Origin of the sequence: Desertibaculum subflavum (genome assembly GCA_003576705.1) — a bacterium.
Taxonomy (GTDB): Bacteria; Pseudomonadota; Alphaproteobacteria; order Ferrovibrionales; family Ferrovibrionaceae; genus Desertibaculum; species Desertibaculum subflavum.
Map to the genome: position 1 here is coordinate 1 of QOZS01000039.1, position 55161 is coordinate 55161.

Sequence of the window (55161 nt, forward strand, 5' to 3'; positions counted from 1 at the left end):
GCCCGGCGGCGGCGCCGGCCGCCGCCAGCGTTTCGGCGGAGCCGCCCGCGCCCCTCGCGCCGCGACCGGCGACGTCCCCCGGCGCATGGTCGAACTTCGAGGCGTTGCCCCTCGTCATCGCGCGACCGCCCGCGCCGGCAGGCAAAGCCTGGCCGCAACCGGTTCCCGCACCGGCTCCGCAAGGCTCCGCGCAGCGGCTGCCGGCCGATGCGGCGCCGGCCGCCGTCCATTTCGACGCGCCGACCGGGGAGCCGGACGCGCCCGGTCTTGATATCCGCGCCGGAAACGGTCCCGACCGGACGGCCGGTCAGCGTCCGGTCCCGTTCGTCCCGCCTTCGCTGCCCGCCGATGCGCCGCGGCCCGCTGCCGCCGCGCCGGCACGCTCGCCGCTGCCGGCGATCCCGGATACGGGCGTGGCGGCGAGCAAGAGCGCCGCGGCCGACCCCGCGCGGCCTGCCGCCCGGCCTTTGCCGGAGGCGCATCCCGCGGCTCCCTCCGCACCCGCGCCATCGGCCGGTTCGGCGGCGCCGAAGGCAGTGGCGACCGGCTTGCCCCCGCTCGAAGTCGGGCCGGTGCCGCCGGAAGACGCGCCGTTCGACCGGCGCGCCGCTTCCGCCTGGATCGCGCTCTGGGCAACGGTGCGCGCCGATCCGGTCGTGGCCGAGCGGATCCGCGACATGCTGCAACCCGGCGCCGGCACGCGGCTCGCCGGCGGTCTTGCCTTCCTGGTCTCCGCGCTGCGCGGCGGCAAGCTCGCCGATTGGCTCGGCACGGCCGACAGCACGCGCATCGACCTGCCGTCACGCCCGGACGGCCGGCGCACCGTCGATGCGGAGTTTCGCGACCTCGCCCGCATGGCGCAGGAACGCGGACCGGATGGCTGGCGTGCCCAGCCGCTCGCCGTGCTGGACGGCGGCGCGGTACAGCCGGTCATGCTCTACGTCCATCGGCCGCCGCGCCGGCGCAAGAGCGATCCCGGTGCCGACGAGGCATCGGAACGCTTCATGCTGGACCTGAAGCTGTCGCGCGCCGGGCCGATGCGCATCGACGGTCTGCTGCGGCCGAAGGCGCTGGACGTCATCATCCGCACCGAGCGCGCGGTGCCGGGCCGTATCCAGCGCGAGTTGCGCCGGGTGTTCGGCACGGCGCTCGATGGTGCCGGCCTCGCCGGCACGCTCGGCTTCCAGAAGGTCGACCGCCTGCCGCCACCGCCGCCGATGACGGCGGACGGCAAGCCGCATCACGCCGTCTTGGCCTGAATCTTGGCCGGCTGAAGTTTCTGCGATTGCGCTGGGGGCCGCACGGCATGGCGGCGGCCGGCGATCTCGTCCATCACCGCCGTCTCGCGCCGCTTGAGCTCGCTCTGCGCCTTCTGCTGGGCCATTTCCTGCACGCGCTCGTAGCGCTTGAGCTCGCTGAACACCTCGCCGATCTCCAGCTGCGCCTCGGCGATCTGGCTGTCGATGCCGCCGATCGACTGGGCCAGCGCCTCGCGCTGTCCCATCGCGCGCCGCACATAGGCCGCATAGGCGAACTGCACCACTTCCGCTGGTGCCGCGCCCTGCTCGGCTGCGATCTCGCCCTCCAGCGCGGCGGCACGCTCCACCATCTCGGTGCGCAGCCGTTCCAGATCGGCGAGCGCGCGGCGCTTCTCGTCCAGCGCCCAGCGTTTCAGCCGGATCAAGGTCGCGATCGATTTCATGCGGCGGCTCCCTCGAGGATTCCGGCCAGACGGTCGAAGCCTTCGCCGAGGTCCGCCTTCTCGTCCTTGCCCTGGGTCAGGAATGTTTCGATCGCCGGGCGGTACTTGATCGCCTCGTCGACCGCGGGATCGCTGCCGGCGCGGTAGGCGCCGAGGCGGATCAGCTCCGCCATGTCCTCGTAGGTGGAAAGCAGCCGGCGCGCCTGGCCGATCAGCTGCGTCTCGTCGACCTCGTTGCAGCCCGGCATGGCGCGGCTGATCGAGCGCAGCACGTTGACCGCCGGATAGCGGCCGCGCTCGCCGATCGCGCGTTCCAGCACGACATGGCCGTCGAGGATGCCGCGCACCGCATCGGCGATCGGCTCGTTATGGTCGTCGCCTTCGACCAGCACCGTGAACAGGCCGGTGATCGATCCCTGCGCGGTGCCGGGGCCGGCACGCTCCAAGAGCTTCGGCAGCTCGCTGAACACGGTCGGCGTGTAGCCCTTGGTGGTCGGCGGCTCGCCCGCGGACAGCCCGATCTCGCGCTGCGCCAGCGCGAAGCGGGTCACGCTGTCCATCAGCAGCAGCACGTCCTTGCCCTGGTCGCGGAAATACTCGGCGATGGCGAGCGTCGTGTAGGCGGCCTGGCGGCGCACCAGCGCGGGCTCATCCGAAGTCGCGACCACGACGACCGAGCGGGCGAGGCCTTCCGGGCCGAGATCGTCCTCGATGAACTCGCGCGCCTCGCGGCCGCGCTCACCGATCAGGCCGATCACCGTGACGTCCGCCTTGCTGTAGCGCGCCAGCATGGAAAGCAGTACCGACTTGCCGACGCCGGAGCCGGCGAAGATGCCGAGCCGCTGGCCGCGGCAGCAGGTCGTGAAAGTGTTGAGCACGCGGACGCCAAGGTCGATCCGGGGGCCGACGCGTTGGCGGGCGTAGGCGGGCGGCGGCGCGGCGCGCAGCCGATAGGGGGTGCCGCCCGGCTTCAACGGGCCCTTGCCGTCGGTCGGGCGCGCCCAAGCATCGACCACTCGGCCGGCCCAGGTCGCATCCGGCTGGATCTCCGGCTCCTGCGCGACGAACTCGGCCCGGGCGCCGGCGCCGACCCCTTCCAGCGACCCGAAAGCCATGACCTGGGCGCGGCCCTGGTCGATCCCGACCACCTCGGCCTCGACCTTGCGGCCGCCACGCGCTTCCAGCGCGAGCCGCGAGCCGATACCCACCGCATTGCCGATATCGGCCACGTCCACCAGCAGGCCGCGTATGCCGGCAACCCGGCCAAACCGCACGTCGCGGGGAATATTCTCAATATCCTGAATGAGTTGGTCCACCTAGGGACTCCGAATCGGGGGCTCGATCGCCTGCGCCAGGAGCATGCGGGAAACGCGGTTTCGGAACGTTTAATCATGCCCGCCGCCGCCCCCGGCCGCGGCTCTGTCGAGAAATTATTTAGTATTCAAATAGTTAGCCGATATCGGCCTGAGTTACATTTTTTTAGGTGAGATGCCGCCATATTAACCTTTGCTTAAGGGGAGAGGTTAATATTAACCGGAGCCGCCGGGACGGGTGGGGCAAGGAGCCCCGTAGCTCCGGGCGCAGGGTTCGGCAGCAAGAGGGATATCGCCGTGCGCGCGCTCCTGATCGAAGACGACACATTGGTTGCAAAGAGCATCGAGCTGATGCTCCAGGCCGAGGGCATCAACGTCTACACCACCGATCTCGGTGCGGAAGGCCTCGACCTCGGCAAGCTCTACGACTACGACATCATCATCCTGGACCTGAACCTGCCCGACATGAGCGGGTACGACGTGCTGAAGAAGCTGCGTCTTTCCAAGGTCCAGACGCCGATCCTCATCCTTTCAGGCATGGGCGACACGGAAAAGAAGGTGAAGGGTCTCGGCTTCGGCGCCGACGACTACCTGACCAAGCCGTTCGAGAAGGAAGAGCTGGTCGCGCGCATCCACGCCATCGTGCGCCGCTCGAAAGGTCATGCCCAGTCGGTCATCAAGACCGGCCGCCTGACCGTGAACCTCGACACCAAATCGGTCGAGGTCGACAGCCGCCGGCTGCACCTGACCGGCAAGGAATACGCCATGCTGGAGCTGCTGGCGCTGCGCAAGGGCTCGACGCTCACCAAGGAGATGTTCCTCAATCATCTCTATGGCGGCATGGACGAGCCGGAGCTGAAAATCATCGACGTCTTCATCTGCAAGCTGCGCAAGAAGCTCGCCGCCGCTACCGGCGGTGACAACTACATCGAGACGGTCTGGGGCCGCGGCTATGTGCTGCGCGATCCGCCGTCGGAGAGCGACATGCAGCCGCTCAAGAAGGCGGTCGGCGCCAAGTAAGCCGGCCATCCGCGGAAATTCGCAAGGGCGCCGATCCCGGTCGGCGCCCTTCGTGTATTCGGGATGCCGCCCAATCGGCGGGCCGCTCAGGCCGCCTTGCTGGCGCGTTCGACCCGCTCGGCCGGCAGGTTCACGGTCACCACCGTCCCCTCGCCCTCGCGGCTCGCGATCTCGACCGTGCCGCCATGCAGCTTGACGAAGGCGCGCACCAGGGCGAGGCCGAGGCCGGCGCCGCCCTTGGTCTTGGTCAGATGCGGGTGCAGCTGGATGAACGGCTCCAGCGCGCGGGGAATATCCTCCTGGCGGATGCCGATGCCGGTATCGGCGACCGCCAACACGGCGCCGCCCTCCGGCGCCGGCCGGATCGAGATCGCGACCTCGCCGCCCGGCTCGGTGAACTTGATGGCGTTGCCGGCCAGGTTCAGCACCACCTGGCGCAGCAATCGCTCGTCGCCGTGCAGGGCGGCGATGCCCGGATCGACCTCGCCGGTCACCGTGACGTCGGCCTTGCGCGCGGTCGGCTGCAGCATCTGCAGGGCGCCGTCGAGCCAGCTGCGCGGCTCGATCGGCCGCTCGTCCATCTTCACCTCGCCGACCTCAACGCGCGACAGGTCGAGCAGGTCGTCGACCAGCTGCAGCAGATGGCGCCCGCTGCCCAGGATATCGGTGACGTAGTCCTTGTAGCGCGGGTTGCCGATCGGGCCGAACAGCTCGCTGTTCAGCACCTCCGAGAAGCCGATCACCGCGTTGAGCGGGGTGCGCAGCTCGTGGCTCATATTGGCGAGGAAGGTGCTCTTGGCCCGGCTCGCCTGCTCGGTGCGCGCCTGGCTGAGCTTGAGCTCCTCCATGGTCGCGCTCTGGCGCGCCACCGCGGCCTCGACCCGGTCGAGCACGCGGTTGTATTGCAACGCCACCAGCTCGACATCGGAATGCGGTTCGACGGTGACGCGGGAAGAGAGATCGCCGCTGGCGCGTTGCGCTTCCATCTCGCGCACCAGCTCCAAGGTCGGCGACCAGGCGTCGTGCTCGGAGATGTTGAGGCCCCGCTCCTCGTCGGCGACGGTGACCCGCAGCGGCATGAACCGGTTGATCGCGGCCAGCACGATATAGGCGAGGCCGAAGGCATAGAGCCCGCAGGCGGCGATGCCGATTGCCTGGATGCCGAGCTGGGCCAGCCGGTCATGCCCGGTGCCGAGGCGATCCAGGTCGCCGAACAGCGCCACTGCGAGGGTGCCCCAGATGCCGGCGAAAAGATGCACCGGCACGGCGCCGACCGCGTCGTCCAGCCGCCAGCGGATCAGCAGGCGCTCGCCCAGCACCGTGACCAGCCCGCCGCCGATGCCGATCAGCACCGCGCTCCAGCCGGCCACCGCATGGGCGGAGGCGGTGATCGCCACCAGGCCGCCCAGGATGCCGTTCAACAAATGCTCGGCGCGTGCCTGGCCGTACAGGCCATAGGAGAGCAGCTGCGCCGCCAACCCGCCGGCAACGCCGCCCAGCACGGTATGGAACAGCACCGGCGCCACCAGCTCGCTGGCCCGGAAGGTGCTGCCGCCGTTGAAGCCGAACCAGCCGACGAACAGCAGGAACACGCCAAGGCCCGACAGCGCGAGATTGTGCCCCGAGACGGGGCGCCCCACCGGATCGAACCGGCCGCGCCGGGCGCCGACCACCAGGATGGCGGCCAGCGCGACCCAGCCGCCGACCGAATGCACCACGGTGGAGCCGGCAAAATCGACGAAGCCGTTGCCGCCGAGCCAGCCTCTCGCCTCGCCCCGATTGACGCCGGCCCAGGCCCAATGGGCGAAGACCGGATAGATGGCAGCCGAGGTCAGCGCCGAGACCAGGATATAGCTCGCATAGCGCATCCGCTCCGCCACCGCGCCGGAGACGATGGTGGTGGCGGTGCCGCAGAAGACCAGCTGGAACAGAAAGAAGGTAAGATCGGCACTGCTGGCGGAATCGCCGTAGAAGAATCCGTCCCCGCCGACGATCCCGCCAAGCGATGCGCCAAAAGCGAAAGCATATCCGAACATCCAGAACTGAAAGGCGGCGACGCAGAAGTCGACGGTATTCTTCACTGCGACGTTGATGCTGTTCTTGGCGCGAACAAAGCCGCTTTCCAGGCAGAGGAATCCCGCCTGCATCGACAGAACGAGCATGGTCGCAACGATCAGCCAGATCTGATCCAGACGATCCGGCCCAATTTCACCCGTCATAACTCCGACTCACCGAATGCACTTTCTCTCGTGACTTCACACTACCGATCGGAGAGTTAAGCCGGCATGAAGAAAGGGGAATCAACATTTCTCTACACAACCGAAGTTCGATACCGCCATGTGATCGGCGCCGGGCGGCCCGCCATGCTTCGCAATTGACCCTTACGTAAACGTCACCCATCATTTTGGCAGTGCACAAAGAACGACGCGCGTGAGCGAGGCCAGATGAGCGACAATGCGGCCCTCTCCTTCCCCATCGGACGCCGGCCGGAACTGACCGAGCTGGTGGAGGTGGCCCCCGGCATCCATTGGATCCGGATGGCGATCCCGATTCCCGGCCTCGAATTCATCAACCTCTGGGCGATCCGCGAAGACGACGGCTGGACGGTGGTCGATACCGGCACCCGGTCGAGCCGCATCCAGGGCTGGTGGCAGGCGATCTTCGACGGCGCCTTCGAAGGCAAGCCGATCACTCGGGTGATCTGCACCCATTTCCATCCCGACCATGTCGGCCAGGCCGGCTTCCTCTGCGGCCGCTTCGGCGCGCCGCTCTGGATGACGCTGACCGACTGGAGCTTCGGCCGCATGCTCGCCGCCGAGGCCTCCGAGGCGGTGCCGGACTATGTCGTGGCGTTCTACCGTCGCATCGGCTTCGGCGAAGCGGCGCTTTCGTTCCTGGGCGATCGCGGCTTCAACAACTTCGCCCGCCAGGTCGAGCCGATCCCGAGCCAGTTCGTGCGCATCGCCGAGGGCGACCGGCTCGATATCGGCGGCCGCGAATGGCAGGTCATCATCGGCCGCGGCCACAGCCACGAGCATGCGAGCCTGTACTGCGCCGAGCAGGGCGTGCTGATCTCCGGCGACATGGTGCTGCCGAAGATCAGCCCGCATATCGGCGTCTACCCGGCGGAGCCGGACGCCAATCCGTTGAAGCTGTTCCTCGACTCGCTCGACAGCTTCCGCCACCTGCCGGCCGAGACGCTGGTTCTGCCCTCGCATGGCGATCCGTTCGTCGGCCTGCACACCCGGCTCGACCAGCTGGCGCAGCATCACGATGTGCGGCTCACCGCGCTGAAGGCCTTCTGCACCGAGCCGCGCACCGCGCTCGACACCATGCCGGTGCTGTTCAAGCGCCAGCTCGACATGAAGCACACCTTCATGGCGATCGGCGAGGCGATCGCGCATCTGCACTATCTGGTCGTCGACGGCTCGGTGGAGAAGTTCGCCAGCGCCGACGGCGTGCACCGCTACCGCCGCACCGCGATCCGGGCGGACGCGGCGTAAGCCGGATCCTTATTTCACCGCGAAGGGCGCCAAGAGCGCAAAGGAACGCGAAGCTTCAAGATCCTTTGCGGCCCTTGGCGCTCTTTGCGTCCTTCGCGGTTGAAACCATCAGGCCTGGGCGAAGTCGCCGCGGCCGAAAATCCGGTCGAGCACCTTGGGCTGGGCCTTGTCGAAGGCCGTGGTCCGCGCCCGGACCTCGTCCACCGCCGCCAGCGCCCGCACCACGGCGGGCCGCGCGGCGATGCCGGCGACCCAGGCCATCAGCTTCGGATAGTCGGCCTCGGTGGGCTTGCCGAGCAGCGCGCCGATATTGCGCGCCCAGGGGAAGGTCGCGATATCGGCGATCGAATATTCCGCGCCGCCGAGATAGGGCTGGTCCTGGAGGCGCGCCTCCAGCACGTCGAGCACGCGGCGCACCTGAGTCCGGTAGCGGCTCAGCGCGTAGTCGTTGCCCGGCGGCGCAAAGCGCATGAAATGCACGAACTGGCCGAACATGGGGCCGAGGCCGGTCATTTGCACCATCATCCATTGCATCGTATCGCTGCGCGCCCGCGCCTCGCGCGGCAGGAGCTTGCCGGTCTTCTCCGCCAGGTAGAGCAGGATCGCGCCCGATTCGAACACCGTGTAGGGAGCCCCGCCCGGCCCGTCGTGGTCGACGATCAGCGGCACCTTGGCGTTCGGGTTGAGCTTGAGGAATGCGGCGTCGAACTGCGCGCCGCCGAACACGTCGAGCGGTATCACCTTGTAGGCGAGGCCCATCTCCTCCAGCGCCAGGAAGATCTTGACCACGTTCGGGCTGCCCATGCCGTAGAGATCGATCATCGCCTTGCCTCCCCGCCGCGCCGGCCGCGGATCACGCCTGTATCACCACCAGGGTCGAGCCCTCCATGCCGACCACAACGACATGGCTGCCGGCCGGCAGGTCCGGTCCCTTGATCGCCCAGACGGTGTCGCCGAGATGCATCCGGCCGGCCCCGTCCACGATCGGCTGGTCGAGCGTGGCGCGGGTGCCGACGAAGCGCGCGGCGCCGCGATTGACCGCGATCTCGGGCGTGTCGAGCTTGCCGCGCCGGCGCAGGTAGAAGGCGATGCCGAGCGCCACCACGGCCAGGACCGCGAACAGGCCGAGCTGCGCGTTCAGGCCCAGCGGCACGACGAACGCAACCAGCCCGACCACGAAGGCGGCGCCGCCGAGCCAGACCAGCGCCGCGCCGGGCAGCACCACTTCCAGCACGGCGAGCACCACGCCGGCCGCCATCCAGTGCCAGGGCTCCGGCACGTAGCCCGACATCAGGCGCCACCTGCCGGGCGCTGATCCCACGGCCCGGCGGCCTTGCGCATCGCCGCTGCGTCCCTGGCGAGCTCGGTGATGCCGGCGAGCGAGCCGAGGATGCCGGTCGCCTCGATCGGGATCATCACCAGCTTCTGGTTCGGGCTGTCGGCCAGCCTGCCGAAGGCCTCGACGTATTTCTGCGCGACGAAGTAGTTGATGGCGGCGATGTTGCCGCCGGCGATCGCCTCGCTCACCACCCGGGTGGCGCTCGCCTCGGCCTCGGCCGCGCGCTCGCGCGCCTCGGCGTCGCGGAAGGCTGCTTCGCGCCGGCCTTCGGCCTCCAGGATCGCCGACTGCTTCTGGCCCTCGGCGCGCAGGATCGAGGCCTGGCGGTCGCCCTCGGCGGTCAGCACGTCGGCGCGCTTGGCGCGTTCGGCAGTCATCTGTTTCGCCATCGCCTCCAGCAAGTTGGCCGGCGGCTGGATGTTCCGCAGCTCGATGCGGGTGACCTTGACGCCCCAGGGCGTGGTCGCCTGGTCGATCACCGCGAGCAGCTTGCCGTTGATCTCGTCGCGCCTGGACAGCACCTCGTCGAGATCCATCGAGCCGATCACCGAGCGCACATTGGTCATCGCCAGGTTCATCAAAGCGAGCTCGAGGTTCTGCACCTCGTAGGCGGCGCGCGGCGCGTCGAACACCTGGTAGAACACCACGCCGTCGGCGGTCACCGTGGCATTGTCCTTGGCGATCACCTCCTGGCTCGGGATGTCGAGCACCACCTCCATCATCGACAGCTTGCGGCCGATGGTCTCGACATAGGGCACGATGAAGCTGAGCCCCGGATGCAAGGTGCGCATATAGGCGCCGAAGCGCTCCACCGTCCATTGCTGGCCCTGCGGCACCATCTTGACACCGAGCAGGATGGTCACGACGACCAGGATCACGATGATCGCCGTGACGATGACACCGGTTTCGAAGTACATGCGGCCCCCCGCGAATCGCCAGACAGCGAAACTAGAGGCTGGCGGCGGGCATTGCCAATGCGTCGAGCCGGCGCTGCAGCAGCCGGCGCTCAGGCAGTGTCCGGGCCAGCATGATGGCCCGGCCAAACGCCTCTGCCGCCGCCTCGCGCTGGCCGAGCCGGGCCAGAAACTCGGCCGCCGCGGCCGACAGATAGGGATCGGCGGCCAGGCGCGGCTCGGATTGGAGACCGGCCAGCGCCTGCAGCCCGGCGGCCGGGCCGTCGGTCTCGGCGACCGCGACGGCACGGTTCAGGCGAACCAGGGGGGTCGGGCGCAGCCGGACCAGCGCGTCGTAATAGCCGCGGATCGCCGGCCAGTCGGTTGCCGCATGGCTCGGCGCCACCGCATGCTCGGCCGCGATGCCGGCTTCCAGGTGATAGGCGCTGAGCGTGCCGCCCGACGCCGCGCGTTCCAGGTGGTGCAGGCCGATCGCGATCAGGTGCCGGTCCCACTGGCGCCGGTCGAGGTCGGCCAGCAAGGCGATCTCGCCGGCATCGTCGATCGCTGGCAGCCGAGCGGCCTGCAGCGGCATGAGCGCGGCCAGCGCGTGCGCGGTCGGCGTTTCGGTCAACGGATGGTCGGCGAGCCCCCGGGCAAGCCGCACCAGCTCCGTGCAGATTTCAGCGCGGACCGCACGCTCACCCCGCGCCGTAGCATAGGCTTCGGAAAAGGCCAGGTGGATGGTCGCCAGCACGCCGTTCAGCCGCGGTAGCAGGGCCCGGCCGGACGGGAGCTCGAGCGGCAATCCACGCTCGCGGATGGTCCGCCGCCCTTGGGAAAGCCGTTCGGCAACCGCCATGTCGGTATCGCGCAGGGAAACGCCGATCTCGGCGACACCGAATCCCAGCACGGCCTTCAGCATGAGGGTGGCGCGCGCCGCCTCGGGCAGCGCCGGGTGCGAGCACAGAAAGACCAGGCTCAGCAGGTCATCATCCAATCCGCGCCGCGCCGAAGGCCAGGCGGCGATGCCGGCGCCGCACAACGGTTCGGCTTCGCCCGGCTGCTCGCGCAGCAGATCGGCCGCCTTGTTCCAAGCGATGCGATAGAGCCCGGCGGCGGGATCGTTCGGCAGGCCGCGGATCCGCCACAGCCGCGCCGCCGCCACCAGGGCGCGCGTGACCGCGTCTTCGGCAAGATCAAGCCGACCCGGTCCCAGCTGACGCGCGAGACGGGCGAGCACGCGCCCGCCTTCCGTGCGGAACAGCCGGTCCAGCCGGCTGTCGGAAGGCGTCGGGTCCGGATCTTGCCGAAAGGTCACAGCTCGGGCCAACAGCGCCCTCCGCAAGACGCACGCCCCCGCGCGGGATGCGGGAATCGGCGGGCCGCGATGTTAACCTGAAAATCACCGGCGTGATGGACGCCCTGGCCATTTCCGTGACGGTTCGCCCCGCTTCTGATACCTTGATCATCGACTGGGAACAGATGGCGCCGCCGCCGGGGCGGAGCCGGCGCCGCAGGAGTGTAGCGAGTGACGGAGACGACCTCCGCGCCGGTGATCGACCGGCGGGGCGGGGAAGCCCGCCCGCGTGGACGCTTCGGCCACATCTATGGCGCGATCGATCTCGGCACCAACAACTGCCGCCTCTTGATCGCCAAGCCGACCACCGACGGCTTTCGGGTGATCGACGCATTCTCGCGCATCGTCAGGCTCGGCGAGGGCCTGAGCGCGAGCGGCGAGCTGTCGGAAGCCGCGATCCGCCGCTCCATCGCGGCGCTCCGCATCTGCGCCGACAAGGTCGCCCGCCGCGGCGTCACCCGGCTGCGCTGCGTCGCCACCGAGGCTTGCCGCAAGGCCGCCAACGGTGCCGAGTTCATCGACCGCGTGCAGGCTGCCACCGGACTTCGCTTCGAGATCATCAACACCTCGGAGGAGGCGCGCCTCGCGCTCTCCGGCTGCACCCCGCTGCTCGACCGCAGCAACCGGCATGCCCTGGTCTTCGATATCGGCGGCGGCTCGACCGAGGTGCTGTGGACTCGGCTCGGCGGCCAGCAACCGCAGATCACCGCCTGGATGTCGGTGCCGGAAGGCGTAGTGACGCTGGCCGAACGCTGGGGCGGTATCCACGTCACGCCGGAAAGCTGGGCCGGCATGGTTGAGGACGTGCGCCGCCACCTCGACCGCTTCGACGCGGCTCACCGGATCAGCACGGTGCTGCAGGATGGCGGCGTGCAGCTGCTCGGCACGTCCGGCACGGTGACCACCGTTGCCGGCGTGCATCTCGACCTGCCGCGCTATGACCGCGCCAAGGTGGACGGCATCTGGCTCGACCTCGCCGATGTGCAGCGCGTCTCGCGCGGCCTCGCGGAGATGAGCTACGAGGACCGCATGGCGCATCCCTGCATCGGCCGCGAGCGCGCCGATCTCGTCGTTGCCGGCTGCGCCGTGCTGGAGGCGATCAGCCGGCTCTGGCCGGTCGCCAGGCTCCGAGTCGCCGATCGCGGCGTGCGCGAGGGCGTGCTGGAGCGGCTGATGCACGAGGCCGAGCGCGAAGCGGTGATGGTGCAGCGCCGGCCGGCCTACGAGGCATGAGCATCAGGACATGAGCGGCAGCCGCGAGCTAAAGGAGCGCCTGCGCACCGCGCGCGGCCGGCCGCTCGCCTCGCAGCGCTGGCTGACCCGGCAGATCAACGACCCCTATGTGCACGAGGCACGGAAGCAGGGCTATCGCTCGCGCGCCGCCTTCAAGCTGATTCAACTCGACCAGCGCTTCCACCTGCTGAAGCCGGGGCTCCGCGTGCTCGATCTCGGCGCCGCGCCCGGCGGCTGGGCCCAAGTCGCCGCTCACCGCGTCGGGTCAAGCGGCGCCGTGGTCGCGGTCGACATCCTTGCCATGGCGCCGATCCCGAACGTCGCCATCCTGGAGCTCGACTTCCTGGCCGCCGATGCCGAGCGGATGGTGCTGGCCGCGCTGGGCGGCCCGGTCGACCTCGTGCTGTCCGATATGGCGCCGCCCGCCACCGGCCACAAGCAGACCGACCATCTGCGCATCATGGCGCTCTGCGAGGCGGCGGCGGATTTCGCGACCCGCGTGCTGGCGCCCGGCGGCGGCTTCGTCTGCAAGGTCTGGCAGGGCGGCACCGAGAGCAGCCTGCTCGGCGGCCTCAAGCGCCGCTTCGCCCAGGTCCGCCACGCCAAGCCGGAGGCGAGCCGCAAGGAATCGGCCGAGACCTACCTGGTCGCCACCGGATTCAAGGGCTGATCAGGGGAACATCCCGAGCGCGAGGCCGAGGCTAGCCAGCGCCCCGACGACCAGCACGCCGAAGGTGCCGACGGTGCCGACGAAACGCGGCACCGAGGCGCCATCGGTCATCGCGATGCCCAGTGCATGCGCGACGCGCGCGACGACCAAGGCAACGCCGAGCCCGTGAAGAAGCCCGGCGGAAGCCGCCATCAGCTCGAGGCACAGCATCAGGATCAGCGCCAGCGGGACGTATTCGATGAAATTGCCCTGCATGCGCATAGCCTGCCTGAGGCCGGCCTCGCCGCCATCGCCCAGGCCGACCCGGTGCTTCAGGCGATAGCGGATCACGCGCAGCGACAGGCCGATGAGCACGAGGCCCAGAATTCCCGCATAGACCGGCATGATGGCCACCGACATGGCCCTCCCCCTTGCCTTTTGTTGCCTCTGTCCAAGCTATACTGGAATAAGCCCCCGGCGGATTTTTGCCTCACGGAGTTGCGATGTCGGACAGCCCGTCCCCTGCTTTGCGCGAGCCCACCTGGTTTCTCGACGGCGACGAGCCGCGGCTCAACGACTTCGCCCATCGGGCGGCGGGCCAGGGCTCGGCGCGCGAGAAGGCGGTCCGGCTCTACTACGCCGTGCGCGACGAGATCATCTACGATCCCTACGGCCTCGCCATGGAGCCCTTTGAGTTCAAGGCCTCCGCCACCTTCGCCCGCCGCAAGGGCTTCTGCGTCACCAAGTCGGCGCTGATGGCGGCGGCGGCGCGGGCGATCGGCATCCCCGCCCGGCTTGGCTATGCCGACGTCAAGAACCACCTGACCACCGAGCGGCTGCGCCAGCGCATGGGCAGCGACTTGTTCGTCTATCACGGCTTCACCGAGCTCTGGCTCGACGGCAAATGGGTCAAGGCGACGCCGGTCTTCAATATCGAGCTGTGCCGCCGGTTCCGCGTCCTGCCGCTGGAATTCGACGGCAAAGCCGATTCGATCTTCCACCCTTTCGACGCCGATGGCCGCCGCCACATGGAATACGTCAACATCCGTGGGACCTATGACGACCTGCCCTTCGAGGAGATCAGGCGGGTCTTCTATGCGACTTATCCGCGGATGTACGCCGATACACGTCTCGATCATGCGGATTTTGCCGAGGATGCGGCTAAGGAAGCCGCGGCCGCCAAGCCGTCCTGAGGCCGGGAATCGGTTGACTCTCCGCGGGCTGCGTGGCATTGGCCGCGCCCACCGGCCGGAGTGAATGACATGCGGATCAGGGACGCGCTCACCTTTGACGACGTTCTCCTGGTCCCGGCCGCGTCCGCGGTCCTGCCGGCCCAGGTCGACACCCGCACCCGCATCACCAAGACGATCGAACTCGGCATCCCGCTGATCTCCGCGGCCATGGACACGGTGACGGAGCACAACATGGCGATCGCCATGGCCCAGGCCGGCGGCATGGGCGTGGTGCACAAGAACCTCAGCATCGAGCGCCAGGCCGACGAGGTCCGCGCGGTCAAGAAGTTCGAATCGGGCATGGTGGTCAACCCGGTGACCATCGGCCCCGACAAGACGCTGGCCGATGCGCTCGCCCTGATGCAGCGCCACCGCATCTCCGGCATCCCGGTGACCGAGACCGGCGGCAAGCTGGTCGGCATCCTGACCAACCGCGACGTCCGCTTCGCCTCCGACCCGAACCAGACGGTGCGCGAGCTGATGACCAAGAAGCTGGTCACCGTGCGCGAAGGCGTCGACCAGAAGGAAGCGCGCCGTCTGCTCCATCAGCACCGGATCGAGAAGCTGCTCGTCGTCGACGACGAGTTCCGCTGCATCGGCCTCATCACGGTGAAGGATATCGAGAAGGCCAATCTGCACCCCAATGCCTGCAAGGACGAGCAGGGCCGCCTGCGTGTCGCCGCCGCGACCGGCGTCGGGGTTGAGGGCATCGCCCGCGCCGAGGCCCTGATCGAGGCCGGCTGCGACCTGATCGTGGTCGATACCGCGCATGGCCACTCCTCGCGCGTGCTCGACACTATCAGCGGCATCAAGAAGAAGTCGAACTACGTGCAGGTGGTCGGCGGCAATATCGCGACCGCCGAAGGGGCCAAGGCACTCATCGGTGCCGGCGCCGATGCGCTCAAGGTCGGCATCGGCCCCGGCTCGATCTGCACCACGCGCATCGTCGCCGGTGTCGGCATGCCGCAGCTGACCGCTATCGTCGACACGATGGAGGCTGCCCGCGAGAAAGGCATTCCGATCATCGCCGATGGCGGCATCAAGTTTTCCGGCGACCTCGCCAAGGCGCTGGCGGCCGGCGCCAGTGTCGCCATGGTCGGCTCGCTGCTCGCCGGCACGGACGAGGCGCCGGGCGAGGTGTTCCTGTATCAGGGCCGCTCGTACAAATCCTATCGCGGCATGGGCTCGATCGGCGCCATGGCGCGCGGCTCGGCCGACCGCTACTTCCAGGAGGAAGTGCGCGACAATCTCAAGCTCGTGCCCGAGGGCATCGAGGGCCGGGTGCCCTACAAGGGTCCGGCCGGCAACGTGGTGCACCAGCTGATCGGCGGCCTGCGCGCCGCCATGGGCTATACCGGCTCCGCCACCATCCGCGATCTGCAGGACAAGGTGGAATTCGTCCGCATCACATCGGCGGGCCTGCGCGAGAGCCACGTGCACGACGTGGCGATCGACCGCGAGGCGCCGAACTATCGCCAGGAAAGCTGACCCGGCGGTGTCGAAATGACGCCGGCGGCCCGCATCGCCGCCGCGATCGAACTCCTGGAGGCGATCGAGGCGGAAGGCGGCATGCGCGCGGCCGATCGCTGCGTGCAGGGCTATTTCCGCGCCCGCCGCTATGCCGGCTCCAAGGACCGCAACGACATCACCGAGCGCGTCTACGCCGTGCTGCGCCGCCGCGCCGAGCTGGACTGGTGGCTGGCGCGGCACGACGTGAAGCCGAGCGCCCGCCATCGCGTGGCAGCCGCCTTGGCGCGGCTCGAACATCGGCCGGTCGCCGAGATCATTCCCTTGTTCGGTGAGGGTGCCCATGCGGCGGCGGCGCTGGACGCCTCCGAGACGGCCATGATCGACGCCCTGGCGAGCGCCGACCCCGCCAACGTGCCGGCCTGGGTGCAGGGCAACTATCCGCCCTGGCTGGAAGGCGAGCTGAAGCGTCGCTTCGGCGACGACCTGGCGTCGGAAATGGCGGCACTGCTCGAACGCGCGCCGGTCGATCTCCGCGTCAACCTGCTGAAAGGCACGCGCGAGCAGGCGCTCGAAGCGCTGAAGGTGCTGCGCCTCGAAGCGGCGCCGACGCCGCTCTCGCCGCTCGGTATCCGGCTCGGCGAGCGCGCCAAGATCGACGACAAGGCGATCCACCAATCCGGCCTGGTCGAGCCGCAGGACGAGGGCTCGCAGCTGGTCGCCCTGCTCACCGCGGCCGAGCCGAAGATGCAAGTGGTCGATTTCTGCGCCGGCGCCGGCGGCAAGGCCCTGGCGCTGGCCGCCGCCATGCGCAATCGCGGCCAGATCTATGCCTGCGACAGCGAAGCGTCGCGGCTCGCGCGCATCAACCCGCGGGCGCAACGCGCCGGCGCCCGCAATATCCAGACGCACCGCCTGACCGACGCGGCCGACGATCCTTTCCTCGCCGCGATGGCAGGCAAGGCCGACCGCGTGCTGGTCGATGCCCCCTGCACCGGCATCGGGGCCTGGCGGCGCAATCCGGAAGCACGCTGGCGGCTGACGCCGGAGCGGCTCACCGAACTGACGGCGCTGCAGGACAGCCTGCTCGACCGCGCCGCCGGCCTGGTCAAGCCCGGCGGCCGGCTGATCTACGCGACCTGCTCGCTGCTGCCGTCGGAGGGCGAGGACCGCATCGAGGCCTTCCTCGCCCGCCATGCCGATTTCCGTGCCTTGCCGGTCGGCGAGATCTGGCCATCGGCGGCGAGCGGCACCTGCCCGGCCACAGGGCCGTGGCTGGCGCTGACGCCGCGCCGGAATAGTACGGACGGTTTCTTCGTTGCTATCCTGGAACGGTCACCCGGCCGTGATGATCCGGGGCACGGCCCGACCGTATAGATGGGGCCCCACGGGGCCGGTGCTGCGAGAAGGAACTTGACCATGTCCGCGCGAAACAAGCTTGCCATCGCCCTGATGCTCGGCGCCGCGACGCTGGCGGCCGCGCCGGCGGCCATCTCGACGGCCTGGGCCATGGGCAGCTCCAACCCGGCGCCCGCCGCCGCGCCGGCCGATCCCGACTACGCGGCCGGCCGCGCCGCGATCGAGAAAAAGGACTGGCCCGCCGCGATCGACAGCCTGAAGAAGGTGGTGGCGCGCGACGGCAAGAATGCCGACGCCTTCAACTATCTCGGCTATGCCCAGCGCAATGCGGGCGACCTCGACAACGCGCTGGTCGCCTATGCCAAGGCGCTGGAGATCGATCCCAAGCACCGCGGCGCGCACGAATATATGGGCGAGGCCTATCTGATGCAGAAGAACCTGCCCAAGGCCGAGGAGCTGCTGGCCCGGCTCGACAAGATCTGCACCTTCGGCTGCGCCGAGTATCGCGAACTGAAGGCCAAGGTGGCCGAGTACAAGAAGCAGCATTCCGGCTGAGGCGGGCGGTGACGGCCGCCGGCGACCTGAAGGATCTGGAGCGCCGCGACTGGGCGGCGCGCAGCGGCGCGTGGGACAAGTGGTCCGACGCGCTGGCCAAGCTCGCCGAACGGATGAACGCGCCACTGGTCGAGGCGGCCGCGCTCAGCCCGGGCCTCCGCGTGCTCGACCTCGCCTCCGGCGCCGGCGAGCCGGCGCTGCAGATCGCCCGCGCGGTCGGTCCCTCGGGCCGGGTCGTCGCGACCGATCTGGTGGAGGACATGCTCTCAGGCGCCAGGCGCCGTGCCGCCGCCATCCAACTCAATCAGGTGGAGTTCCAGGCCGCCGACATGGAGGCGCTGCCTTTCCCCGATGCGGGCTTCGACCGCGTCACCTGCCGCTTCGGCATCATGTTCGCGCCGGACACGCGGCGCGCCCTGTCCGAAGCGCATCGCGTGCTGAAGCCGGGCGGCCGCGCCGTCTACCTGGTCTGGAGCGAGATCCAGCGCAACACCATGTTCCAGGTGATCGATGCCGCGGTGCGCAAGCAGCTCGGCTCATCGCCGCTCGACCGCGAGACCAGCCCGTTCCGCTTCGCCGACGGCACCCTGCCCGGGCGCATGACCGCCGCCGGCTTCGCCCAGGTGAGCGAGCGGGTGATCGGCTGGTCGCCCGAGATCGAGTCCGGCCAGCCGTTCTGGCGGCCACAACTCGACATGATCTTCGGCGACCGCCTGGCCGATCTCGATGCCGCTTCGCGCACCGCGCTGGACCAGCGGGTGCAGCAGGGCTTCGCCCGTTACCTCAAAGGCAGCCGCTATTTCCTCACCGCGGAGACGCGGCTGATCGTCGGTACCAAGCCAGGCTGAGAGCGTCTTTCCGTCCGCGCGTCCCCTCCCCTATGCTCGCCGCAAAGCACTGGAGGAAGCGCGATGGCGAAGCGGTGGGTGAAGCGGCCCGAGGGATCGACCTGGGGTGATTTCGGCGAGGACGACCAGCTCGGGCGGCTCAACCTCCTGACCCCGGAGAAGGTGCTGCAGGGCATCGCGGAAGTGAAGGTCGGCAAGACCTTCTGCCTCTCGCTGCCGCTCGACCTGCCGGGCGGCAATATCCTGAACCCGCGCCGCTTCCCGCCGATGTTCTACGCCACCGGCCCGATCGCCGAGCCGCGCTACAACTATCCGGTCAGCCGCGTCGACCCGAACGCGCCCGACATCGTCAGCGACGACCGCGTGCTGATGACGCTGCAATATTCCTCGCAATGGGACACGCTCGCCCATGTCGGTGCCATGTTCGATGCCGACGGCGACGGCAAGCCGGAGGCGCTCTACTACAACGGCTGGCGCGCCGGCATCGACGTGATCGGCCCGGTCGACTACCACGGCAACCAGCCCTATCCGGACAAGATCGGGGCCCGCAAGCTCGGCGTCGAGAACATGGCCGAGAAGGTAATCCAGGGCCGCGGCGTGCTGGTCGACCTCTACCGCGTCAGCGGGCCGAAGCGCAGCATCGTCGGTTACGACCTGCTGATGCGGGCGATCGACGACCAGAAGGTGGTCGTCGAGAAGGGCGACATGCTGCTGCTGCATACCGGATTCGGCCAGTTCCTGATGGACGGCAAGGGCAAGGCCGATCCGAAGATCATGGTCGACGGCTATGCCCAGCTCGACGGCCGCGACACCCGGCTGCAGGACTGGATCACCTCGTCGCAGATCGCCTCGCTGATCGCCGACAATTACGGCGTCGAGGCGGTGCCGCCCTCGCCGCCCACAAAGGAGAGCCCGTCCAACCTGCCGCTGCACCATCACTGCATCTTCAAGCTCGGCATCAATCTCGGCGAGCTCTGGTACCTGACCGAGCTCGCCGACTGGCTGAAGGCGAACAACCGCTCGCGCTTCCTGCTCACCGCGCCGCCGCTCCGCCTGCCCGGCGCGGTCGGCTCGCCGCCCTCGCCGGTGGCGACGGTCTAGTGCGATGACGGTCAGCATCGCTGTCTACAGCGACTACAAGAGCCCCTACGCCTATCTGGCCAAGGACCCGGCCTACGAGCTGGAGCGCGATTTCGACGTCCGGCTCGACTGGCGGCCCTTTGTGCTGGATATCCCGGCCTATCTCGGCAGCGCCGAGGTCGGCGCCGCGGGCGAGGTGCTGCGCGAGAGCCGCAACGCGCATCAATGGCGGCGCGTGCGCTACAGCTATATGGATGTGAGGCGCGCCGCCAACCGGCGCGGCCTCACCATCCTCGGCACCCGCAAGATCTTCGATTCGACCATCGCCGCGATCGGCATGCTCTATGCCCAAAGAGCGGGCACGTTCCGGCGCTATCACGACATCACCTTCGAGCGCTTCTGGCGTCGCGAGCTGGACATTGAGAGCCCGGAGGTGGTCGGCGCGGTGCTGGCGGAATCCGGCGCCGACATCGCCGGCTGGCCAGCCTTCCTCGCCGGCGAGGGCCATGCCGAGCGCCAGCGCCTGCAGCGCGAGGCCGAGGAATCCGGCGTGTTCGGCGTGCCGAGCCTCGTGATCGACGGCGAGCTCTATTGGGGCCGCGAGCACCTGGCCAATATCCGCGAGATGCTGACCGCCGCCGGGCACGCTAAAAGGACGGGATGAGCATCCTGTACCTGTCGCCGGGGCGCGACCCGGAACCCTGGCTCGCCGCCTTCGCCCGCGCCATGCCGACCGAGAAGATCGTGGTCTGGCCCGACGTGCCGGACCCCGCCGCCATCGATATCGCTTTGGTCTGGAAGCAGCCCAAGGGTGAGCTCCAGCGCTATCCGAACCTCCGGCTGATCTCCTCCTTCGGCGCCGGCGTCGAGCACCTAGTCACCGATCCGGAGATCCCGGCGCATATCCCGATGGTGCGCATCGTCGAGGACCGGCTGACCATCGGCATGGCGGAGTTCGTGGCGCTGCACGTGCTGCGCCGGCACCGCTGGCTCGACGAGATCGAGGCGAACCAGAAAGCAAAGATCTGGAAGTGGCTGCCGCCGCGCGACACGCCGAGCACCACCGTCGGCATCCTCGGCCTCGGCGCGCTTGGGCTCGCAGCGGCCCAGGTGATCCGCGCGCTCGGCTTCAAGGTGGCGGGCTGGAGCCGCACGCCGAAGCAGGCTGAGGGCATCGAATGCTTCCACGGCCAGGGCCAGCTCAAGGCTTTCCTCGGCCGCTGCGCCCATGTCGCCTGCCTGCTGCCGGTGACGCCCGAGACCCGCGGCCTGCTGAACCGTGAAGCATTCGCCGCGATGCCGCGCGGCAGCCACATCATCAACGCCGCGCGCGGCCCGATCGTGGTCGATGCCGACTTGCTGGCGGCGCTCGACAGCGGCCATCTCGAATGGGCGACCTTGGACGTGTTCCACGAGGAGCCGCTACCAGTCACGCATCCCTACTGGACGCATCCCCGCGTCACCGTCACGCCGCACAACGCGGCGGATTCGCTGCCCGACTACGTGGTGCCGACCATGGTCGAGAACATCAAACGGGTGCGCAGCGGCCGGCCGCTGCTCAACCTCGTCGACCGCGCGCGCGGCTACTGACATGACGCCGGCCCGCGTCCTCGCCGCCGCCCGCGATCTGGCGCCCACCATCGCCGCGCGCGCGGCCGAGGTGGAGGCCGCGCGCCGCCTCCCCGCCGATCTCGCGCGCCAGATGGCCGAGGCTGGCATCTTCCGCCTCGTCATCCCGCGCGCGCTCGGCGGCATCGAGGCGCCGCCCAACGAATATTTCGACATCGTCCGCCTGCTCGCCCAGGCCGACGGCTCGGTCGGCTGGTGCGCCATGATCGGCGCCACTTCGGGCCTGCCCGCCGCCTATCTGCCCAAGGCGGAGGCGGCCGAGGTCTACGGCGATCCGCTCACCATCACCGGCGGCGTCTACGCGCCCACGGCGAAGGCAGTGCTCAAGGGCGACAGCTACCACCTCGCCGGAAAATGGAAATGGGCCAGCGGCTCGCAGAACTGCCGCTGGCTGATGGGCGGCGCCGTGGTGCTGCAGGACGGCCAGCCGGTGCTCGGCGCCAACGGCGCGCCGGAGACGCGCATGCTGTTCTTCCCCGCCGGCGAGGCGACATTGCACGACACCTGGTACGCCGCCGGCCTCGCCGGCACCGGCAGCCTCGATGTCGAGGCGCGCGATGTCGTCGTGCCGGTCGCGCGCTCGGTCGCGCTGTCCAGCGACAAGCCGGTACGCGGCGGCCCGCTCTATGCCTTCCCGGTCTTCGGCCTGCTCGCGCTCAGCATCGGCGCGGTCGGCCTGGGGCTTGCCCGCGGCGCGCTCGACGATGTGCGCGAGCTGTCCGGCGTGCGCGTGCCGATGGGCAGCCGCCGCCCGATGGCCGAGCGCGCCACCGTCCAGGCCGCCTATGCCGAGGCCGAAGCGCTCTACCGCGCGGCCGCGGCCTTCTTCGAGAATGCGGTGGCGCGTGCTTACGCCGCGGCGAGCAATGGCGGCGCGCTCGACACGGCTTTGCGCGCGGAACTGCGTCTCGCCGCGACGCACGCCACCCGCACCGGCGCCAAGGTGACGCAGATCTGCTGGGACCTCGCCGGCGGCAGCGCCGTGTTCCGCGACGGCACCCTGCAGCGCCGCTTCCGCGACGCCCATGTCGCGACGCAACACATGATGATCGCCCCGGCCACCTACGAGCTCACCGGCCGCGCGCTCCTCGGCCTGCCGACCGACACGACGACGCTTTGACGATCAGAGCGCCGCGGCCCAGGCGTCCTTGATCGCTTCCGCCAAGTCGTTGAGGAACACCGAGCCCTTGACCGTGCGCTGCACCAGCACGTTGCGGCGGTCGGTCTCGTCGCGGCGGCGACGGATCAGCTCGCCGCGCTCGAGTGCGCTGAGGGCGCGGGTGATCACCGGCTTGGCGACGCCGAGCTCGGCCGCGAGCCCGCGCACCGTGTGCGGCCCGCCGCCGCTATAGACGGTGAGCAGCACGGCGAGCTGGCGCGCCGTCAGGTCGCCGCGCGAGCGGCGCACCGTCGCCTCCATGGCGGCGCGGAAGAACCCGATTACGGCGAGCGGCCCCCTCTCCGCCATCGCCTTTCACCCCCTGTTCGGTCTATCCCCCGTAGCGCTTGACCAGCAGCGCGTGCAGGCAGCGCAAAGCCGTCGCCTCGCCGCCGACCGGCCGGCCCGGCCGCTTGTCGGCGTTCCAGGCATAGAGATCGAGATGCGCCCAGGCCTTCGCCTTGCCGACGAACTCGTTCAGGAACACTGCCGCCGTGACGGCGCCGGCGAAGCCGCCGCGGCTGACGTTGTTGATGTCGGCGATCGGGCTCTCGAGCATCTTGCGATAGGGCTTGTGCAGCGGCATGCGCCAGAGCGGGTCGTCCACTTCGTTGCCGAGGCGCGCGAGATCGGCGGCCAGCGTATCGTCGTCGGTGAATAAAGCCGGCAGGTCGGCGCCGAGCGCCACACGTGCGGCACCGGTGAGCGTCGCCGCGTCGATCAGCAGTTCCGGCGCCTCGCTATCGGCCTCGGCCAGCGCGTCGGACAGGATCAGCCGACCTTCGGCATCGGTATTGCCGATCTCGACGGTGATGCCCTTGCGCGACTTGAAGATGTCGCCGGGCCGGAAGGCGCTGCCCGAGATCGCGTTCTCCACCGCCGGGATCAGCAGACGCAGCCGCACCTTCAGCCCCGCCTGCATGATGGCGCCGGCGAGCGCCAGCAGGATGGCGGCGCCGCCCATATCCTTCTTCATCATCAGCATGCCGTCGGCCGGCTTGATGTCGAGGCCGCCCGAATCGAAGCACACGCCCTTGCCCACCAAGGTCACCTTGGGATGCGAAGGATCGCCCCAGGTGAAATCGATCAGCCGCGGCTCGCGCGCCGCCGCGCGGCCGACCGCGTGGATCATCGGATAGTTCTGGTCGAGCAGCGCCTGCCCGACCACGGTGGAGAACTTGGCGCCGAACTCTTCCGCCACGCCCTGGGCGGCGGCGGCGAGCTCGGCCGGGCCCATCGCCTCGGTGGGCGTCGAGATCAGGTCGCGGGCGAAGGCGATCCAGCGGGCCAGTCGGGTCACGCCGGCACGGTCGGCGGATTTGGGCCAGACCAGATCCGGCTTCGGCTTCTCGTCCGGCTTGCGGAAGCGGTCGAAGCGATAGCTGCCCAGCGCCCAGCCGAGCGCCAAGCGGCTGGCCAGCTCGCCCTCGGGCTCCGCCGCGAGGCGGTAGGTCGCGGGCGGCAGGTCGGCTGCGGCGCCGGCCAAGGTCCAGGTATCCGGCGCCTTCGCCGTGCCCAGCACCACCGCCGCCACCGTGCCACCGGAACCGGGCACCAGGCTTACGCTGCCCGCCTCGGCGCGGAACGCCGTCGCGTCCAGCCAGCGCGCCGTCTCGGCCGGCTGACCGGCCTTGAAGGCGTCGAGCCCTTCCTTCGGCACGAGGTGGATCGGCACGGCAGAACTGGATGGGTCGACGAGACGCAGCTTCACGGGCGGTACTCCGGATCGGGCACCGGCCAGCATGGCGAAGCCATACCCGCTTGAGAAGGGTGGCCGAGTTTGGCATGGCTGCGGTCCCGCAGAAGGAATCGAGAGATGTCCGCCCTCACCCTCGTCATCGGCAACAAGAACTACTCGTCCTGGTCGCTTCGGCCCTGGATCGCGCTGAAGCAGACCGGCGCCGCCTTCCGCGAGATCCGCATACCCTTGCGCCAGCCCGATACCCGCGCGCGCATCCTGGAGCACGCGCCGGGCGGCAAGGTGCCGATCCTGAAGGACGGTGGACTCACCGTATGGGAATCGCTTGCCATCCTCGACTACCTGGCGGAGAAGTTCCCGGCCGCCGGGCTGTGGCCGACCGATGCCGCCGCCCGGGCCGAGGCGCGGTCCATAGCTGCCGAGATGCATGCAGGCTTCGTGGCGCTGCGCCAGCAGCTGCCGATGGACATCCGCAGCCGCAAGCCGCTCAAGGCCGACGAAGCCGCACAAGCCGATATCGCCCGCATCCTCGAAATGTGGCGCGGCGCCCGGGCGCGGCATGGCAAGGGCGGCCCGTTCCTGTTCGGCACCTTCACCGCCGCGGATGCCATGTACGCGCCCGTCGCGACGCGGTTCCGCACCTATGGCGTGGCGCTGGACCCGGTGACGGCCGGCTATGTCGACGCCGTCTTCGCGCTGCCGGCGATGCAGGAATGGGTGGCGGCCGCAACGGCCGAAGCGGAAGTGATCGACTACTGAGTGGGGGCGGCCGCCAGCCGGCCGAGCTCGCGGTAATAGCGCTCGGCGCCGGGATGCAGCGGCGTCGCGACGCCGGCCAGGGCGGTTTCGATCTTGATCAGCCGCGCCTTCGGGTGGCCGCCGTCGAGCAGGTGGCGGCTGCGGGGATTCCACAGCGCCTTGGTCACCCAGTAGATCAGGCTCTCCTCGGCTTCCGCCGGGACGATCCATTGCGCGCCGATGCTGAGCGTCTCCACCGTGTCGATGCCGGCATAGGTCCCGCCGGGAATCGAATCGCGGGCAAAGAAGCGGTGCCGCTTCAGCACGCGCACCGATTCCGCCCCGGCGATCGGCAGGATGTCGATCAGGTTCGACCGGGCCAGCTCCTCGATGATCGGCGCCGGATAGCCAGCGATCAGGAAGAAGGCATCGAGCTGGTCCTGCTCCATCATGTCCGCTGCCGCCGCCGGGTCCACTTCCAGCAGCTTCAGCTGGCGCGGCTGGATGCCGTGCACGTCGAGAATCAGTTCGGCATTGGACCGCGTGCCGGAACCCGGCGTGTCGAGCGAGACACGCCGGCCGATCAGGTCGCGGAACTTTTTGATGCCGGCGGATTTGCGCACCACCAGGTGCAGGCTCTCAGGATAGAGATTGGTGATCACGCGCAGGTTGCGCAGCGGGCGCTGGCGGAACGCCCCCTGCCCGTTCACCGCCGCATAGACGATGTCGGCTTGTGCCAGGGCGGAATCGGCAAGCAGGGCCGACACTGCGCTGACATTGGCGATCGATCCCTCGGTCGAGATCGCCACGGCGATCAGCCCGGGTACGCCGCAGCTGCCGCCGGTGCGGCAATCGCGAGAGCCGGGCGGATTGGAGATCACCGAGGCGAGCGCCGCGCCGACCGGAAAGTAGGTGCCCACAGGGCTGCCGGTGGCAATGCGGAAATAGCGCAGCTGCTGCCCGCTCGCGGGAGCCGCGAAGGCGGCGCCGGCCAGCGCACCGGCCGCGCAGGTGAGGAAAGTTCGGCGATCCATGCACCAATCATGCGCCACCACGGGGCGGGGTTGAAAGGGTCTCGTTACGATCTCCGCCCTAACCTGCCCTCTGCCGGCCCCAGCAGGCCCGGGGCGGAGTTCGAGTGAATTCGATGAAACTTGCATCCATTCGCCGCCACGGTAGCAGCGGGCCGACCGGTTCGGTCGTCCCGCCGATGCCCGGCGACGATCCCTATCGCCACCTTGCGCGCAGCCTGTTCGACGGCGCCGAGGATGCGCTGCTGCTGCTCGATCCCGCCGCCAAGGTGCTGGCTGCCAACGCAGCCTGGACGGAACTGACCGGCCATGCCCGCGCGCGGCTGATCGAACGCAGCATCTATGCACTCGCCGAATCGCACGAGCCGGACGGATTGGTCGACTGGCTCGCCGGCAGCTTCCCGAGCCTTACCGCGACGGTCGAGACGCGGGTCGTGTTCCGCCACCGCGGCGGCTTTCGCCTCGATATCGCGCTCCGGATCGAGCCGGTGCTCGACAGCGCGAAGCGACCGGTGCTGTGGCTGGTGCGGCTGAAGCCGGTCCGGTCGGAAGGCGGCTATCGCGCCGGGCGCCGCTCCGCGACGGCCAGCCGGCGCGGCGAATAGATCACCTTGCCGGCGACGATCGCCAGCGCGAGGCCGAGCGTGACCACGTTGGCGATCACGATCGGCCACTGGTCCAGCATCCAGCCATAGGCAACCCACAGCACGATGCCGACCACGAGGCAAACGAAGGTCGGCCAGGACAGGTCACCTGCGGAGCGGGTCCGGTACACTTTCACGGCCTGCGGAATGTAGGCGACGGTGGTCAGCGTGCCCGCGACGCTGCCGACCAGCTCGGCGTCGAGAATCATGGCGCCAGGATCCCATGCAGGGCGTTAACGGTCCGCTCCAGCTCGCCGGGCGGATAGGCCGCGGCCGGCCCGCTGCCCCAGACCGGGCCGGGCCAGGCGGCGTCATTCTTCCGCCGCGCCACCACATGGACATGCAGCTGCGCCACGATATTGCCGAGCGCGCCGATATTCAGCTTGTCGCAGGGCGCGACCCGGCGCAGCGCCGCCGACACCTGCGCCATTTCTTCCATCAAGGCCTGCCGGTCGGCCGCCGCCAGATCGGCGATCTCGACGGCACCGGCAATGCGCGGAACCAGGATCGCCCAAAGGAACCGGCTGTCGCGCATCAGGCGGACCGTGGAAAGCGTGAGCTCGCAGACAGGCACCGTATCGGCGGCAAGCCGCGGATCGAGGGCAAAGGCAGGCGACGACAAGGGATAGACTCCAGGGATGCATTCATCATAGCGCTGATTGTGACGCGCGCGTGCCCGTGCTTTGATCCGCGCCACCTGCCGCCGAAATAAATAGTTCTGGAGGAACCCCGATGGATCTCGCGTTCAAGCCCGAAGAGCTCGCCTTCCGTGACGAGGTGCGCGCCTTCATCCGGGACAAGTACCCGCAGGAGATCCGCGCGCGCGCCAGAAAGGGCTGGTCCTACCTGCCCAAGGAAGACCATATCCGCTGGCAGAAGCTGCTCTACGACAGGGGCTGGATCGCGCCGCACTGGCCGAAGGAATATGGCGGCACCGGCTGGACCGCGCGGCAGAAATTCATCTTCGAAGAGGAATGCATGGCGGCGGGCTGCCCGCGCCTCATTCCCTTCGGCCTCACCATGGTCGGCCCGGTGATCTATACCTTCGGCTCGCAGGCGCAGAAGGACCGCTTCCTGCCGCCGATCCTCCGCTCCGACGAGTGGTGGTGCCAGGGCTACTCGGAGCCGGGCTCCGGCTCCGACCTTGCCAGTCTGCAGACCAAGGCGGTGAAGGAAGGCAACCAGTACCGCGTCAACGGGTCGAAGATCTGGACCTCCGGCGCCCACAAGGCCGACTGGATGTTCTGCCTGGTCCGCACCAAGGCGGATGTGAAAGCACAGGAAGGCATCTCCTTCCTGCTGATCGACATGAAGTCGCCCGGCATCAGCGTGAAGCCAATCGTCAGCATCGACGAGGGCCACTACCTGAACCAGGTCTTCATCGACGATGTGATGGTGCCGGTCGAGAACCTGGTCGGCGAGGAGAACAAGGGCTGGACCTACGCCAAGTTCCTGCTCGGCTACGAGCGCACAGGCATCGCCGGCGTCGGCCGCTCCAAGATGCGGCTCGAGATGCTGAAGGGCATCGCCCGGGCCGAGCATATGGATGGCACGCCGCTGATCCAGGATCCGGGCTTCCAGACCCGCCTGGCCCAGATCGAGAGCGACCTGATGGCGCTGGAGATTACCAACCTGCGCGTCATGGCATCCAGCGGCGCCGGCGGTGGCAGCCTCGCCTCGCTATTGAAGATCCGGGGCACCGAGATCGAGCAGTCGATCAACCAGACCCTGGTCGATGCGCTCGGCAATTACGGCGTGCCCTACGACGTCAACTTCCCGCGCGCCGAGAGCAACGAGCCGCCGGCCGGCCCGGACTACGCGATCGGGCTCGCGGCGGAGAACCTGCTCAAGCGCGCCGCCTCGATCTATGGCGGCACGAACGAGATCCAGCGCAACATCATCGCCAAGATGGTGCTGGCGCTGTGACCAACCGCTCCAAGTCGTGATCGGCGGGGGGCCGGGTGCGGCTTGACGCCGCGCCCGGGCCGGCCGCAATCTGAGCCTCTGCGACCGACCGATCTCTGCCGCGTGCCGGCGATGATCCGGAAGGATCTGGGCGGACCGAAGTCCGTGTGACCCGGGTCGGATGCGCAGCTCCCGATATCCACCGGCAATCAGGCGGCACGCGCCGGCGAGGCCGTTGCGCGCGTCGATCAAGGGGAGAGGCTCCGATGAGGCTCACCAGACGAGAAGCTCTGCTCGGCGGCGCGGCGTCGGTCGCCGCTTCGTCGCTGCCGTTCGCCGCGGGCGCGGCGATCTTCGATCCGAAGCCCGGCGCCTGGCGCAGCTTCGAGGTCACCACCCGGATCGAGATCCTGAAGCCCGAAGGCGCGACACGCGCCTGGGTCCCGCTGCCCTCCTTCGAGGACGCGGCCTGGATGCGTCCCGGCGACAGCACCTGGAGCGGCAATGCCGGGAAGGCGGCCAAGCAGGTCGATCCGGTCTACGGCGCCGGCATGGTGGTAGCGGAATGGCCCGCCGGCACCGCGGCACCGAAGCTCGAAGTCGTCTCGCGCATCTCGACGCGCGATCGCGCGGTCGACCTTTCCAAGCCCGGCCAGGTCGCGCCGTTGTCTGCGGCGGAGCGGGCGCTGTACACCAAGGCGACCGACCTCTTGCCGACCGATGGCATCGTCAAGGCGACCGCCGACAAAATCACCGCCGGCCAGCGCACCGATCTCGCCAAGGCGCAGGCGATCTACGACTGGGTGGTCGACAACACCTTCCGCAACCCGAAGACCCGCGGCTGCGGCCTGGGCGACATCGCCAGCATGCTGAAGACCGCCGATCTGAGCGGCAAATGCGCCGATCTCAACGCGCTGTTCGTCGGCCTCGCCCGTGCGGCAGGCTTGGCCGCGCGCGATATCTACGGGCTCCGCGTTGCGCCGTCGAAGTTTGGCTACAAGAGCCTCGGCGCCGGCAGCGAAGTGGTCACCAAGGCGCAGCATTGCCGCGCCGAGGTGTTCGTCGACGGCTTCGGCTGGGTGCCGGCCGATCCGGCCGATGTGCGCAAGGTCGTGCTGGAGGAGCCGCCGGGCAAGCTCGCGCTCGACGATCCGAAGGTGGCGGCGGCACGCAGGACTCTGTTCGGCGCCTGGGAGACCAACTGGCTCGCCTACAACGTCGCGCACGACGTGAAGCTGCCGGGCTCGAAGGCCGGGCCGGTCGGCTTCCTGATGTACCCGCAGGCGGAAACGGCGGCCGGCCTGCTCGACTGCCTCGACCCCGACGCGATGAAGTACACGATCACCGCGCGCGAGGTTACGGCGTAAGCAGCGGCCGCAGGCGGTCGGCGATCTCGCCGATCTCGGCGGTGATCGCGGCCGCCTCGCGGGCGCGCAAGGTCACGATCAGCCGGTCGACGCCGAGACCTCGGTACCGCTCGGCGGTCGCCAAGTCGATCGGCTGGCGGCCCGGCGGCGTGACCGAGATCTCGAGCGGTGTCGTTCGGTTCGCCTTCGCCACCGCGGCCTTCAGGGCGGCGACATGCCGCGCCGTGGTATCGACGTCGAGGTTGAAGCCGTACCAGCCATCCGCCGCCGCAGCGCGCCGGAAGGCCGCTTCCGTCGCGCCGCCGACCACGATCGGCGGATGCGGCCGCTGCACCGGGCGCGGCTGCGCGTCGATACCGGCGAAGCGCGCGAAGCGGCCCTCGAAGGCGGGCTTTCCTTCCGTCCACAGCGCCCGGATCGCCGCGAGATATTCATCGGTGCGGGCGCCGCGTTCGTGGAACGGCACGCCGATGGCGTCGAATTCCGGCTTCAGATAGCCGACGCCGACGCCGAAGATCAGCCGGCCGCGGGACAGCACATCGAGCGTGGTCAGCTCCTTGGCCAGCACCAGCGGGTTGCGCTGCGGCAGGATGATGATGCCGGTGGCGAGCTTGACGCGGCTGGTCGCTGCCGCGAGATGCGCCAGCGCCACCACCGGATCGAGCGTCGGGTGCTGCGGCTGCAGCGGGCTTTCCGGCGTGCGCGGATCCGGCAGCACGACATGCTCGCCGGCCCAGATCGAATCGTAGCCGGCCGCCTCCGCCGCCCGCGCCGCCGCGACGAAGAGATCGGGATCGGCCATCGCGCCCATGTTGAGGCCGTAGAGTCCGAGCTTCATGACTGCCGCCTCCTGCGCTTCAGTCGACGATGAAGAGCTTGGTCTGCACCTTGGTGCGCGAGCGGTGCGCCATGCTGCCGTCGCCGACCTGATAGGTCATGCCGGGCTTCAAGGTGGTCACGCGGCCATCCGCCAGCTCGGTCTCCAGCTCGCCTTCCAGGCACAGGATGATATGGCCCTTCTCGCACCAATGATCGGCGAGATAGCCGGCGGTGTATTCAACGAAGCGCACGCGGATATCGCCGAACTGCCGGGTGCGCCAATAGGCAGTGCCGGTCTCGCCGGCATGGGTTGTGCGCGGCACATCGGACCAGTCCGAGGTGCTGAATGAGAAATTGGACATCTGCATCGGCCGCCTCGCAGAAACGCGACTTGCCGGCGCGCATCGCCGACGCTTTCCTTGGTAGCATTCCTGCGCCAATTTTGGCGCATCAAAAGGTCATGCGAACATGCCGCGCATCCTTTCCGCCTGCCTTGTCGCCTTGTTCGTCCTGCCCGGCTTCGTCCTGCCGGGCGCCGCCCGCGCCGACGAGGCGGCGGCCTGGGCGGCGCTCCGCATGGGGGGCCATGTCGCGCTGATGCGCCATGCCGACGCCCCGGGCTATGCCGATCCGCCGGGCTTCAAGCTCGGCGATTGCGCGACCCAGCGCAATCTGAGCGAGCGGGGTCGGGCCGATGCGCGCGCGGTGGGCGACCGACTCAAGCGCGCGGGCATCGCTTTCGGTAGCCTGCTCACCTCGCCCTGGTGCCGCTGCGTCGACACCGCCCGGCTGCTAGGGCTCGGGACGGCGAAGCTGGCGCCGACCTTCGGCAACATTGTCATCCTGCGCGACCAGGTCGAGGTGCTGACCCAGGGCGGCCGCGCCGTGATCGGCAGCTGGGAGGGGCCGAGCAACCTCCTGGTCGTCACCCACGGCGCCAATATCGCCGCGCTGACCGGCGGCGCCAACCCGACTTCCGGCGAGATTGTGGTCGTGGCCGGCAGTGCCGGCGGCAAGGTGCGTGAGGTCGGCCGCATCCCACTGCCGAATTCATGAGCGTCGTCTCCCGCCGCGCCGCCCTGCGGACGCTGGCTGCCGGCGGCGTCGCCGCCGCTTGGCCGATGGCGGCGCTGGCGGCGCCGCTGGCCCGCCCGATCCCCTCGACCGGCGAGATGATCCCCGCCATCGGGCTCGGCAGCTGGATCACCTTCAATGTCGGCGACGACCCGCCGGCGCGCGCCGCCTGCGCCGAAGTGATGCGCGCCTTCTTCGCGGGCGGCGGCCGCATGATCGACTCATCGCCGATGTACGGCTCCTCGCAATCGGTAATCGGCGAAGGCCTCGCGCGCATCGGCCGCGCCGGCGACGTTTTCGCGACCGACAAGGTGTGGGTCTCCGGCGCCGGCCGCGGCCCGGCACAGATCGAGCGCTCGCGCGAGCTCTGGGGCGTCGACCGCTTCGACCTGATGCAGGTGCACAACCTGCTCTCCTGGGAAGGCCATCTGGCCACGCTGTTCGAGATGAAGGCGGCGGGCCGGCTCCGCCATGTCGGCATCACCACCTCGGAGGGCCGCCGCCACGACGAGATCGAGCGCGTCATGCGCAGCCATCCGATCGATTTCGTGCAGATCACCTACAACGTGCTCGACCGCGAGGTGGAGCGCCGCATCCTGCCGCTGGCGCAGGAGCGCGGCATCGCCGTGATCGTCAACCGACCGTTCCGCGAGGGCGCGCTGCTGCGCGAGATCGGAGCGCGGGCGCTGCCTGCCTTCGCGGCGGAGATCGGCGCCGCAAGCTGGGCCCAGTTCGTGCTGAAGTTCATCCTCGCGCATCCGGCCGTCACCTGTGCCATCCCGGCCACCACACGGGTCGACCACGTGCGCGAGAACCTCGCCGCCGCCGCCGGCCCGCTGCCCAGCGCGGCGCTGCGCCGGCGCATGGCGGACCATGTGCAAGCGCTCTGACCGCGGCCGTCGCGCATGTCCGAGTGGTGGACCTATTCGCTCGCCGACTTCCTGATGTTCTCGCCGCGCACCTATTGGCGTCTGTTCGAGCTGTACAACCGCGACATCTGGCCGGCGCAGCTCCCCGCACTCGCCGCCGGCGCCGCGCTGCCCCTGCTCGCGCGGCGGCGCGGCGCCGCGGCGCAACGATTCCTCGCGCTGCTGCTCGCCGCGGCCTGGGCCTGGCCCGCCTGGGGCTTCCTGTTCGCGCGCTACGACACGATCAACTGGGCCGGCCGCTACTTCGCTCTCGGCTTCGCGGTCGAAGCGCTGCTGATCGCGGTGCTCGGCGCGGCGGCCGGGCGGCTGCGGATCGGTCCGTTCGACGGCGCCGCCGGCCGCACCGGCCTTGCGCTCTTCCTCGCGGCGCTGTTGTTCTATCCGCTGCTTGCCGGCATTTCCGGCCGCGTCTGGGCCGGGGCCGAGATCTTCGGCCTCGCCCCCGACCCGACCGCGATCGGCACGCTCGGCCTGCTGCTCGCCGCCCGCGGGCACAGCGCCCGGGTGTTGTCCGTCATCCCGCTCGTCTGGTGCCTCGTCACCGGCGCGGCGCTGTGGACGATGAATGCCTGGCAGACTCTCCTGCCCCTCGCGGCGGTTCTGTTAATCGTTGTCCTCCCCGCAGCCCGACATTGCTACAAAAAGAACATTACAATGTAAGTACCCTGTGGTATATGCGAGAGCAGCGATTGCGGCGCTCCCCCTCCCCCTCTGCGCCGCGGGTCGTTGTGGGCGCCTCGCCGGCCGCGGGGCGCCCATTTATTTCGGCCTTGTTGCCATTTCTGCCATTTCTGCAGACCTGCCCCGACCACGCGGCGTACTCGCTTCAGCTTCTGTTAGGAGCGAGGCCGATAAGACCGCTCTACCCAAAGGATCTAGTGGTAGTGGAGTGTTGTGGTCATGTCCGTTTTTGCTGCATTCGGTAACATTTCGCGTCGCTTCAACGATCTTCGTGTCCGTACCAAGCTCTTTATCGGTTTCGGCAGCGTCAGCCTTACTCTCGTCGCCCTGGCGGGCGTCTCCTGGTGGGGCGTCTCCACCTCGGAAACGGCGACCCAGGCCATGGCCTACCAGGCGCGCATCGCCGATCTGGTCGGCCGCGCCAACACCGCCTTCAGCGACAGCATGACCGCCGCGCGCGGCTATCTCGCCAAGCCGAACGCGCAGGACATCGACAACTTCAACATGATGGTCGATGTCTTCGTCGCCGACATGGACGAGACGCGCAGCATCCTGCGCACCGACGAGCACAAGAAGTTCGCCGATGACCTGCTGAAGGGCGCCGACGCCTATCGCAACGGCTTCATGAAGCTGACCGAGGCAGTGGCCGAGCGCAGCAAGGTGCAGACCGAGGAGTTGAGCAAGCCCGGCATCGAGCTGACCAAGACCATGGCCGAACTGAAGCAGCGCATGGCGACCGAAGGCACGGCGGAACAGCTCCTGCTGCTCGCCCGCGCCAACGAGGAGATGCTGAACGGCCGCCTTCTGCTCAGCCGCTATCTGATCAGCTTCAGCAAGGACGACGCCGACAAGGCGCCGGTCCATCTGAACAACGCCTCGGCCGAGCTCGACAAGCTCGTCACCGACATGCCGAAGACGGAAGAGCTGCGCAAGGCCGCGCTCGACCTGAACACGAAGTACAAGGCCGGCATCATCAAGGTGACCGAGCTGATCGAGCAGCGCGACCGGCTGGCCGGCGAGAGCCTGGACGGCGTCGGCGCGCAGATCAACGAAGGCATCGCCCGCGCCCGCGGTCTCGCCGCCACGGCGCAGCGCGAGCTGCTGAAGCAATCGGCTGCGGCCGCCGCGCTCACCCGCACGCTGGTGATCGGCACCGCGGTGACCGCGCTGGTCTTCGCTGGCCTCGCCGCCTGGCTGCTTTCCGGCGCGATCAGCCGCCAGCTGCGCTCGCTCGGCCACGCCATGGCAGGCCTTGCCCAGCGCGACTGGTCGATCGAGGTGCCCTCGCTCGGTCAGAAGGACGAGGTGGGCGAGATGGCCCGCGCCGTGCAGGTGTTCAAGGAAAACGGCATGGAGAACGAGCGCCTGCAGGTCGAGGCGGAAGAGAGCCGCCAGCGCGAGGAAGCGGCCAAGCGCGACCAGGAGGAGCGTGAGCGCCAGTCGGCCGAAGATTCCCGCCGCGCCGAGGAGCGTCGCCGCCGCGAGAAGGAAGAGGCCGAGCGCCGCGCCGCCGAGGAGAAGCGCGAGGCCGAGGCACGGATGAAGGCCGAGGCCGAGACCAAGCGCCGCGAGGAAATGCAGTCGCTCGCCGACGGCTTCGAGCGTGCCGTGGGCGCCGTCGTCACCACCGTCGCCGCCGCGGCGGAGGAGATGCAGAAGCTGGCCGGCAGCATGGTCGGCGCCGTCGACCAGACGACCAGCCGCGCGTCGAACGTCGCCGCCGCCTCCGAACAGGCTTCCGCCAACGTGCAGACGGTGGCCGCCGCTTCGGAGGAGCTCGCCGCCTCGGTGCAGGAGATCAGCCGCCAGGTGCAGGATTCGACCCGCATCGCCGGTGATGCCGTGACCCAGGCGCAGGACACCAACCGCCAGGTCGAGGGCCTGACCGTCGCCGCGCAGAAGATCGGCGAGGTGGTCAGTCTGATCAACGACATCGCCAGCCAAACGAATCTGCTGGCGCTGAACGCGACCATCGAGGCCGCCCGCGCCGGCGAGGCCGGCAAGGGCTTCGCAGTGGTCGCCTCCGAGGTGAAGACGCTGGCGCAGCAGACTGCCAAGGCGACCAGCGAGATCGGCGGCCAGATCGCCGCCATCCAGGGCTCGGTCGGCGAGGCGGTGGGCTCGATCCGCTCGATCGCCGACACCATCGACCGGGTCAACCAGATCGCCACCACCATCGCCGCCGCGGTGGAGGAACAGGGCGCCTCGACCCAGGAGATCGCCCGCAACGTGCAGCAGGCCGCCACCGGCACCCGCGACGTCACCGCCAACATCACCGGCGTGTCGCAGGTGGCGCAGGAGACCCGCGGTGCGGCCGAGCAGGTGCTGTCGGCCTCCGGCGACCTCGCCAAGCAGGCCGACGTGCTGCGCGGCGAAGTCACCCGCTTCGTCGAACGCGTCCGCGCGGCGTAGCTCCCGGGCCTCCTCTCACCGCCAAGGACGCAAAGAGCGCCAAGGCCCGCCAAGGAACATGAGGAAAACTCTTCGCGTTCCTTGGCGCCCTTGGCGTGCTTCGCGGTAAAGCTGGAAGCGGGTCAGCTGTTCGGGCCACGCTCCATGGAATAGGGCTGCCAGCGGCGGAGCTCGGTCTTCGCCAGCACCGATGGGTTGACGCAGCTGCGCGGCCAGCGCCCGGTCAGCACAGCGGCGAGCTCCATCCCCACGCGGCGCCGGCGCGCCGGATCGAACCGGGTCGAGGCCGAGGCCACGTGCGCGGTCAGGATCACGTTGTCCATCTTGAGCAGCGGATTGTTCGGATCCGGCGGCTCCTTGGCCAGCACGTCGAGCGCGGCGCCGGCGATCCAGCCCTCCTGCAGCGCCTTGATCAGCGCCGCCTCGTCCACCGTCGGTCCCCGCCCCGTATTGATGAAATGCGCGGTCTTCTTCATGCGGCGGAAATGCTGTTCCTTCAGCATGCCCTGCGCATCCGGTGTCGCCGGCGCGTGCATGGAGACGAAGTCGGATTGCGACAGCACCTCGTCGAGCGAGGCCGCCTCGACGCCGAGCTCGCTCATGACCAGCTCCTCGACATAGGGGTCGTAGGCCAGCATGCGCACGCCGAAGGCGCGCAGCCGCTTCGCCGTGGCCCGTGCCACGCGGCCGAACGAGATGAAGCCCACCGTCTGGCCCATGAAGCGCGGCAGCTTGAGCAGCATCGGCCGGCCCTCGCTCCAGCGCTGGTTGCGCACCAGACCGTCCTGCACCACGAGATGGCGCCAGCTCGCCAGCATCAAGGTGACGGCGTGCTCCGCCACCTCCTCGATGAAGGTGTCGGGCACGTTGGTGACCGGGATGCCCTTGGCGGTCGCTGCCGCCACGTCCACGTAATCCACGCCGACGCTGCCGCAGGCGATCACCTTGCAGCGCTCCAGCCCGTCGATCATCCGCTTGGTGATCTGGCGGCCCTTGGCATAGAGCGCATCGGCGTCGTTCGCCGCGGAGATGAACTCGTTCTCGGAGCCGGCCGGGATCTCGACGATCTCGGCGTCGATCAGCTCCAGCGCCTCCATCTCCAGCCCATAGCCGCCGCCCGCCACCGAAAAGCTCACGCCGGCCGGCGTCACCACCTTGAACTTGGCCACGCGTCTCCTCCCCTTCCATAATCCCTTGGTCCGACAAGCAAGAACGCTGTAGGTCGGATTGTCAATAATCCGGCGCGGCCGAGGAAGGGCGATGACAAAGAAGCTCAAGGTGGACAGCGACGGCCCGGTCGCCATCGTCACCATCAACCGGCCGGAAGTGCGCAACGCGCTCGACAACGAGACGGCCTCCGCGCTGACGCAGGCGCTACGCGCCTTTGACGCGGATGCGTCGCTTCGCGTCGCCGTGCTCACGGGTGCCGGCGGCCATTTCTGCGCCGGCGCCGATCTCAAGGCGCTCGCCGCCGGGCAGGATTACGAGCCCTGGGCCGGTGCCGCCGACGGCCCCTGTCACGATGTGCTGTCCAAGCCGGTGATCGCGGCGGTCGCCGGCTATGCCTGCGCCGGCGGCCTCGGCGTCGCGCTGCGCTGCGATCTCCGCGTCGTCGAGGAAAGCGCCACCTTCGCCGTGCTGTCGCGCCGATGGGGCGTGCCGATGAGCGACGGCACCACGGTGCGGCTCCCGCGCCTGATCGGCATGGGCCGCGCCCTCGACATGCTGCTGACCGCGCGCAAGGTCGGCGGCGCCGAGGCGGTCGCGATCGGCCTCGCCGATCGCCTGGTGCCGGACGGCCAGGCGCTCACGGCCGCCGTCGCGCTGGCCAAGGAGATGAGCGCCTTCCCGCAGATCGCCATGCGCTCCGACCGGATGTCGGCGATCCGGCAATGGGATCTGCCCGAGGCGGATGCCATCGCCCAGGAAATGCAGCTCGCCGCGGAGGCCCGCCGCATCGAAGCGCAAAGCGGCGCCGCCCGCTTCGCCGCCGGCGCCGGCCGGCATGGGGAGGTACAGGGCTAGGAAAATTCCTATGCGGCAAGCACACAGTGGGATCGCAAACAGGGATGCAGCGGGAAGCCCCCGCTGCCCCCCAGGGGCGGCGGGGGTTTGGGGGAGGTGGGGCGCGCCGCTTCTCGACGACAAAAGCCGGTGCGCAACGCATCTTCGTTCGCGCGCATTCGCAAGCCGCATCCTCCCCACCTCTCCCAACCCTCTCCCCCCTCTTCGAGGGCGGAGAGGACTTTCGCGCGCAGCCGGCGAGATCTGTGAATCCCATACCGCCCGCAGGACGGGACTCTCCTTGCTGCCCGGCGTTCCGAGGAGGCACGCCTAACCCATGCGCGCCATTCTCTGTCGCGCCTTCGGCCCCATCGACTCACCGCGCGTGGAAGAGATCGACACGCCGCCGCTCCTGCCCGGCAGCCTGCGCATCGCCGTGCATGCCGCCGGCATCAGCTTCGCCAATCTGCTGGTGATCCAGGGCACGCATCAGAACAAGCCCAAGCTCCCCTTCGTGCCGGGCACGGAGGTCGGCGGCATCGTCAAGGAAGTCGAGCCTGACGCGGTGGGCGGTTTCAAGATCGGAGACCGCATCTGCGCCGGACTCGCGCAGGGCGGCTTCGCGGAGGAAGCGGTGGTGCCGGCGGAGACCGTGTTCCGCATTCCCGATGCGATGGATTTCGCCACGGCGACGCAATTCCCAACCATCTACGCCACCGCCTATGCCGCGCTCGCCTGGCGCGCGCAGATCAGGCACGGCGAGGTTTTGCTGGTGCACGGCGCCGCCGGGGCGAGCGGGCTTGCCGCGGTCGAGATCGGCAAGGCGCTCGGCGCCAGCGTGATCGCGACGGCGGGATCAACCGACAAGCTCGCCGTGGTGCGCGCGCACGGCGCCGACCACGCGATCGACTATCGCAGGCAGGATTTCCGCGCCGCCGTGCTCGACCTCACGCAAGGCCGCGGCGCCGACGTGATCTTCGACCCCGTGGGCGGCGACGTGTTCGACGCCTCACTCCGCTGCATCGCCCCGCTCGGCCGCATCCTGCCGATCGGCTTCGCCTCCGGCCGCATCCCGCAGATCCCGGCCAACCTCGTGCTGGTGAAGAACATCAGCGTGATCGGCCTCTACTGGGGCTTCTACATGGCCTGGGGCAAGAGCCAGGCCGATGCCGCGCTGCGGGCCGAGGTGCGCGGCCTGTTCGCCGAGCTGTTCCGCCTGTACGAGGCCGGCGCGCTCCGCCCGGTCACCGACAGCGTGCTGCCGCTGGCCGATTTCGCCGCCGGCCTCCGTCGGGTGGAGAGCCGCGGCGTGATCGGCAAGGTGGTGCTGGACCCGCGGCGCTAGCTTCGGATCTCACACCAGACCGGCGTGTGGTCCGAGGCCTTCTCCTTGGCCCGCACTGCCTTGTCGATGTCGCAGGCGACCAGGCGGTCGGCAGCTTCCGGACTGAGCAGGAAATGGTCGATGCGCAGGCCATGATCGAAGCGGAAGGCGGCGCCCTGGTAGTCCCAGAAGGTGTAGGCCTTGGCCCGGTTCGGGTGCAGCGCGCGGATGGCGTCGGTCAGGCCCAGATTGATCAGCGCGCGGAAGGCGGCGCGGCTCTCCGGCCGGCAGAGGGCATCGTCGGCGAAGGCGGGCGGGTCGTAGACATCGGCATCGGTCGGGCAGACGTTGAAATCGCCGCCGAGCACGAACGGCACCTCCCCCTCCAGCAACGCTTCGGCCCGCGCCTTGAGGCGGCGCATCCAGCCGAGCTTGTAGGCGAACTTCTCCGGCCCGCCATTGCCGTTCGGCAGGTACAGGCCGACGATGCGGATACCGCCGACCGTGGCCTCGATCCAGCGCGCGTGGTCGTCGGCGTCGTCGCCCGGCAGGCCGCGCGACACATGCGCAACCGGCAGGCGCGAGAGCAGCGCCACGCCGTTATAGGTCTTCTGCCCGTGCACCTCGCAGGTATAGCCGAGGGACTGGAACTCGAGCGCCGGGAAGTCGGCATCGACGCATTTGATCTCCTGCAGCACGATCACGTCGGCCTCGGCGCTCTTCACATACTCGACCACGTTGGCGAGCCGCGCCTTGATCGAGTTGACGTTCCAGGTGACGATTTTCATGCGCTGCCGATCCCCGCCCTTCAACGACAAAGCCCGGCGCTCAGGCCGGGCTTCGTACTTTATCGGATCGCGGGGGCGGGCGTCAGACCGAGAAGGACGAGCCGCAGCCGCATTTCGAGGTGGCGTTCGGATTCCTGATCTGGAACGAGGCGCCGATCATGTCCTCGACGAAATCGATCTCGGATTCCTTCATGTATTCCAGCGACACCGAATCGACCAGCACGGTGACGCCGTCGCGCTCGATCGCCACGTCGTCGTCGTTGCGGCTCTGGTCGATGGTGAAGCCGTACTGGAAGCCGGAGCAGCCGCCGCCCGAGACGGCGATGCGCAGCATCGAGCCCGGCGCCTCCTCCTTGAGGATCTCGCCGATCCGGCGCGCCGCGCTGGCGGTCACGGTGACGGTAATCGGTGCGTGGTCGAGTACGGCCGCGTCGCTCATGCCCTGCTGCCCTGCATCTGATCCCCGGGACCTTATGTAAGTGGCATTGCCAACAAGTCAATTCCAAGCGGCTTGCGCCATACGGCAAGTCACGGCCCGCCGAGCAGAACCAGCATCGGCGCCACGGTCAGGACGGCCCCAAGGGTCGAGGCGGTGACCAGCGCGGCGGCCAGCGGCGCGTTGCCGCCCATCAGCCGGGCCAGCACATAGGCCGAGGGCGGCGTCGGCATGGCGGCCCACAGGATGGCGACCTTGAGCGCCAGCCCCTCGATCCCCCAGATCCAGGCGGATCCCGCCATCACCAGCGGGAAGCCGACCAGCTTCAAGCCCGCGGCGATGCCGATCGGGGCCCAGGCGGCCCTGGTCGCCTGGAGGTCGAGCGCGGCGCCGGCCGCCATCAGGCCGAGCGCGACCGAGGCGCGGCCGAGCGCCTCGATGGTCGGGCCGATGCCGCGCGGCAGGCCGATGCCGGTCAGGTTCATGGCGATGCCGAGCAGGCAGGCCAGGATGAACGGGTTCTGCGCCAGCAGGCGAAGCTGCGCGCCGAAGCTGGTCGCCGGCCCGCCAGCATAGCGGATCAGGATCAGGACGCTCAGCGTGTTGAGCAGCGGCACCTGCACCGCGACCGCCACCGCCATCAGCGCCGCGCCGGGCGACCCGAACAGCAGGAAGGCCGCGGCGATGCCGACATAGCTGTTGAAGCGGAGCGCTCCCTGGAACATCGAGGTGAAGGCCGGCCCGTCGGCCGGCAAGACGGGACGCAGCGCCAGCATGATCGCCGCCATGGCGAGCGTGGCGCAGGCCAGCGTGGCGGCGAGCGGCAGCGGGTCGTAGCCGCCGAGTTGCGCGCCCGCGAGGGTCGCCACCAGCAGCGCCGGCAGCAGGATGAAATAGGCGAGCTTGTCCAGCGCCGGCCAGAACGCTTCACCCGGAAAGCCGACCCGCTTCAGGCCGAAGCCGAGGCCGATCAGGAAAAAGACCGGCAGCAGCGCTTCCGCGACGATCAGCACAGTCAGGCGTCCCGGTAGACCGGCGCGCGCTTGTCGCGGAAGGCCTGCACGCCCTCAGTGAAGTCGGCGCTCTGCACGGTCAGGATCTGGTTCCGGTCCTCCAGCGCGATGGCTGCCTCGAGCGACGGCGCGTCGAGGTTCATGTTGAGGCACTCCTTGGTGAGGCGGAGCCCGAGCGGCGAGGCAGCCAGCAGGTCGGCGACATAGCCGCGCGCGACCGTGGTCAGGTCCTGCTCCGGCACCACCTCGGAGACGAGGCCGATACGCAGCGCTCGGGCCGCGTCGACGAAGCGGCCGGTCATCAGCATCTCGGCGGCGATCGCGCCGCCGACCAGACGCGGCAGGAAGTAGCTGACGCCGACATCGCAGCCGGACAGGCCGAGCTTGATGAAGGCCGCGTTCATCCGCGCACCCTCGGCGGCGATGCGGATGTCGGAACCGAGCGCCAGCGCCAGGCCGCCGCCGGCGGCAGAGCCGTGCAGCAGGCAGACGATCGGCTGCGGGCAGCGGCGCATGCGCATGACGATCTCGGAGACGCGGCGCTGCGCCCGCAGGCCGGTGGCCGGCCCGCTGGTCTCGTCGAGGCTCACCTCCTTCAGGTCGGCGCCGGCGCAGAAGGCCCGGCCGGCGCCGCGCAGCACGACGACGCGCACCGCGTGCTCGGTATAGAGCCGGCCGAAATAGTCCTGCAGCTCGAGCATCATGGTGGCGTTGAGGGCGTTCAGCCGCTCCGGCCGGTTCAGGGTCAACCAGTCGACGCCCGCCTCGCGGGTTATGCCGAGGGTGGTGTAGTGCGGGAGCTCTGCCGCCTTCATCGCTTCCTCCATTGTCGTTGCTCGCGCTATCATGCCGGCATCAACCAAGAAGGGGAGCGGGTCGTGGGGGACGACTTTGCGCATCCGGAGTTCTTGGTCTCGACCGAGTGGCTGGCGGCCCGGCTCGGCGAACCCGGACTTCGTGTCATCGACTGCACCGTGCATCTGGACCCGCGGCCGGAAGGCGGCAACGCGGTCAGGAGCGGCCGCGCCGATTTCGAGGCGGCGCACATACCCGGCGCCGATTTCATCGAGCTCGGCACCGAAGTCTCCGATCCGGCCGCCAGGTACTACTTCATGGTGCCGCCCGCCGTGCAGTTCGCCGACGCGATGGCGAAGCACGGCATCGGTGACGATACCAGGGTGGTTGCCTATGCCACCGCCAATCACTGGTGGGCGACGCGGCTCTGGTGGCTGCTCCGCGTGTTCGGGCACGACCGCGTCGCCGTGCTCGATGGCGGCTTGCAGAAATGGCGCGCCGAGGGCCGCGCCATCGAGACCGGCCCGGCCCGACCGGCACCGCCGGCGCGCTTCCGCTTCCGCCCGCCCCGGCTGGAGATGATCGCGGCCAAGGCCGACGTGCGGAAGGCGATCGGCGACAGCCAAGTCTGCACCATCAACGCGCTCCGGCCGGAGCAGCATACCGGCGCCGGCGGCGCGCATTACGGCCGGCCCGGCCATATCGCCGGCAGCGTCAACGTGCCGGCGCTGCAGATGGCGGATCCGGCCACCAACCAGTTCAAGCCGCCCGCCGAGTTGCGTGAGATTCTCGGCGACGCGCTGGCGAAGCCGGAGGTCATCACCTATTGCGGCGGCGGCATCGCCGCGTCGAGCGTCGCGCTGGTGCTGACCATGCTGGGCCACCCGAACGTGCGGCTCTACGACGCCTCGCTGTCGGAATGGGCCCGCGACCCGGACCTGCCGATGGAGACCGGCTAGGAGCCGGTCTCCGCGCCGGTCCTACGAACGCTGGATCGGCGGCGCATTGGGATCGATGCGGGTGCCCTTCAGCTTGCTGTCCATCTCCTTGATACGGCTATCGCGCGCTTCCTCGACCTTTGCCCGCGCCGCGTCGCAATGCTGCGGGTCAGGTCGGCTGTTGTTCGGCTGGCGCTCGTTCTGGCACTCGCTCAGCGCCTTCGCGAGCTCCTGCTCCGCGTCCTTCAGAATGTCCGCCTTGACGATGGCAAAGAAGGCCTCGCGGTCCTCTTCGTCGCGGAACGCCACCGGCATGAGGCGCACCTTGATGTTGTCGGGATATTTGTTGGCGGCGCCGGAACTCGCATCGATGGCGATGCCGATCAGGCCGCCGAGAATCACGTTCCCGAGCGTGGCTCCCTGAAATGTCGAGCTCAGCACCGCCGACGCATTCTCGAAGCCGTTCTTCTGACAGACCATCATCACATCGTACTTGCTCTTCGGCAGGATGATCGAACCGGGCGTCGGGTTCACCGTGGCGACCGTCGCTCCCCCTCTGGAGAACTGGCACGCCGCCCCTTGCGGCGTCGTCTCAACGATCACGCTCTGATCGGTACCCGTCGTAACCGTGGCGCAAGCCGAGGTCAGCCCTGCCGCAATGAGCGACAGTAGCAAAGCAATAACGCGCATGTTGGAAGCTCCCCCAGAACTTCTATGGCAACAGGCGTTGTATATTTCGGCGGTCGCTCCCCCGCAAGATCGGATCGGACAGACACCATCGGCTCAGGCACCCTGGGCCGCGAGGCGCGCCAGGTAGTCCAGGGCGCCCTGCAGGATCCAGCCCGCGGCGAGCTTGTCGACCACCTCGCCGCGGCGCTTCCGGCTCGTGTCGGCCTCGATCAGCATGCGCTCGACGGCGGAGGTCGAGAGCCGCTCGTCCCAGAAGGCGATCAGCACGGTGCCCAGATGCGGGTCCAGGTTGCGGGCGAACTGGCGCACCGACTGGCAGCGCGGGCCCTCGGTCCCGTCCATGTTGACCGGCAGGCCCAGGATCACCGCCGCCACCCGGTCGGCCGCCACCAGATGGGCGATCTTGGCGGCGTCGGTGGCGAACTTGCCGCGCCGGATGGTCTCGCGCGGGGTCGCGACCCGGCGGCCGGCATCGGAGATGGCGACGCCGATCGTCTTGGCACCCACATCGAGCCCGACCAGCCGCCCCAGAGGGGGCAACAGCGGGCCCAATTCCGCGATATTGCTGATGATCATTCCGGATGCTACTAGCGATCCGCGCCCGGCCGGCCCCCTTGCCGTGTCCTGCCGGATCAGCCCCTCTCAGACGCTCACGAAGGTGGCACATGTCGCTCGATAAGGCCACGGTTGCGCGCATTGCGCGGCTCGCCCGCCTGGAAGTTCCCGACGACCAGCTGGAGACGGTCGCCGGCGAGCTCGGCCATATCCTGGCCTTCGTCGAGCAGCTGAACGAGGTGAACACCCAGGGCGTCGCGCCGATGACGGCGGTGGTGGAGATGGGCCTGCGCCTGCGGGCCGACAAGGTGACCGAGGGCGGTGACCCGGAGAAGGTACTGGCCAACGCGCCGGAGCGCGCCGGCGACTATTTTGTGGTGCCGAAGGTGGTGGAATGAGTCTCGACCCGGCCAGCCTGACCATCGCATCCGCGCGCGACGGGCTGAAGGCGAAGCAGTTCTCGGCGGCCGAGCTGGCGGAAGCGGCGATCGGCGCCATGCAGGCGGCGCGCCCGCTCAACGCCGTGCTGGTCGAGACGCCCGACCGCGCCCGCGCCGATGCCAAGCGCGCCGACCAGCGGCTGGCCAAGGGCGAGGCGGGCGCGCTGGAAGGCATCCCGCTCGCCATCAAGGATCTGTTCTGCACCGAGGGTGTCGAGACCACCGCCGGTTCGAAGATCCTCAAGGGCTTCAAGCCGACCTACGAGTCGACCGTCACCGCCAACCTGTGGCGCGAAGGCGCCGTCATGCTCGGCAAGGTCAACATGGACGAGTTCGCCATGGGCTCGTCGAACGAGACCTCGGCCTATGGGAATGTCGAGAACCCCTGGCGCCGGCCCGGCGATAACCGGCCGCTGGTGCCGGGCGGCTCCTCCGGCGGCTCGGCCGCGGCCGTCTCGGCCGGCTTCTGCCTCGGCGCCACCGGCACCGATACCGGCGGCTCGATCCGCCAGCCGGCCGGCTTCACCGGCATCGTCGGCCTGAAGCCGACCTATGGCCGCTGCTCGCGCTGGGGCATCGTCGCCTTCGCCTCCTCGCTCGACCAGGCCGGGCCGATGACGCGGAGCGTGCGCGACGCGGCGATCATGCTCGGCGCCATGGCCGGCTTCGACCCGAAGGATTCGACCTCGGTCGACCTGCCGGTGCCGAACTACGAGGCTTCGGTCGGCCAGAGCGTGAAGGGCCTCAGGATCGGCGTGCCGAAGGAGTACCGGCTCGACGGCATGCCGGCGGAGATCGAGACGCTCTGGCAGCAGGGCATCGCCTGGCTCAAGGAGGCCGGCTGCGAGATCGTCGATGTCAGCCTGCCGCACACCAAATACGCGCTGCCGGCCTACTACATCGTCGCGCCGGCCGAGGCTTCGTCGAACCTCGCGCGCTATGACGGCGTTCGCTTCGGCCATCGCGCCGCCGGCGCCAAGGGCATCAACGAGCTCTACGCGAAGACCCGCGGCGAGGGTTTCGGGCCGGAAGTGCGCCGGCGCGTGCTGATCGGCACCTACGTGCTCTCGGCCGGCTATTACGACGCCTACTACATCAAGGCGCAGCAGGTGCGCACCCTGATCCTGCGCGATTTCGAGAAGGTGTTCGGCGAGGTCGACGCCCTGCTGGCGCCGACCGCGCCCTCCGCCGCCTTCCCGATCGGCGACAAGGCGGACGACCCGATCTCGATGTATCTGAACGACGTCTTCACCGTGCCGGTGAACCTGGCCGGCCTGCCCGGCATGTCGGTGCCTGCGGGTCTGTCCGCCGACGGCCTGCCGCTCGGCCTGCAGCTGATCGGCAAGGCCTTCGACGAGGCGACCCTGTTCCGCGTCGGCGCAGCCGTCGAGAAAGCCGCCAACTTCACCGCGCGGCCAAAGCCCTGGTGGAGGGCATGAGCATGAGCAACCTGATCAAGGGCGAGACGGGCGAGTGGGAGATCGTCATCGGCATGGAGGTGCATGCCCAGGTGATCTCCGAGTCCAAGCTGTTCTCCGGCGCGGCCACGGCGTTCGGCGCCGAGCCCAACAGCCAGGTGTCGCTGGTCGACGCGGCAATGCCGGGCATGCTGCCCGTCATCAACGAGGCGGCGGTGCGCCAGGCGGTGAAGACCGGGCTCGGCCTGCAGGCGAAGATCAACCTGCGCTCGATCTTCGACCGCAAGAACTACTTCTATCCCGATCTGCCGGCCGGCTATCAGATCTCGCAATACCAGCACCCGATCGTCGGCACCGGCAGCCTGACCATCGAGCTCGCCGACGGCTCGAGCCGCGAGATCGGCATCACCCGGCTGCATCTGGAGCAGGATGCCGGCAAGAGCCTGCACGACCAGTCCCCCTCCTCCACCTATATCGACCTCAACCGGGCGGGGGTGGCGCTGATGGAGATCGTGTCGGAGCCGGACCTGCGCTCGTCGGAGGAGGCCGGCGCCTATCTCGCCAAGATGCGCTCGATCCTGCGCTATCTCGGCACCTGCGACGGCAACATGGAGGAAGGCTCCATGCGCGCCGACGTGAACGTCTCGGTGCGCAAGCCCGGCGGCCCGCTCGGCACGCGCTGCGAGATCAAGAACGTCAACTCGGTCCGCTTCGTGAAGCAGGCGATCGAGTACGAGGCGCGGCGCCAGATCGAGCTGATCGAGGGCGGCGGCAAGGTCGACCAGGAGACGCGGCTGTTCGATACCGGCCGCGGCGTCACGCGCTCGATGCGCTCCAAGGAGGAGGCGCATGACTACCGCTACTTCCCCGACCCCGATCTCGTGCCGCTGGTGCTGGCGCCCGAATTCGTCGAGCGGCTGAAGGAGGAACTGCCGGAACTTCCGGACACCAAGAAGCAGCGCTTCGTGCGCGAGCTCGGCCTCTCGCCCTACGACGCCGAGGTGCTGGTCGCCGAGAAGGAGAGCGCCGATTTCTTCGAGGCCGTGGCCAAGGGCCGCGATGCCAAGACGGCAGCGAACTGGGTCACCGGCGAGTATTTCGCCGCGCTGAACCGCGCGGGCGCGACGATCGCCGAGTTCCCGGTCAGCGCCGAGAAGCTCGGCGAGCTGATCGACCTCGTCGCCGACGGCACGCTCTCCAACCGGCTCGCCAAGGACGTGTTCGAGGGCATGGCCGAGACCGGCAAGAGCGCGGCCGAGATCGTCGCCGAACGGGGCCTCAAGCAGGTCTCCGATACCGGCGCCATCGAGGCGGCGATCGACAAGGTGATCGCCGCCAATGCCGACAAGGTGGCCGAATACCGGGCCGGCAAGGACAAGCTCTACGGCTTCTTCGTCGGCCAGGTGATGAAGGCGATGGGCGGCAAGGCCAACCCCCAGGCCCTTAACGATCTGCTCAAGAGGAAGCTCTCGGCCTAGAAATCCTTCGCGCCCGGCGAAAAATCGGGAGAAAGCCTCAACTTTTAAGAGGCGGGCGACGCCCAAGTGTTGAGCAAAATTTAAGAGAAGTCGGCTGTGTTAGGCGCGCCGCCCGGGGCTGCGCCCGCGGCACCATGTTTGCCAGCCGAAAGTGTTCTGCGATGAAGAAATTTGAGATCGGCGTCTACAACAAGAAGGTGCGGGAGCTGGTCAAGATAGGCGAGCGGCACAAGAACCTCGCCGATTCCTGGGCCGACCTGCATTACATTGAGATCGCGGCCAATGACGAGGCCGAGGCGCGCGCCAAGCTCGACCGCCGCTACCCCGCGGCCGAAGGCTATGTCATCGAAGGCGTGATGCTGAGCGCCGCCGACAAGTTCGCCTGATTCCGTTCGGCCCGAGCGGCAAAGCGCGGCCTCCACCCGCGCGATTGCGCCCCCCGTCCCTTCCCCGCATGCTGGCGCAAAGCCGCGTGCGGAGGGACGCCCATGATCGATCTGTACTACTGGCCCACCCCGAACGGGTGGAAGGTCACCATCATGCTGGAGGAGTGCGGCCTCCCCTATAAGCTGCACCCGGTCAATATCGGCCGCGGCGATCAGTTCCAGCCGGCCTTCCTCGCCATCAGCCCGAACAACCGTATGCCCGCGATCGTCGACCACGATCCGCCAGGCGGCGGCGCGGCCGTCTCGGTGTTCGAGAGCGCGGCCATCCTGATGTACCTCGCGGAGAAGACCGGTCGGTTCATGCCGAAGGACCTGCGCGGCCGCGTCGCCGTGACGGAATGGCTGTTCTGGCAGATGGGCGGGCTCGGCCCCATGTCGGGACAGAACACGCATTTCCGCGCCTATGCGCCGGAGAAGCTGCCCTATGCCATCGACCGCTATACCAAGGAGGTCAACCGCCTCTACGGGGTGATGGATCGCCAGCTGGCGAAGACCGGCGCCTTCCTCGCCGGCGACTATTCGATCGCCGACATGGCGTCCTGGCCCTGGGTCGTGCCGTGGGAGCGCCAGGGCCAGAATCTGGCCGACTTCCCGAATCTGAAGCGCTGGTTCGAGACCATGAAGGCGCGGCCGGCGGTGACCAAGGGCTTCGAGATCGGCAAGGAGCTGCGCAACCCGGCCGGCATGGACGACGCGGCGAAGAAAGTGCTGTTCGGCCAGACCGCGCAGTCGACCGCCCAGGCCGCAGGCGCGGCGCGCTGACACCGCCGCGCAGGTCGGAAAACAGTCAGGGGAGAAACAAGATGAAGCTCGCACGCCTCGCAACGATTACTTTGCTTGCATCGCTACTCGCAGGGCCAGTGCTCGCCCAGGGCCTGCCCAAGGCGGACAAGCCCGAGGATGTCGGGCTCTCCGGCGCGCGGCTGAAGCGGCTCTCCGACGTCATGAAGGCCGGTGTCGCCAAGGGCGAGATTCCCGGCGCCGTGGTCCTGATCGCCCGCAACGGCAAGGTCGGTTATGTCGAGGCCTTCGGCTTCCGCGACGCGGAGGCGAAGGCGCCGATGAAGCCGGACGCGATCTTCCGCCTCGCCTCCATGACCAAGCCCTTCACCTCGCTCGCCGCCATGATGCTGGCGGAAGAAGGCAAGCTCGAGATCGCCTATCCGGTGTCGCGCTACCTGCCGGAGTTCAAGGACCTGAAAGTCGGCGTCGAGGTGAGGGACGGCGGCGGCACGATCAACCTGACCACCGAACCGGTGAAGCGCGAGATGACGGTGCAGGACCTGATGCGCCACACATCGGGCCTGACCTATGGCGTGTTCGGCCAGTCGGAGGTGAAGAAGCAGTACAACGCCGCCAAGGCGCTCGATGCCGGCCAGACCAATGCGGAGCTGGTGGCCAAGCTCAGCAAGATCCCGCTGCAGTATCAGCCGGGCACGACCTGGGAGTATTCGATGTCGACCGACGTGCTGGCGCGCGTGGTCGAGGTCGCCTCGGGCATGGATTTCGACCAGTTCGTCGCGACCCGCATCGCCAAGCCGCTGAAGCTCGCCGATAGCGGCTTCTGGGTCGAACAGGCGAAGCAGGGCCGCATCGCGGCGCCGCCCAAGGGCGTCAACGTGCCGGTCGTGACCGCCAAGCCGAACTGGTTCTCCGGCGGCGGCGGCATGGTCGGAACGGCTGCGGACTACGTGCGTTTCTGCCAGATGCTGTTGAACGGCGGCCAGCTCGACGGCGTGCGGCTGGTCTCGCGCAAGACGATCGAGCTGATGACCGCGAACCACCTGCCGCCCGGCATCCAGTACGGCGCGGCGACGCCGGTGCTGTTCCAGGCGCTGGCGCCGACGCCCGAATTCGGCCAGGGCTTCGGCCTCGGCTTCGCGGTGCGCACCGATACCGGCCGCAACCCGCTGCACGGCTCGCAGGGCGACTACTTCTGGGGCGGCGCCTACGGCACCTATTTCTGGATCGATCCGAAGGAGAAGCTGATCGCCATCCTGATGATGCAGGCGCCCGCGGCGCGGCTGCACTACCGTTACCTGATGCGCGAGATGGTGTATCAGGCGATCGTCAATTGAGGGGACGGGCATGGCGACGATACGCGCGGTGAAGTGGGAAGCCGAGAGCTTCGCCGAGGTCGAGGCCGAAGCGGTCGGGCTGTCGACCGGCCGGCTCGGCCGGCTCGGCGCGGCGCTGCAGAACGGCGTCGACACAGGCGAGATTCCCGGCGCCATCGCCCTGATCATGCGCGACGGCAAAATCGGCTATCGGCAGTGCTTCGGCTTCCGCGACCGGGAGGCCAAGGCGCCGATGCAGGCCGACGCCATCTTCCGCATCGCCTCGATGACCAAGCCGATCGTCTCGCTCGCGGTGATGATGCTGGTCGAGGAAGGCAGGATCCAGATCGGCTATCCGGCCTCGCGCTGGCTGCCGGAACTGGCGGATCTGAAAGTGGCGATCGAGGACCGGCCGAGCGCGGATGCGATCGGCGTCGCCGTCGAGCCGATGCGGCGCGAGATCACCGTGCAGGACCTGCTGCGCCACACTTCGGGGCTGAGCTACGGCTTCATGGGCGAGAGCCCGGTGCACAAGCTGTACATGCGGCGCGACCCGATGAACCGCAACCTGACCAATGCCGAGGCGGTCGCGCGGCTGGCCGAGATCCCGCTGCGCTTCCAGCCAGGCACCACCTGGGAGTACTCGGTCGCGACCGACGTGCTCGGACGGCTGGTGGAAGTGGTGTCGGGGCAGCCGCTCGACGCGTTCATCGCGGAGCGGATCACCGGCCCGCTCGGCATGACGGATACCGGCTTCTGGGTGCCGGACGACAAGAAGCACCGGCTGGCCCAGGCGCAGGTGGTCGCCGCCACCGGCAAGCGGCCGGCGATGATCGATGTCGATACCAAGCCGAAGCGGCTCGGCGGCGGTGGCGGCCTAGTTTCGACCACGGCGGACTATGCGCGCTTCTGCCAGATGCTGCTGAACGGCGGCGAGATCGACGGCACGCGCTTCGTCTCGCGCAAGACGCTCGACTGGATGACGGCCGACCACCTGAACCCGGAGATCGTCACCAGCCCGGCGGCGCGCGAGCGCATCAAGTCGATGTCGCCCGGGGCTGCCAACGGGCTCGGCTTCGGCCTCGGCTTCGGCGTGCGCGTGGCGCAGGGGCGGAACGTGCTGCCGGGCTCGGTCGGCGACTATTTCTGGGCCGGCTCGCAGGGCACCTGCTTCTGGATCGACCCCAAGGAGCGGCTGTTCGCCGTGTTCATGATGCAGGCGCCGGAGGAGCGCGAGCACTACCGCATCCTGATGCGCGAGCTGGTCTATCAGGCGGTGGTGGACTGAGCCGAATGACCACGCCCGAGAACAAGAAGGCCGGGGAGATGAAGCCCGGCACCCTGCTCGCGCAGGCGCTCGGCACCATCGAGCCGGTCTATGGCGAGCTGGTGCCGCCGGTGCATTTCGCCACCACCTACGAGCGGGCCGAGGACGGCAGCTATCCCCGCGGCCGCGTCTATGGCCGCGACCAGAACCCGAGCTACGACCAGGCGGAGCAGGTTCTCGCCCGGCTGGAAGGCGGCGAAGAGGCGCTGCTCTTCGCCTCCGGCATGGCGGCGGCGACGGCGGTGTTCCTGGCGCTCTCGCCGGGCGACCATGTGGTGGCGCCCAAGGTGATGTACTGGGCGCTGCGCAAATGGCTGATGGAGACCGGCACCCGGCTCGGCCTCAAGGTTGAGCTGGTCGATGCAGATGACATCGACGCCATCGCCCGCGCGGTGAAGCCCGGCAGGACGAAGCTGGTTTGGCTCGAGACGCCGGCCAACCCGACCTGGATCGTCACCGACATCGCCGCCGCCGCCGACATCGCCCGCAAGGCCGGCGCGGCGCTCGCCGTCGATTCGACGGTGGCGACGCCGATCCTGACGCGGCCGATCGAGCATGGCGCCGACATCGTGATGCACGCGGCGACCAAGTATCTCAACGGCCATTCCGACGTGCTGGCCGGTGCGCTGATCGCCGCGCGCAAGGACGAGTTCTGGGCCCGCGTGCGCGGCAATCGGCCCGGCATCGGCGGCATCCTCGGGCCGATGGAGGCCTGGCTGCTGCTGCGCGGCATGCGCACCTTGCATCTGCGCGTCGCCCAGGCTTCGCGCTCCGCCGCCGCCATTGCCGCCTTCTGCCAGACGCATGCCGGCTGTATCGGCGTGCTCTATCCCGGCCTGCCGAACAGCCCCGGCCATGCCGCGGCAGCGCGGCAGATGCAGGGCGGTTTCGGCGGCATGCTGTCGATCCGCACCAAGGGCGGCGAGCAAGGTGCCTTCAAGGTCGCCGCCGCGCTGCAGCTGTTCAAGCGCGCGACCTCGCTCGGCGGCGTCGAGAGCCTGGTCGAGCATCGCGCCTCGATCGAAGGCGCCGGCTCCCCGGCGCCGCCCGACCTGCTCCGCCTCTCCGTCGGCATCGAGGAGACCGACGACCTGATCGCCGATCTGGACCGGGCGCTGAACACGGTTCGCTAGAAGGAAACCCGCATGATCGATCTCTACACCTGGGGCACGCCGAACGGCCGCAAGATCTCCGTCGCGCTGGAGGAGCTTGGGCTCCCCTACAAGACCTTCCCGATCAATATCTCGAAGAACGACCAGTTCGCGCCCGACTTCCTGAAGATCAGCCCGAACAACAAGATCCCGGCGATCGTCGATCACGACGGGCCGGGCGGCAAGCCGCACTCGATCTTCGAGAGCGGCGCCATCCTGATCTATCTGGCGGAGAAGACCGGCAAGCTGATGCCGAAGGATCCGGTCGGCCGCTCGGTCTGCCTGCAATGGCTGATGTTCCAGATGGGCGGGCTGGGGCCGATGTGCGGTCAGGCGCACCATTTCCGCCGCTTCGCCCCCGAGCAGATCCCCTATGCGATCAAGCGCTATACCGACGAGGCGGCCCGGCTCTACGGCGTGATGGACAAGCGGCTGGCCGAGGCCAAGTTCCTGGCGGGCGACGAGTATTCCATCGCCGATATCGCGAGCTATCCCTGGATCGCGCGGCACGAGTGGCAGGGCCAGGATCTCGCGACCTTCCCCAACCTGAAGCGCTGGTACGACGCCATTACCGCCCGGCCGGCCACCGATCGCGGCTTCAAGGTGCCGTGACCCAGGATGGGCTGCTCGCGCGCGCCGGCGTCCGGCGCGTGCAGGAAGCTCTTGCGGCAGCGGGCTCCGATGCCGAGGTGATCGCGCTCGCCGAAACCGCGCGCAGCGCCGCCGATGCCGCGAGCGCGCTCGGCGTGCCGGTCGGCGCCATCGTCAAGTCGCTGGTGTTCCGCAGCGGCGACCAGGCCGTGCTGGCGCTGGTCGCCGGCGACCGCAATGCCGACACCGATGCGATTGCGCGCGCGCTTGGCCTGGCGCAATCTGTCGTCCGTGCCGATGCGGATTTCGTCAAGGCGAAGACCGGACAGTCGATCGGCGGCGTCGCGCCGGTCGGACATGCTGAACGGATTTTAACCGTGATCGACGAAAGCCTCGGCCGGTTCGACAAAATATGGGCCGCCGGCGGCCATCCGCATTGTGTGTTCGCGACTACACCCAACGAGCTAAGCCGAGTGACCAAGGTCACAGCAGGTGCTATCAGTACCGCTATTAACGTTCGAACAACATCCGATCGCTTGAATCCGCCGTAGCGAAAATGCGAGCGCTACGTGATTAAAGGGGTTAGATCGATGAGCCGTTCGACGCATTCCACGACCGAGAGCGTGAGCCGGTATTTCGAGCTCGGCCTGTCCTATTGCAGCGGCGATCCGTCGTCGCAGGATCTCGTGCTGGCGCATAAGTGGCTCAACCTCGCCGCCATCGCCGGCAGCGACGAGGCCCGCACCTTGCGCGCCGAAGTCGCCCGCGACATGTCGCCGGAGCAGATCGCCGCCGCCCAGAAGCTGGCGCGCGAGCATATCGGCCAGTCGATCCACTGAGCCTGCGACGGCCATCGGCCGCCGGGCCGCCTGACCACGCGGGCGGCGCAAGGAACCAATTCCCCTCATAGGCGTTTCCGAATGCCTGTCGAGGGGACACCCCATTGGCGCTCACCACCGCGCAGATTCTCGCTCTCGTCATCTTCGTCGCAACGCTCGCCGCCTTCGCCTGGGACCGCATCCGCTACGATGTGGTCGCGCTCGGAGCGCTGATCGCCTGCGTGCTGGCCGGACTCGTGAAGCCCGACGACGCCTTCGCCGGCTTCGGCAATCCGGCGGTGATCACGGTGGCGGCCGTGCTGGTGCTGAGCCATGCCCTCGGCCGCTCGGGCGTCATCGATATCGTCGGCCAGGCGCTCGGCAGGGTCGCCACCACCCCGCTCAGCAACCTGGTGCTGCTCTGCGGGCTCGGCGCAGTGCTGTCCGCCTTCATGAACAATGTCGGCGCCCTCGCCATCATGATGCCGGTGGCCATCGCCGCGGCCCGACGGCTCGAACACTCCCCGGCACTGATCCTGATGCCGCTGTCCTTCGCCACCATGATGGGCGGCATGACCACGCTGATCGGCACGCCGCCGAACCTGCTGGCCGCCGGCTTCCGCGAGCGCTATGGCGAGGCTCCGTTCGACTTCTTTGCCTTTGCCCCGGTCGGCCTGGCCATCACGCTGGGCGGCATCGCCCTGATGGCCGCCATCGCGCGCTTCGTGCTGCCGCGCGACCGCGAGGGCGAGCGCTCGGCGATGGAGCAGTTCGATATCGGCCACTACGTGACCGAGGTGAAGCTGCCGGAGAAATCCGAGCTGATCGGCAAGACCCCGCGGGAGATCGAAGGAGAGTACGAGGACAAGCTCGCCATCATCTCGTTGCAGCGCCATGGCCTCCGCCTGCGCGGGCGGTTCCGCAACACCAAGCTGCGCGCCGGCGACGACCTGATGCTGCAGGTCGGCGCGGAGCTGCTGCAGGAACTGGTGCGCAAGGAGGAGGTCGAGCTGGTCGCCGCCCATACGACGGAGGGCGAGAAGCCCGAGCTCGCCCAGAAGACGCCGGTCGAGACGGCCGAAGTGGTCGTGGTGCCGAACGCCTGGATCCAGGGCGCGACCGCGCGCAGCCTGCAGCTCAGGGCGCGCTACAACGTGAACCTGCTGGCGCTGTCGCGGCATGGCCGGCCGATCAGCCAGCGCGTGCGCGACACGTCGCTGTCGGCCGGCGACGTGCTGCTGCTCGAGGGCGA

At 68.9% G+C, this 55161-nt stretch carries 59 protein-coding genes (1 of these 59 only partly in view); 37 read left to right on the plus strand and 22 right to left on the minus strand.

Translation table 11 applies throughout. The features are described 5' to 3' along the window. The first annotated feature begins 548 nt into the window (after window positions 1-548). A complete protein-coding gene (locus tag DT074_RS28150; RefSeq protein ID WP_162915017.1) occupies window positions 549-1259 on the plus strand; it encodes a hypothetical protein in 711 nt (236 codons plus the stop codon). Here the strand turns inward: DT074_RS28150 and DT074_RS19070 are convergent. Further along, window positions 1241-1702: a flagellar FliJ family protein gene (locus DT074_RS19070; protein ID WP_119421457.1), complete on the minus strand. Its 462-nt coding sequence runs from the start codon at window positions 1700-1702 to the stop codon at window positions 1241-1243. The genes DT074_RS28150 and DT074_RS19070 overlap by 19 nt on opposite strands. Beyond that, window positions 1699-3018: a flagellar protein export ATPase FliI gene (fliI, locus tag DT074_RS19075; RefSeq protein WP_119421458.1), complete on the minus strand. Its 1320-nt coding sequence runs from the start codon at window positions 3016-3018 to the stop codon at window positions 1699-1701. The genes DT074_RS19070 and fliI overlap by 4 nt, the downstream gene beginning before the upstream one ends. Window positions 3019-3312: 294 nt before the next feature. Here fliI and ctrA point away from each other — a divergent pair, with 294 nt between their 5' ends. After that, window positions 3313-4035 carry a response regulator transcription factor CtrA gene (ctrA, locus tag DT074_RS19080; protein WP_119421459.1) on the plus strand — a complete coding sequence of 241 codons (723 nt, stop codon included), beginning with the start codon at window positions 3313-3315 and terminating at the stop codon, window positions 4033-4035. 86 nt (window positions 4036-4121) lie between these two features. Here ctrA and amt read toward each other — a convergent pair whose 3' ends face one another. Beyond that, the gene (gene amt, locus DT074_RS19085) at window positions 4122-6254 is read right to left on the minus strand and encodes an ammonium transporter (RefSeq protein ID WP_119421460.1); all 2133 of its coding nucleotides are present in this window, start codon (window positions 6252-6254) and stop codon (window positions 4122-4124) included. A 225-nt stretch (window positions 6255-6479) separates the two neighbouring features. Between amt and DT074_RS19090 the strand changes: the two genes are divergently transcribed. Then, window positions 6480-7538 (plus strand): MBL fold metallo-hydrolase, encoded by a 1059-nt coding sequence (locus DT074_RS19090; RefSeq protein WP_119421461.1) that lies wholly within the window; start codon window positions 6480-6482, stop codon window positions 7536-7538. Window positions 7539-7646: 108 nt separating this feature from the next. Here the strand turns inward: DT074_RS19090 and DT074_RS19095 are convergent, their stop codons facing one another. Genes DT074_RS19095 through DT074_RS19110 form a run of 4 tightly spaced genes read right to left on the minus strand, consistent with a single transcriptional unit; the run spans window position 7647 to window position 11013 of the window. After that, on the minus strand, window positions 7647-8360 hold the full coding sequence (locus DT074_RS19095; RefSeq protein ID WP_119421462.1) for a glutathione S-transferase family protein: 714 nt from the start codon (window positions 8358-8360) through the stop codon (window positions 7647-7649). Window positions 8361-8391: 31 nt separating this feature from the next. Next, a complete protein-coding gene (locus tag DT074_RS19100) occupies window positions 8392-8829 on the minus strand; it encodes an NfeD family protein (protein ID WP_119421463.1) in 438 nt (145 codons plus the stop codon). Then, entirely contained in the window at window positions 8829-9794 is a 966-nt protein-coding gene (locus tag DT074_RS19105) for an SPFH domain-containing protein (RefSeq protein ID WP_119421464.1), read from the minus strand. Before DT074_RS19105 ends, DT074_RS19100 begins: the two co-directional genes overlap by 1 nt. 31 nt (window positions 9795-9825) lie before the next feature. Beyond that, window positions 9826-11013, minus strand: a complete 1188-nt coding sequence (locus tag DT074_RS19110; protein ID WP_162915018.1) for an RNA polymerase sigma factor — start codon at window positions 11011-11013, stop codon at window positions 9826-9828. A gap of 288 nt (window positions 11014-11301) precedes the next feature. Between DT074_RS19110 and DT074_RS19115 the strand changes: the two genes are divergently transcribed. Next, a complete protein-coding gene (locus DT074_RS19115) occupies window positions 11302-12363 on the plus strand; it encodes a Ppx/GppA phosphatase family protein (RefSeq protein ID WP_368744772.1) in 1062 nt (353 codons plus the stop codon). Between the two features lie 10 nt (window positions 12364-12373). Next, complete coding sequence (locus tag DT074_RS19120) at window positions 12374-13033, plus strand: RlmE family RNA methyltransferase (RefSeq protein WP_119421466.1); 660 nt, start codon at window positions 12374-12376, stop codon at window positions 13031-13033. Here DT074_RS19120 and DT074_RS19125 read toward each other — a convergent pair whose 3' ends face one another. Next, complete coding sequence (locus DT074_RS19125) at window positions 13034-13432, minus strand: MAPEG family protein (protein ID WP_119421467.1); 399 nt, start codon at window positions 13430-13432, stop codon at window positions 13034-13036. A gap of 83 nt (window positions 13433-13515) precedes the next feature. Here DT074_RS19125 and DT074_RS19130 point away from each other — a divergent pair, with 83 nt between their 5' ends. From DT074_RS19130 to DT074_RS19170, 9 genes are all read left to right on the plus strand, one after another. Beyond that, the gene (locus tag DT074_RS19130) at window positions 13516-14205 is read left to right on the plus strand and encodes a transglutaminase-like domain-containing protein (RefSeq protein WP_119421468.1); all 690 of its coding nucleotides are present in this window, start codon (window positions 13516-13518) and stop codon (window positions 14203-14205) included. A 69-nt stretch (window positions 14206-14274) separates the two neighbouring features. Next, on the plus strand, window positions 14275-15732 hold the full coding sequence (gene guaB / locus DT074_RS19135; RefSeq protein ID WP_119421469.1) for an IMP dehydrogenase: 1458 nt from the start codon (window positions 14275-14277) through the stop codon (window positions 15730-15732). A gap of 15 nt (window positions 15733-15747) precedes the next feature. Continuing rightward, window positions 15748-17088 carry an RsmB/NOP family class I SAM-dependent RNA methyltransferase gene (locus DT074_RS19140; protein WP_119421470.1) on the plus strand — a complete coding sequence of 447 codons (1341 nt, stop codon included), beginning with the start codon at window positions 15748-15750 and terminating at the stop codon, window positions 17086-17088. A 42-nt stretch (window positions 17089-17130) separates the two neighbouring features. Next, window positions 17131-17625: a tetratricopeptide repeat protein gene (locus DT074_RS19145; RefSeq protein WP_162915019.1), complete on the plus strand. Its 495-nt coding sequence runs from the start codon at window positions 17131-17133 to the stop codon at window positions 17623-17625. A gap of 8 nt (window positions 17626-17633) precedes the next feature. Further along, window positions 17634-18473, plus strand: coding sequence for a class I SAM-dependent methyltransferase (locus tag DT074_RS19150; RefSeq protein WP_368744773.1), 840 nt, complete (start codon window positions 17634-17636; stop codon window positions 18471-18473). A 63-nt stretch (window positions 18474-18536) separates the two neighbouring features. Next, complete coding sequence (locus tag DT074_RS19155; protein WP_119421472.1) at window positions 18537-19574, plus strand: cyclase family protein; 1038 nt, start codon at window positions 18537-18539, stop codon at window positions 19572-19574. A 4-nt stretch (window positions 19575-19578) separates the two neighbouring features. Further along, window positions 19579-20217, plus strand: coding sequence for a DsbA family protein (locus DT074_RS19160; protein ID WP_119421473.1), 639 nt, complete (start codon window positions 19579-19581; stop codon window positions 20215-20217). Further along, a complete protein-coding gene (locus DT074_RS19165) occupies window positions 20214-21143 on the plus strand; it encodes a 2-hydroxyacid dehydrogenase (RefSeq protein ID WP_119421474.1) in 930 nt (309 codons plus the stop codon). The genes DT074_RS19160 and DT074_RS19165 overlap by 4 nt, the downstream gene beginning before the upstream one ends. Before the next feature lies 1 nt (window position 21144). Then, complete coding sequence (locus DT074_RS19170) at window positions 21145-22302, plus strand: acyl-CoA dehydrogenase family protein (RefSeq protein WP_119421475.1); 1158 nt, start codon at window positions 21145-21147, stop codon at window positions 22300-22302. Between the two features lie 3 nt (window positions 22303-22305). Here DT074_RS19170 and DT074_RS19175 read toward each other — a convergent pair whose 3' ends face one another. Together DT074_RS19175 and DT074_RS19180 are read right to left on the minus strand one after the other, a co-directional pair. Continuing rightward, window positions 22306-22650, minus strand: a complete 345-nt coding sequence (locus tag DT074_RS19175; protein ID WP_119421476.1) for a MarR family transcriptional regulator — start codon at window positions 22648-22650, stop codon at window positions 22306-22308. Between the two features lie 22 nt (window positions 22651-22672). Next, a complete protein-coding gene (locus tag DT074_RS19180; RefSeq protein WP_368744774.1) occupies window positions 22673-24052 on the minus strand; it encodes a leucyl aminopeptidase family protein in 1380 nt (459 codons plus the stop codon). Window positions 24053-24157: 105 nt separating this feature from the next. Here DT074_RS19180 and DT074_RS19185 point away from each other — a divergent pair, with 105 nt between their 5' ends. After that, complete coding sequence (locus DT074_RS19185; protein WP_119421478.1) at window positions 24158-24799, plus strand: glutathione S-transferase family protein; 642 nt, start codon at window positions 24158-24160, stop codon at window positions 24797-24799. Here the strand turns inward: DT074_RS19185 and DT074_RS19190 are convergent. After that, window positions 24793-25812: a TAXI family TRAP transporter solute-binding subunit gene (locus DT074_RS19190; protein WP_119421479.1), complete on the minus strand. Its 1020-nt coding sequence runs from the start codon at window positions 25810-25812 to the stop codon at window positions 24793-24795. The two genes, DT074_RS19185 and DT074_RS19190, sit on opposite strands and share 7 nt — an antisense overlap. Before the next feature lie 113 nt (window positions 25813-25925). Between DT074_RS19190 and DT074_RS19195 the strand changes: the two genes are divergently transcribed. After that, a complete protein-coding gene (locus tag DT074_RS19195) occupies window positions 25926-26414 on the plus strand; it encodes a PAS domain-containing protein (protein ID WP_119421480.1) in 489 nt (162 codons plus the stop codon). Here DT074_RS19195 and DT074_RS19200 read toward each other — a convergent pair. Both DT074_RS19200 and DT074_RS19205 read right to left on the minus strand, forming a co-directional pair. Beyond that, on the minus strand, window positions 26366-26662 hold the full coding sequence (locus tag DT074_RS19200) for a SemiSWEET family sugar transporter (protein ID WP_119421481.1): 297 nt from the start codon (window positions 26660-26662) through the stop codon (window positions 26366-26368). The two genes, DT074_RS19195 and DT074_RS19200, sit on opposite strands and share 49 nt — an antisense overlap. Continuing rightward, entirely contained in the window at window positions 26659-27075 is a 417-nt protein-coding gene (locus tag DT074_RS19205; RefSeq protein ID WP_119421482.1) for an HIT family protein, read from the minus strand. The genes DT074_RS19200 and DT074_RS19205 overlap by 4 nt, the downstream gene beginning before the upstream one ends. 110 nt (window positions 27076-27185) lie before the next feature. Here DT074_RS19205 and DT074_RS19210 point away from each other — a divergent pair, with 110 nt between their 5' ends. Both DT074_RS19210 and DT074_RS19215 read left to right on the plus strand, forming a co-directional pair. Next, window positions 27186-28379, plus strand: coding sequence for an acyl-CoA dehydrogenase family protein (locus DT074_RS19210; protein WP_119421483.1), 1194 nt, complete (start codon window positions 27186-27188; stop codon window positions 28377-28379). Window positions 28380-28624: 245 nt separating this feature from the next. After that, a complete protein-coding gene (locus tag DT074_RS19215) occupies window positions 28625-29725 on the plus strand; it encodes a transglutaminase-like domain-containing protein (protein ID WP_119421484.1) in 1101 nt (366 codons plus the stop codon). Here DT074_RS19215 and DT074_RS19220 read toward each other — a convergent pair. Together DT074_RS19220 and DT074_RS19225 are read right to left on the minus strand one after the other, a co-directional pair. Continuing rightward, window positions 29715-30563 (minus strand): TIGR03619 family F420-dependent LLM class oxidoreductase, encoded by an 849-nt coding sequence (locus DT074_RS19220; protein WP_119421485.1) that lies wholly within the window; start codon window positions 30561-30563, stop codon window positions 29715-29717. The two genes, DT074_RS19215 and DT074_RS19220, sit on opposite strands and share 11 nt — an antisense overlap. Before the next feature lie 19 nt (window positions 30564-30582). Next, window positions 30583-30912, minus strand: coding sequence for a DHCW motif cupin fold protein (locus DT074_RS19225; RefSeq protein ID WP_119421486.1), 330 nt, complete (start codon window positions 30910-30912; stop codon window positions 30583-30585). A gap of 100 nt (window positions 30913-31012) precedes the next feature. Here DT074_RS19225 and DT074_RS19230 point away from each other — a divergent pair, with 100 nt between their 5' ends. The 4 genes from DT074_RS19230 to DT074_RS19245 all read left to right on the plus strand — a co-directional run bounded on the left by DT074_RS19230 (window position 31013) and on the right by DT074_RS19245 (window position 35640). Beyond that, window positions 31013-31600 carry a histidine phosphatase family protein gene (locus DT074_RS19230; protein ID WP_119421487.1) on the plus strand — a complete coding sequence of 196 codons (588 nt, stop codon included), beginning with the start codon at window positions 31013-31015 and terminating at the stop codon, window positions 31598-31600. After that, window positions 31597-32508, plus strand: a complete 912-nt coding sequence (locus DT074_RS19235) for an aldo/keto reductase (RefSeq protein WP_368744775.1) — start codon at window positions 31597-31599, stop codon at window positions 32506-32508. Before DT074_RS19230 ends, DT074_RS19235 begins: the two co-directional genes overlap by 4 nt. Before the next feature lie 15 nt (window positions 32509-32523). After that, the gene (locus DT074_RS19240) at window positions 32524-33207 is read left to right on the plus strand and encodes a DUF6064 family protein (protein ID WP_119421488.1); all 684 of its coding nucleotides are present in this window, start codon (window positions 32524-32526) and stop codon (window positions 33205-33207) included. Window positions 33208-33447: 240 nt separating this feature from the next. Further along, a complete protein-coding gene (locus DT074_RS19245; RefSeq protein ID WP_119421489.1) occupies window positions 33448-35640 on the plus strand; it encodes a methyl-accepting chemotaxis protein in 2193 nt (730 codons plus the stop codon). Window positions 35641-35762: 122 nt separating this feature from the next. Here the strand turns inward: DT074_RS19245 and DT074_RS19250 are convergent, their stop codons facing one another. After that, complete coding sequence (locus tag DT074_RS19250) at window positions 35763-36809, minus strand: C-terminal binding protein (RefSeq protein ID WP_119421490.1); 1047 nt, start codon at window positions 36807-36809, stop codon at window positions 35763-35765. Between the two features lie 91 nt (window positions 36810-36900). Here DT074_RS19250 and DT074_RS19255 point away from each other — a divergent pair, with 91 nt between their 5' ends. After that, window positions 36901-37665, plus strand: coding sequence for a crotonase/enoyl-CoA hydratase family protein (locus tag DT074_RS19255; RefSeq protein WP_119421491.1), 765 nt, complete (start codon window positions 36901-36903; stop codon window positions 37663-37665). Window positions 37666-37981: 316 nt separating this feature from the next. Continuing rightward, on the plus strand, window positions 37982-38989 hold the full coding sequence (locus DT074_RS19260; protein WP_119421492.1) for an NADPH:quinone oxidoreductase family protein: 1008 nt from the start codon (window positions 37982-37984) through the stop codon (window positions 38987-38989). Here DT074_RS19260 and DT074_RS19265 read toward each other — a convergent pair. From DT074_RS19265 to DT074_RS19280, 4 genes are all read right to left on the minus strand, one after another. After that, window positions 38986-39756, minus strand: coding sequence for an exodeoxyribonuclease III (locus DT074_RS19265; protein ID WP_119421493.1), 771 nt, complete (start codon window positions 39754-39756; stop codon window positions 38986-38988). The two genes, DT074_RS19260 and DT074_RS19265, sit on opposite strands and share 4 nt — an antisense overlap. Window positions 39757-39838: 82 nt before the next feature. After that, window positions 39839-40195: an iron-sulfur cluster insertion protein ErpA gene (gene erpA / locus DT074_RS19270; protein WP_119421494.1), complete on the minus strand. Its 357-nt coding sequence runs from the start codon at window positions 40193-40195 to the stop codon at window positions 39839-39841. Between the two features lie 89 nt (window positions 40196-40284). After that, window positions 40285-41205 (minus strand): AEC family transporter, encoded by a 921-nt coding sequence (locus DT074_RS19275; protein ID WP_119421495.1) that lies wholly within the window; start codon window positions 41203-41205, stop codon window positions 40285-40287. Window positions 41206-41207: 2 nt separating this feature from the next. After that, the gene (locus DT074_RS19280) at window positions 41208-42020 is read right to left on the minus strand and encodes an enoyl-CoA hydratase/isomerase family protein (protein WP_119421515.1); all 813 of its coding nucleotides are present in this window, start codon (window positions 42018-42020) and stop codon (window positions 41208-41210) included. A 63-nt stretch (window positions 42021-42083) separates the two neighbouring features. On the opposite strand from DT074_RS19280, the gene DT074_RS19285 reads away from it, so the two are divergent. Continuing rightward, a complete protein-coding gene (locus DT074_RS19285) occupies window positions 42084-42959 on the plus strand; it encodes a sulfurtransferase (protein WP_368744776.1) in 876 nt (291 codons plus the stop codon). 21 nt (window positions 42960-42980) lie between these two features. On the opposite strand, the gene DT074_RS19290 is transcribed toward DT074_RS19285, so the two are convergent. Continuing rightward, window positions 42981-43628 (minus strand): hypothetical protein, encoded by a 648-nt coding sequence (locus tag DT074_RS19290; RefSeq protein ID WP_162915020.1) that lies wholly within the window; start codon window positions 43626-43628, stop codon window positions 42981-42983. A gap of 93 nt (window positions 43629-43721) precedes the next feature. Further along, window positions 43722-44204 carry a Holliday junction resolvase RuvX gene (gene ruvX, locus DT074_RS19295; RefSeq protein ID WP_119421497.1) on the minus strand — a complete coding sequence of 161 codons (483 nt, stop codon included), beginning with the start codon at window positions 44202-44204 and terminating at the stop codon, window positions 43722-43724. An 89-nt stretch (window positions 44205-44293) separates the two neighbouring features. On the opposite strand from ruvX, the gene gatC reads away from it, so the two are divergent. The 12 genes from gatC to DT074_RS19355 all read left to right on the plus strand — a co-directional run. After that, the gene (gatC, locus tag DT074_RS19300) at window positions 44294-44581 is read left to right on the plus strand and encodes an Asp-tRNA(Asn)/Glu-tRNA(Gln) amidotransferase subunit GatC (RefSeq protein WP_119421498.1); all 288 of its coding nucleotides are present in this window, start codon (window positions 44294-44296) and stop codon (window positions 44579-44581) included. Beyond that, window positions 44578-46062, plus strand: coding sequence for an Asp-tRNA(Asn)/Glu-tRNA(Gln) amidotransferase subunit GatA (gene gatA, locus DT074_RS19305; RefSeq protein WP_119421499.1), 1485 nt, complete (start codon window positions 44578-44580; stop codon window positions 46060-46062). The genes gatC and gatA overlap by 4 nt, the downstream gene beginning before the upstream one ends. 2 nt (window positions 46063-46064) lie before the next feature. Further along, a complete protein-coding gene (gene gatB / locus DT074_RS19310) occupies window positions 46065-47519 on the plus strand; it encodes an Asp-tRNA(Asn)/Glu-tRNA(Gln) amidotransferase subunit GatB (RefSeq protein WP_119421500.1) in 1455 nt (484 codons plus the stop codon). A 161-nt stretch (window positions 47520-47680) separates the two neighbouring features. Further along, complete coding sequence (locus DT074_RS19315) at window positions 47681-47905, plus strand: hypothetical protein (RefSeq protein ID WP_119421501.1); 225 nt, start codon at window positions 47681-47683, stop codon at window positions 47903-47905. A gap of 102 nt (window positions 47906-48007) precedes the next feature. After that, on the plus strand, window positions 48008-48727 hold the full coding sequence (locus tag DT074_RS19320) for a glutathione S-transferase N-terminal domain-containing protein (protein ID WP_119421502.1): 720 nt from the start codon (window positions 48008-48010) through the stop codon (window positions 48725-48727). 41 nt (window positions 48728-48768) lie between these two features. Next, window positions 48769-50043 carry a serine hydrolase domain-containing protein gene (locus DT074_RS19325; protein ID WP_119421503.1) on the plus strand — a complete coding sequence of 425 codons (1275 nt, stop codon included), beginning with the start codon at window positions 48769-48771 and terminating at the stop codon, window positions 50041-50043. Between the two features lie 10 nt (window positions 50044-50053). After that, window positions 50054-51310 carry a serine hydrolase domain-containing protein gene (locus DT074_RS19330; protein ID WP_119421504.1) on the plus strand — a complete coding sequence of 419 codons (1257 nt, stop codon included), beginning with the start codon at window positions 50054-50056 and terminating at the stop codon, window positions 51308-51310. Between the two features lie 5 nt (window positions 51311-51315). Beyond that, complete coding sequence (locus DT074_RS19335) at window positions 51316-52482, plus strand: trans-sulfuration enzyme family protein (protein ID WP_119421505.1); 1167 nt, start codon at window positions 51316-51318, stop codon at window positions 52480-52482. A 12-nt stretch (window positions 52483-52494) separates the two neighbouring features. Further along, window positions 52495-53112, plus strand: a complete 618-nt coding sequence (locus DT074_RS19340) for a glutathione binding-like protein (RefSeq protein WP_119421506.1) — start codon at window positions 52495-52497, stop codon at window positions 53110-53112. Continuing rightward, window positions 53109-53642 carry a YbaK/EbsC family protein gene (locus DT074_RS19345; protein ID WP_119421507.1) on the plus strand — a complete coding sequence of 178 codons (534 nt, stop codon included), beginning with the start codon at window positions 53109-53111 and terminating at the stop codon, window positions 53640-53642. The genes DT074_RS19340 and DT074_RS19345 overlap by 4 nt, the downstream gene beginning before the upstream one ends. A gap of 39 nt (window positions 53643-53681) precedes the next feature. Beyond that, on the plus strand, window positions 53682-53930 hold the full coding sequence (locus DT074_RS19350; protein ID WP_119421508.1) for a tetratricopeptide repeat protein: 249 nt from the start codon (window positions 53682-53684) through the stop codon (window positions 53928-53930). 104 nt (window positions 53931-54034) lie between these two features. Next, window positions 54035-55161 carry the 5' portion of an SLC13 family permease gene (locus tag DT074_RS19355; protein ID WP_119421509.1) on the plus strand. The gene runs 667 nt beyond the window's last position, so the window shows 1127 of its 1794 coding nt (coding positions 1-1127); it begins with the start codon at window positions 54035-54037; its stop codon lies off the right edge, out of view.

What these genes read in the sequence shown, in the direction of transcription:
- DT074_RS19070 (WP_119421457.1), bottom strand. Translation starts at nt 1,702, where the DNA reads ATGAAATCGATCGCGACCTTGATCCGGCTGAAACGCTGGGCGCTGGAC.
- amt (WP_119421460.1), bottom strand. Translation starts at nt 6,254, where the DNA reads ATGACGGGTGAAATTGGGCCGGATCGTCTGGATCAGATCTGGCTGATC.
- DT074_RS19090 (WP_119421461.1), top strand. Translation starts at nt 6,480, where the DNA reads ATGAGCGACAATGCGGCCCTCTCCTTCCCCATCGGACGCCGGCCGGAA.
- DT074_RS19095 (WP_119421462.1), bottom strand. Translation starts at nt 8,360, where the DNA reads ATGATCGATCTCTACGGCATGGGCAGCCCGAACGTGGTCAAGATCTTC.
- DT074_RS19100 (WP_119421463.1), bottom strand. Translation starts at nt 8,829, where the DNA reads ATGTCGGGCTACGTGCCGGAGCCCTGGCACTGGATGGCGGCCGGCGTG.
- DT074_RS19105 (WP_119421464.1), bottom strand. Translation starts at nt 9,794, where the DNA reads ATGTACTTCGAAACCGGTGTCATCGTCACGGCGATCATCGTGATCCTG.
- DT074_RS19120 (WP_119421466.1), top strand. Translation starts at nt 12,374, where the DNA reads ATGAGCGGCAGCCGCGAGCTAAAGGAGCGCCTGCGCACCGCGCGCGGC.
- DT074_RS19125 (WP_119421467.1), bottom strand. Translation starts at nt 13,432, where the DNA reads ATGTCGGTGGCCATCATGCCGGTCTATGCGGGAATTCTGGGCCTCGTG.
- DT074_RS19130 (WP_119421468.1), top strand. Translation starts at nt 13,516, where the DNA reads ATGTCGGACAGCCCGTCCCCTGCTTTGCGCGAGCCCACCTGGTTTCTC.
- guaB (WP_119421469.1), top strand. Translation starts at nt 14,275, where the DNA reads ATGCGGATCAGGGACGCGCTCACCTTTGACGACGTTCTCCTGGTCCCG.
- DT074_RS19140 (WP_119421470.1), top strand. Translation starts at nt 15,748, where the DNA reads ATGACGCCGGCGGCCCGCATCGCCGCCGCGATCGAACTCCTGGAGGCG.
- DT074_RS19145 (WP_162915019.1), top strand. Translation starts at nt 17,131, where the DNA reads ATGTCCGCGCGAAACAAGCTTGCCATCGCCCTGATGCTCGGCGCCGCG.
- DT074_RS19155 (WP_119421472.1), top strand. Translation starts at nt 18,537, where the DNA reads ATGGCGAAGCGGTGGGTGAAGCGGCCCGAGGGATCGACCTGGGGTGAT.
- DT074_RS19160 (WP_119421473.1), top strand. Translation starts at nt 19,579, where the DNA reads ATGACGGTCAGCATCGCTGTCTACAGCGACTACAAGAGCCCCTACGCC.
- DT074_RS19165 (WP_119421474.1), top strand. Translation starts at nt 20,214, where the DNA reads ATGAGCATCCTGTACCTGTCGCCGGGGCGCGACCCGGAACCCTGGCTC.
- DT074_RS19170 (WP_119421475.1), top strand. Translation starts at nt 21,145, where the DNA reads ATGACGCCGGCCCGCGTCCTCGCCGCCGCCCGCGATCTGGCGCCCACC.
- DT074_RS19175 (WP_119421476.1), bottom strand. Translation starts at nt 22,650, where the DNA reads ATGGCGGAGAGGGGGCCGCTCGCCGTAATCGGGTTCTTCCGCGCCGCC.
- DT074_RS19185 (WP_119421478.1), top strand. Translation starts at nt 24,158, where the DNA reads ATGTCCGCCCTCACCCTCGTCATCGGCAACAAGAACTACTCGTCCTGG.
- DT074_RS19190 (WP_119421479.1), bottom strand. Translation starts at nt 25,812, where the DNA reads ATGGATCGCCGAACTTTCCTCACCTGCGCGGCCGGTGCGCTGGCCGGC.
- DT074_RS19195 (WP_119421480.1), top strand. Translation starts at nt 25,926, where the DNA reads ATGAAACTTGCATCCATTCGCCGCCACGGTAGCAGCGGGCCGACCGGT.
- DT074_RS19200 (WP_119421481.1), bottom strand. Translation starts at nt 26,662, where the DNA reads ATGATTCTCGACGCCGAGCTGGTCGGCAGCGTCGCGGGCACGCTGACC.
- DT074_RS19210 (WP_119421483.1), top strand. Translation starts at nt 27,186, where the DNA reads ATGGATCTCGCGTTCAAGCCCGAAGAGCTCGCCTTCCGTGACGAGGTG.
- DT074_RS19215 (WP_119421484.1), top strand. Translation starts at nt 28,625, where the DNA reads ATGAGGCTCACCAGACGAGAAGCTCTGCTCGGCGGCGCGGCGTCGGTC.
- DT074_RS19220 (WP_119421485.1), bottom strand. Translation starts at nt 30,563, where the DNA reads ATGAAGCTCGGACTCTACGGCCTCAACATGGGCGCGATGGCCGATCCC.
- DT074_RS19225 (WP_119421486.1), bottom strand. Translation starts at nt 30,912, where the DNA reads ATGCAGATGTCCAATTTCTCATTCAGCACCTCGGACTGGTCCGATGTG.
- DT074_RS19230 (WP_119421487.1), top strand. Translation starts at nt 31,013, where the DNA reads ATGCCGCGCATCCTTTCCGCCTGCCTTGTCGCCTTGTTCGTCCTGCCC.
- DT074_RS19235 (WP_368744775.1), top strand. Translation starts at nt 31,597, where the DNA reads ATGAGCGTCGTCTCCCGCCGCGCCGCCCTGCGGACGCTGGCTGCCGGC.
- DT074_RS19240 (WP_119421488.1), top strand. Translation starts at nt 32,524, where the DNA reads ATGTCCGAGTGGTGGACCTATTCGCTCGCCGACTTCCTGATGTTCTCG.
- DT074_RS19245 (WP_119421489.1), top strand. Translation starts at nt 33,448, where the DNA reads ATGTCCGTTTTTGCTGCATTCGGTAACATTTCGCGTCGCTTCAACGAT.
- DT074_RS19255 (WP_119421491.1), top strand. Translation starts at nt 36,901, where the DNA reads ATGACAAAGAAGCTCAAGGTGGACAGCGACGGCCCGGTCGCCATCGTC.
- DT074_RS19260 (WP_119421492.1), top strand. Translation starts at nt 37,982, where the DNA reads ATGCGCGCCATTCTCTGTCGCGCCTTCGGCCCCATCGACTCACCGCGC.
- DT074_RS19265 (WP_119421493.1), bottom strand. Translation starts at nt 39,756, where the DNA reads ATGAAAATCGTCACCTGGAACGTCAACTCGATCAAGGCGCGGCTCGCC.
- erpA (WP_119421494.1), bottom strand. Translation starts at nt 40,195, where the DNA reads ATGAGCGACGCGGCCGTACTCGACCACGCACCGATTACCGTCACCGTG.
- DT074_RS19280 (WP_119421515.1), bottom strand. Translation starts at nt 42,020, where the DNA reads ATGAAGGCGGCAGAGCTCCCGCACTACACCACCCTCGGCATAACCCGC.
- DT074_RS19290 (WP_162915020.1), bottom strand. Translation starts at nt 43,628, where the DNA reads ATGCGCGTTATTGCTTTGCTACTGTCGCTCATTGCGGCAGGGCTGACC.
- ruvX (WP_119421497.1), bottom strand. Translation starts at nt 44,204, where the DNA reads ATGATCATCAGCAATATCGCGGAATTGGGCCCGCTGTTGCCCCCTCTG.
- gatC (WP_119421498.1), top strand. Translation starts at nt 44,294, where the DNA reads ATGTCGCTCGATAAGGCCACGGTTGCGCGCATTGCGCGGCTCGCCCGC.
- gatA (WP_119421499.1), top strand. Translation starts at nt 44,578, where the DNA reads ATGAGTCTCGACCCGGCCAGCCTGACCATCGCATCCGCGCGCGACGGG.
- gatB (WP_119421500.1), top strand. Translation starts at nt 46,065, where the DNA reads ATGAGCAACCTGATCAAGGGCGAGACGGGCGAGTGGGAGATCGTCATC.
- DT074_RS19315 (WP_119421501.1), top strand. Translation starts at nt 47,681, where the DNA reads ATGAAGAAATTTGAGATCGGCGTCTACAACAAGAAGGTGCGGGAGCTG.
- DT074_RS19320 (WP_119421502.1), top strand. Translation starts at nt 48,008, where the DNA reads ATGATCGATCTGTACTACTGGCCCACCCCGAACGGGTGGAAGGTCACC.
- DT074_RS19325 (WP_119421503.1), top strand. Translation starts at nt 48,769, where the DNA reads ATGAAGCTCGCACGCCTCGCAACGATTACTTTGCTTGCATCGCTACTC.
- DT074_RS19330 (WP_119421504.1), top strand. Translation starts at nt 50,054, where the DNA reads ATGGCGACGATACGCGCGGTGAAGTGGGAAGCCGAGAGCTTCGCCGAG.
- DT074_RS19335 (WP_119421505.1), top strand. Translation starts at nt 51,316, where the DNA reads ATGACCACGCCCGAGAACAAGAAGGCCGGGGAGATGAAGCCCGGCACC.
- DT074_RS19340 (WP_119421506.1), top strand. Translation starts at nt 52,495, where the DNA reads ATGATCGATCTCTACACCTGGGGCACGCCGAACGGCCGCAAGATCTCC.
- DT074_RS19350 (WP_119421508.1), top strand. Translation starts at nt 53,682, where the DNA reads ATGAGCCGTTCGACGCATTCCACGACCGAGAGCGTGAGCCGGTATTTC.